The sequence below is a fragment of the Pseudomonas sp. fls2-241-R2A-110 genome (assembly GCF_030209165.1).
In the GTDB taxonomy this organism is placed as follows: Bacteria; Pseudomonadota; Gammaproteobacteria; order Pseudomonadales; family Pseudomonadaceae; genus Aquipseudomonas.
In genome coordinates this window covers 173015-222681 of the sequence record NZ_JARVSN010000011.1, presented here as the reverse complement: position 1 = coordinate 222681, position 49667 = coordinate 173015, and the positions used below count along the sequence as shown (strand labels likewise).

Sequence of the window (49667 nt, the reverse complement as noted above, 5' to 3'; positions counted from 1 at the left end):
CCGGAAGTGGGGCGAATTATAGACTTCCAGAATCTGCCGTCAACACCTATTTTCATAATTCTGTCATATCGGTGCAAACAGCCCCAGAAACGCAAAGGCCGGCCCCTGGGGCCGGCCTTTTTCCCTTTCTACTTACAAGCTAGGGAATGCGAATTGCGATGCTTCATGGCTCGCCCGCTGCGGCCAGCGCTGGGTAATAGCCTTGCGACGGGTATAGAAACGCACGCCATCGGGACCGTACGCATGCAGATCGCCGAACAGCGAACGCTTCCAGCCACCAAAGCTGTGATAAGCCACCGGCACCGGCAATGGCACGTTGACGCCAACCATACCGACTTCGATCTCGTCACAGAACAACCGCGCCGCTTCACCGTCACGGGTGAAGATGCAGGTGCCGTTGCCATACTCGTGATCGTTGATCAGTTGCATGGCCTCTTCCAGGCTATTGACCCGAACGACACACAGCACGGGTCCGAAGATCTCTTCTTTATAGATACGCATCTCTGGCGTGACGTTATCGAACAGGCAGCCGCCCAGGAAGAAACCATCTTCATGGCCGGTTACGCTCAAGCCACGGCCATCGACCACCAACGAAGCTCCGGCCGAGACGCCGTCTTCTATATAGCCACTCACTTTGTCACGAGCCTGAGCGGAAACCAGCGGGCCCATGTCCAGACCACAGGAGGTACCGGCACCGATCTTCAGCGCCTTGATCTGCGGCGTCAGTTTGGCCACCAATGCATCTGCCACTTGGTCGCCAACACACACGGCCACCGAGATCGCCATGCAACGCTCGCCGCAGGAACCATACGCAGCGCCCATCAGAGCACTGACGGCATTATCCAGATCCGCATCCGGCATCAGCACCGCATGGTTCTTCGCGCCGCCCAGTGCCTGGACGCGTTTGCCGCGCTTGGTGCCTTCGGCATAGATGTACTCGGCAATCGGCGTCGAACCCACGAAGCTCAGCGCTTTGACTTCCGGCGCTTCGATCAGCGCGTCAACCGCAGCCTTATCGCCGTGCACCACACTCAGCACACCTTTAGGCAGACCGGCTTCCAGCAACAATTGAGCGATCAGCAATGTCGAGCTTGGATCACGCTCGGACGGTTTGAGGATGAAGCAGTTACCGCAGACGATCGCCAGCGGATACATCCACAGTGGCACCATCGCCGGGAAGTTGAACGGAGTGATACCGGCAACCACACCCAGTGGCTGGAAATCCGACCAGGCATCAATGTTCGGCCCGACGTTGCGGCTGTACTCACCCTTGAGGATTTCCGGCGCTGCGCAAGCGAACTCGACGTTCTCGATACCGCGTTTCAGTTCACCGGCAGCGTCTTCCAGAGTCTTGCCGTGCTCTTCGCTGATCAATTGGGCGATACGTGCTTCGTTCTGCTCCAGCAATTGCTTGAAGCGGAACATTACCTGCGCACGCTTGGCCGGTGGCGTATTGCGCCACGCCGGGAACGCAGCTTTGGCCGAGTCGATGGCTTTCTGAATGGTTTCACGGCTAGCCAACGGCAGCTTGTGGATGGCCTGGCCAGTAGACGGGTTGAACACGTCGGCCGTGCGACCGTCTTCGGTTACCAGTTCGCCATTGATCAAATGCGGGATAAGGCTCATGCAGGGCTCCTGAAAAGTTGTCCACAGACGCCCGTCGAGGGCGTCTGCTGTTTTGTACTTATATAGAGGGGAAAATCAGTCGATCTTGTTCAGCACTTCGCCGACCGCGTCGAACAGACGATCCAGGTCTTGCGGCTTGCTGTTGAAGGTTGGGCCGAACTGCAGGGTGTCGCCGCCGAAGCGCACGTAGAACCCGGCTTTCCAAAGCGCCATGCCGGCTTCGAACGGACGCACGATGGCATCGCCATCACGCGGTGCGATCTGGATCGCGCCGGCCAGGCCGTAGTTACGAATGTCGATGATGTTCTTCGAGCCCTTGAGACCGTGCAGCGCATTTTCGAAATGCGGTGCGACTTCGGCCACGCTCTGCACCAGGTTTTCCTTTTGCAGCAGATCGAGGGCTGCCAGGCCAGCGGCGCAAGCCACCGGGTGTGCGGAATAGGTGTAGCCGTGCGGGAATTCGACTGCGTACTCAGGCGTCGCCTGATTCATGAAGGTCTGGTAGATCTCGGAGCTGGCAATCACCGCGCCCATCGGGATCGCGCCGTTGGTGACTTGTTTGGCGATGCACATCAGGTCCGGCGTCACGCCGAAGCTGTCTGCGCCGAACATCGAACCGGTACGGCCGAAACCGGTGATCACTTCGTCGAACACCAGCAGGATGTTGTGCTGATCGCAGATCTCGCGCAGACGCTTGAGGTAACCCTGTGGCGGAACCAGCACGCCAGCGGACCCGGCCATTGGCTCGACGAATACAGCAGCGATGTTCGAAGCGTCGTGCAGTTCGATCAGCTTGAGCAGTTCATCCGCCAGGGCGATGCCGCCCTCTGTCGGCATGCCACGGGAGTAGGCATTACTCGCCAGCAAGGTGTGCGGCAGGTGATCGACGTCCATCATCGCCTGGCCAAACATTTTGCGGTTGCCGTTGACGCCGCCGAGGCTGGTGCCGGCGATGTTCACGCCGTGGTAACCACGGGCACGGCCGATCATTTTGGTCTTGGTCGCTTGGCCTTTCAGACGCCAGTAGGCGCGGACCATCTTCACCGCAGTGTCGGCGCACTCGGAACCCGAGTCGGTGAAGAACACGTGGTTGAGATTGCCCGGCGTCAGGTCTGTGATTTTTTCAGCCAGCTGGAACGACAGCGGGTGACCGTACTGGAAGCCCGGCGAGTAATCGAGGGTGCCCAGTTGCTTGGCGACCGCTTCCTGAATTTCCTTGCGGGTGTGCCCGGCGCCGCAGGTCCACAGACCGGACAGCGAATCGTAGACTTTGCGGCCTTTGTCGTCCGTCAGCCAGCTGCCTTCAGCCGCCACGATCAGTCGCGGATCACGCTGGAAATTGCGGTTGGCGGTGTAGGGCATCCAGTGAGCATCGAGCTTGAGCTGGCTGGCCAGGGAAGTCGGGGCATTTTCAGGCAAGTTCATGGGCAAAACCTCGCAGGGCGATAAGCGGCGTGGAGATGAAAAGCGTTCTTGCAGCTAAATTGCCACGGAGATAAAGTCTGTGAAATCCAACTCTTCTAACGTTCAGTCTGGTCGCTACTAAACTTTGAGTCATTAACGCATGAGCACTCGCCGTCCCGATCCACTGGCCCAAGTCAGCGACTTTGATATCCGACTGCTGCGCATCTTCCGCAGCGTGGTGGAATGCGGTGGCTTTTCAGCGGCGGAATCGGTGCTGGGCATTGGCCGCTCAGCCATCAGCCAGCAAATGAGCGATCTGGAACAACGCCTCGGCCTGCGCCTGTGTCAACGCGGGCGCGCCGGGTTTTCCCTGACCGAAGAAGGTCGCGAGGTGTACCAATCGGCGTTGCAGCTATTAAGTGCGCTGGAAAGTTTCCGCACCGAGGTCAACGGCCTGCACCAGCATCTGCGCGGCGAGTTGACCATTGGCCTGACCGATAACCTGGTCACCCTCCCCCACATGCGGATCACCCACGCGCTGGCGCAATTGAAGGAACGCGGGCCGGACGTGCAGATTCAGATCCGCATGATCGCGCCCAACGAAGTCGAACAAGGCGTGCTCGACGGCCGCTTGCATGTCGGTGTCGTGCCGCAGGCCAGCGCGCTGTCGGGCCTGGAATATCAGCCGCTCTACAGCGAACGCTCGCTGCTGTATTGCGCGGTCGGGCACCCATTGTTTTACGTTGATGACAAACAACTGGACGACGAGCGCCTCAACAGCCAGGACGCCATCGCCCCGACGTTCCGCTTGCCGGCCGAGATTCAGGCGCATTACCAGGCACTCAATTGCACCGCCAGTGCCTCGGACCGCGAAGGCATGGCCTTCCTGATTCTGACCGGACGCTACATCGGTTACCTGCCGGATCATTACGCGAGCCTTTGGGTGCAACAAGGTCGATTGCGTGCCCTTAAACCCAAGGCACGCTTTTATGACTTGAGCCTCGCATCGGTCACTCGCAAGGGCCGGCGCCCCCATCTGGTGCTGGAAAGCTTTTTGGAGAGTCTGGCGGCAACACGCTAGGGCTTTTATTGCCTCGGGACTTGTCTGGAGCCTGTGGGTGCGCTATCAACGCACTGGTTGCACCCACTCAACAGTCTGGAAGTGCCTATGACCTTTGAAGTCCCCGCTCACGGCGGCAAACCTGCCAGCCGCATTCGTCAGAAGAACGAAGAGACCATCATCAAAGCCGCCGAAGACGAGTTCGCCCGTCACGGGTTCAAAGGCACCAGCATGAACACCATCGCCTTGAATGCCGGGTTGCCCAAGGCAAACCTGCATTACTACTTCACCAACAAGCTTGGTTTGTACGTCGCGGTGTTGAGCAACATTCTTCAGTTGTGGGACAGCACCTTCAACACCCTCACCGCCCAGGACGATCCAGCGCAAGCGCTGACTCGTTACATCCGCGCCAAAATGGAATTCTCGCGCCGCCAGCCACAAGCCTCGCGCATTTTTGCGATGGAAGTAATCAGCGGTGGCGAGTGCCTGACCGAGTATTTCAACCAGGATTATCGCGACTGGTTCCAGGGCCGGGCCGCGGTGTTCCAGGCGTGGATCGACGCAGGAAAGATGGACCCGGTCGATCCGGTCAACCTGATCTTCCTGTTGTGGGGCAGCACCCAGCATTACGCAGACTTCGCCACCCAGATCTGCCGTGTCAGCGGCCGTACCAAGCTGACCAAGCAAGACATGGAAGACGCCGGCAACAACCTGATCCGCATCGTCCTCAAGGGCTGCGGCCTGACGCCAACCATTTAAGACACTTATGCCTTCTACCCTCAGCGGCTTTTGCGAGTTTCGCGAAGAGATTCGCAAAAGCCGCTTCATCACCTTCGCCGCGCCGATCTCCAGCCCCGCTGAGGCTCAGGCGTTCATCGAGCAGCACAGCGATCTGAATGCCTCGCACAATTGCTGGGCCTGGAAACTGGGCGACCAATATCGCAGCAACGACGATGGCGAACCCGGTGGCACCGCCGGCCGGCCGATTCTGGCGGCGATCGAGGCGCAGGATTGCGATCAGGTCGCGGTGCTGGTGATCCGCTGGTACGGCGGCATTCAACTGGGCACCGGCGGCCTCGCCCGGGCGTACGGCGGTGGCGCGAACAAGTGCCTGCAAGCTGCGGCGAAGGTTGAGTTGATCAGTCGAGTGCCCGTCAGCTGTGCCTGCGCCTTTGGCGAGTTGGCCCTGGTGAAACTGCGGGTCGCAGAATCGGGCGGTCTGGTGGTGGAAGAAACGTTCACCGCCAACGGCGTGGAACTGCAACTGGCAATCGGTAGGGAACGCATCGACCTCTTGCAAACCCAACTCGCGGATTTGAGTCGCGGACGCATTCTGTTGCAGCACTGATCGCACCAACTCCGTTCACCATCCTTTCATCGAGTCGATGTATTTGCCCACATCTGCTGTGCACCCGGCTGTGGATAACCTGAGCACATTCTGCTGTAACCCTTCTGTCATGCGGCTTTGCGGTGTTTGCTCACTTTTCGTCCAATTTGCCACCAACAAGACAAATTTAACGAAAAAACAAATAGTTAGAGTGGTTTATCACCTTTAGAGATAGCCGCGCAGTGCTTATGCCCGTGCTTTCGGCTTGCGCACAAATACTGTGGAGCAACCTGTGGATAACCCGTTCATGGCTGGCGCAGCCCCCTATCTGGCATAGCTTACGGCGTGTTGCTCGTTTTTTGATCAAAGTGCCTGGGCAAAATCAGAGCCTGATCAAACACTTTGCCCTCAAGTGGTGCCGAGCCGGGATCGAAATATGGCGAGGCCCCGCCGGCAAAGCCGTTACCGACGTGGATTTTCAGTTTTCCTGACTCAATGGCCAGGAAATTGCTTTATCCACAGGTATAACGCCCATCGAACCGAGCCCGTCATGCCCAACCCCGTGCCGCCCCCTGATCAAATCCCCCGTCTGCAATTGTGCAAAATCAGCAAACGTTACCCCGGATGCCTGGCCAACGACGCCATCGACCTGAGCATCGCCCCCGGTGAAATCCATGCACTGCTGGGCGAAAACGGCGCGGGGAAAAGCACATTGATGAAGATCATCTACGGCGTCACCCATGCCGATTCCGGGGAGATGATCTGGCAAGGTCAGCGTGTGAACATGCGCAATCCGGCACAGGCTCGCGGGCTGGGGATCGGCATGGTGTTCCAGCATTTTTCATTGTTCGAAACCCTCAGTGTGGCGCAGAACATTGCCTTGGCGATGGGCGCGGCGGCCGGCACGCCGAAACAGCTGGAGCCAAGAATTCGTGAGGTTTCCCGGCGCTACGGCATGGCGCTGGAGCCGGAGCGACTTGTCCACAGCCTGTCGATCGGCGAACGGCAGCGAGTCGAAATCGTCCGTTGCCTGATGCAGGACATCCGCCTGTTGATTTTCGATGAGCCAACCTCGGTGCTGACACCACAAGAGGCCGATGAACTGTTCATTACCCTGCGCCGACTGGCGGCCGAGGGCTGCAGCATTCTGTTTATCAGCCACAAGCTCGGCGAAGTTCGTGCCTTGTGTCACAGCGCCACGGTGCTGCGCGGCGGACGGGTGGCCGGCCATTGCGTGCCTTCGCAGTGCTCGGATCAGCAACTGGCGAAACTGATGGTCGGCGAGGCTGCCGCGCTGATCACCGAGTATCCGAAGGTGACGGGCGGCGAGGCATTTTTGAACGTGAACGGATTGTCCTGGCACAACCCGGACCCGTTTGGCTGCTCCCTGAAAGGCATTGACCTGCAAGTGCGCAGCGGTGAAATCGTCGGCATCGCCGGTGTGGCAGGCAATGGTCAGGATGAATTGCTGGCCTTGCTCAGCGGTGAAGAACGGCTGACCCGCAATGACCACGCGACGATCCGTTTCGACGGACAACCGGTTGCCGATTTGCGGCCCGATGCGCGGCGTCGGCTCGGTCTGGCATTCGTGCCTGCCGAGCGTCTGGGCCACGGTGCGGTGCCCGATTTGAGCCTGGCCGACAACGCCCTGCTGAGCGCATTTGGGCAAGGGCTGGTCAGCCACGGGTTGATCCAGCGCAGCAAGGTCGAAGCTCTGGCGCGAGAGATCATCCGGCGTTTCGCGGTGAAAGCACCCGATAGCCAGACACCCGCGCGCAGCCTGTCTGGCGGCAATTTGCAGAAGTTCATCCTTGGCCGGGAAATCCTCCAGCAACCCAAATTGCTGGTGGCCGCGCACCCGACCTGGGGCGTGGACGTCGGCGCCGCCGCCACCATTCACCGAGCCTTGATTGCCTTGCGCGATGCTGGCGCGGCGATTCTGGTGATCTCCGAAGACCTCGACGAACTGTTCCAGATCAGCGACCGCCTCGGCGCCCTGTGCAGCGGACATCTGTCGCCACTCAGAGCCACGCTCGACACACGCCTGATCGATGTCGGCGGCTGGATGGCCGGCCAGTTCGACGCCCCTCAATCCCTCGCACCCGCTGCGGTTTAACGGAGTTTTACATGCTGCTTTCTCTCGAACCCCGTGGCCAGCAATCGCGCCTGATGCTGTGGTGCTCGCCGTTGCTGGCGGCAGTCCTGACCTTGGGCTGCGGCTCGCTGCTGTTTATTGCGCTGGGACACGATCCATTGTTGACGCTGCACACCCTGCTGATTGCGCCGATCAGCGACCTGTATGGCGTCTCTGAGTTGCTCGTCAAAGCGTTGCCGATTCTGCTCTGCGCCCTGGGCCTGGCGGTGGCGTATCAAGCACGGATCTGGAACATCGGCGCCGAAGGCCAACTGCTGCTGGGAGCGCTAGCTGGCAGTGCGTTGGCGGTGAACATTATCGACATGCAAAGTCGCTGGGCGCTGGTGCTGATCCTGTTCGTTGGCACCCTGGCCGGCGCGGCGTGGGCCGGTCTGACGGCGTGGTTGCGCACGCGATTCAATGCCAATGAAATCCTCACCAGCATCATGCTCAATTACATCGCCTTGAACCTTTTGCTGTTCTGCGTGCATGGGCCGCTGAAAGATCCTGCCGGCTTCAACTTTCCAGAGTCGGCGATGTTTGGCGATGCCAGTCGTCTGCCGCTGTTGATCGAGGACGGCCGGGTTCACGCCGGGGTGTATTTCGCGCTCCTTGCATTGGTGGCGGTGTGGGTGTTGCTGCAGAAGAGCTTTGTCGGGTTCCAGATCAAAGTGCTAGGGCTGGACAAGCGTGCGGCAGGTTTCGTCGGCTTTCGCGAGAAGCGCCTGATCTGGTTGGCACTGCTGATCAGTGGCGGGTTGGCGGGGTTGGCCGGGGTGTGCGAAGTCACCGGCCCCATCGGTCAACTGGTGCCGCAAGTCTCGCCCGGTTACGGCTATGCGGCGATCACTGTGGCGTTTCTCGGACGGCTCAATCCCATCGGCATTGTTTTTTCCAGCCTGTTGATGGCGCTGCTGTACATCGGCGGCGAGAGCGCGCAGATGAGCATGAACCTGCCACAAGCGATCACGCAGTTGTTCCAGGGGATGATGCTGTTTTTCCTGCTTGCCAGTGACGTGCTGATTCTCTACCGACCCCGTTTGAACCTGCGCTGGTCCCGCCGTGCGCACACCAATGCCGTGCAGGCAGGAGCGCTGTGATGGATATCGATCTGCTGAGCAATATTTTCTACGCCATGGTTCGTTGTGGTACGCCGTTGCTGTTGGTGGCCCTTGGAGAGTTGATCTGCGAGAAGAGCGGCGTCCTCAACCTCGGCCAGGAAGGCATGATGCTGTTTGGCGCAGTGATCGGTTTTATCGTCGCGCTGAACAGCGGCAACCTGTGGCTCGGTGTATTGCTGGCCATGCTCGCGGGGATGCTGTTGTCGTCGCTGTTTGCGCTGGTGGCGCTGGTGTTCAACGCCAACCAAGTGGCCACCGGGTTGGCGTTGACGATCTTCGGCGTCGGTCTGTCGACCTTTGTCGGCGCGGCGTGGGTCGGTAAACCGCTGGCCGGTTTTGAGCCGGTGGCGATTCCTTATTTGAGTGACATTCCGCTGATCGGACGAATGCTGTTTGCCCAGGATCTGCTGGTGTACCTGTCGTTCGCGCTGTTTGCTCTGGTGGCCTGGGTGATTGTGAAAAGCCGCGTCGGATTGATCATTCAAGCTGTCGGGGAAAACCCGGATGCGGCCAGCGCGATGGGCTTGCCGGTGTTGGGTGTGCGCACGCTGGCGGTGCTGTTCGGCGGCGCGATGGCCGGTTTGGCCGGGGCGTATTTGTCCCTGGCGTATACGCCGATGTGGGCGGAGAACATGAGTGCCGGTCGCGGCTGGATTGCCCTGGCCCTGGTGGTATTTGCCAGTTGGCGGGTGTGGCGGTTGCTGCTGGGGGCGTATCTGTTCGGACTCGCCAGCATCCTGCATTTGGTGGCGCAGGGATTGGGGCTGGCGATTCCGTCGAGCCTGCTGGCGATGCTGCCTTATGTCGCGACCATTGTGGTGTTGGTGCTGCTGTCGCGGGATGCGCTGCGTACGCGGTTGTATGCGCCGGTGTCGTTGGGGCAGCCGTGGCAGGCCGGGCATTAGCGGCTGCCTGCACTGGCCCCATCGCGAGCAGGCTCACTCCCACATTAGAACGCATTCCCCTGTGGGAGCGAGCTTGCTCGCGATGACGCCCGCACTGGCAACACTTGAGCTAAGCCCCACGCCAATTCCAAGACCAGGAAAATCACCAGCAAATAACTGGCGCCGTGAACCAAGGCATAGAGCATCCAAGCCGCAAACAGGAACCGCCCCACCGCGTCGTACCGACCAAAAATCTGCTGCGGATCGCGGATGCGCAGCACCGCCCAGATACACACAATCGAGCCAAACAGATTGGCCATCAGCATGTGCATCGGCTCGAACGCCGGCAATTCACCGGGCAGGTTGATAGCCTGACTCAAACTCGACAACACTCCATGCAATGCGGTGAAGCTCCACGGCGTGGCAAACGCCGCCGTCACGATCAAGTCATACCAGGCGCTACCCCGCACCAACCGGCGATATTGCGTTGAAGTCCACATCCTTCTTGCTCCATAAAATCAGGGAGCAAAAAGGCTAAAGCCTGGAGTATGCTCCAAGGTCAACCCCCTCTCGAGACGTCATGATGCGCATCGGTGAATTAGCCCAGGCCTGCGCCGTCAGTCGCGACACGCTGCGCTTTTACGAGCAACGCGGGTTGATCGCGGCACAACGCACGGCCAACGGATATCGCGACTACCCGGCGGACATGGTGCAACTGGTGCTGTATATCAAGACGGCTCAACGGCTGGGGTTTACCCTCGGCGAGATCGCTAACAGTGTCGCCGCGTTGTGGCAGTCGCCCAACCCGGACAGTGCCGTCACGCAATTGCTGCAAGACAAACTCAAACTGATTGAAACCCGAATGGACGAACTGGGCGCGCTGCGCAGTGAGTTGCAGCAACGGCTCGGTCAGCGTTGTCCATTAAATCCGTGACCCTCATTGATCAAGGAAGCCCCTCATGTCTACGGCAAAAACCGCACTCATCATTGGCGCCTCCCGTGGCCTTGGCCTCGGTCTGGTGAAAACCCTGCTGGCCGACGGCTGGCAAGTCACCGCCACCGTGCGCAATCCGCAGAATGCCGAAGCACTGCAAGCGCTGGGCAAGGTGCGGATCGAGAAACTCGATATGGATGACCAGCAGGCGGTCATCGCGCTGAGCCAACGGCTCAAGGGCGAAGTGTTTGATTTGCTGTTCGTGAATGCCGGAGTCAAAGGCCCGGACGTGCAAACACCGGGCGGTGCGACCTTGGCCGAGGTCGGCCAATTGTTCTTCACCAACGCCGTGGCACCGATCAATCTGGCACAGCGTTTTGTCGGGCAGATTCGCCCGGATACCGGCGTACTGGCCTTCATGAGTTCGGTGCTGGGCAGCGTGACCATGCCGGACGCGCCGGAGCTGGCGTTGTATAAGGCCAGCAAGGCGGCGTTGAACTCGATGACCAACAGTTTCGTGACCCAATTGGGCGAGCAGAAACTCACCGTGTTGTCGTTGCATCCGGGCTGGGTGAAGACGGATATGGGCGGTGAAGGCGCCGACATCGATGTGGAAACCAGCACCCGTGGTCTCATTGATCAGGTGAACGCATACACCGGCAAGGGCGGGCATCACTTCGTGAATTACCGGGGTGAAACCATTCCCTGGTAAACACCGCCGCCCCCTGTGGGAGCGAGCTTGCTCGCGATAGCGGTCGCACATTCAACATCGATGTCGACCATTAGTCCGCTATCGCGAGCAAGCTCGCTCCCACACTGGATCTGCGGCGCTCAATCTGAGTAAACTTCGCTCCTCGTCCCCGCGGCGACCCTGGATCAGCAGACAGGGTAATCACTGAGCTGGCTAACCTGAACCCCACTTTCAGAGGAGCCGGCCACCATGCCTGCGACCCGTACCTGGTTAAAAAATCCCCTCGCAATCTTCACTGCCAATGGCCTCGATGCCCGTGGCGGACTGGTGCTGCAAGACGGTTTGATCGTCGAAGTGCTCGCTGCCGGCCAGCAACCTAGCGCGCCTTGTGGACAGGTTTTCGATGCTCGCGAGCATGTGATCCTGCCGGGGCTGATCAACACCCATCACCACTTCTATCAAACCCTGACCCGCGCCTGGGCGCCGGTGGTCAATCAGCCATTGTTCCCGTGGCTGAAAACCCTGTACCCGGTCTGGGCGCGTCTGACCCCTGAAAAACTCGCCCTTGCCAGCAAAGTCGCGCTGGCCGAATTGCTGCTGTCTGGCTGCACCACCGCCGCCGACCACCACTACCTGTTTCCGCAAGGCCTGGAAAATGCCATCGACGTGCAAGTCGAGAGCGTCCGCGAGCTGGGCATGCGCGCCATGCTGACGCGCGGCTCCATGAGCCTGGGCGAAAAGGACGGCGGCCTGCCACCGCAGCAAACCGTGCAGGAAGGCGAAGTGATTCTCGCCGACAGTCAGCGCCTGATCGCCGAATACCACGAGCGTGGCGATGGCGCGCAAATCCAGATCGCTCTGGCGCCGTGCTCGCCGTTTTCGGTGACCCCGGAAATCATGTCCGCCAGCGCCGAGCTGGCCAATAAACTCGACGTTCGCCTGCACACTCACCTGGCCGAAACCCTCGACGAAGAAGACTTTTGCCTGCAACGCTTCGGCCTGCGCACCGTGGATTACCTGGACAGCGTCGGCTGGCTCGGCCCGCGCACCTGGCTGGCTCATGGTATCCACTTCAACCCGGACGAAATCGCCCGCCTCGGCGCGGCCGGCACTGGCATCTGCCATTGCCCGAGCTCGAACATGCGCCTGGCCTCTGGCATTTGCCCAACACTGGACCTGACCGCTGCTGGCGCGTTGCTGGGTCTTGGGGTGGACGGCTCGGCGTCCAACGATGCCTCGAACATGATGCTCGAAACCCGTCAGGCGCTTTATATTCAGCGGCTGCGTTACGGCGCGGAAAAGATCACTCCGGAACGGGTTCTGGGCTGGGCGACCAAGGGCTCGGCGAGTTTGCTCGGGCGCACGGATATCGGCGAACTGGCGGTGGGCAAGCAGGCGGATCTGGCGTTGTTCAAGCTTGACGAGCTGCGCTTCTCCGGCAGTCATGATCCGGTGTCGGCGTTGCTGCTGTGCGGTGCGGATCGCGCGGATCGGGTGATGGTGGGTGGCAAGTGGCGGGTGATTGACGGGCAGGTTGAGGGGCTGGATCTTAAAGGTCTGATCGCCGATCACAGCCAGGCTGCCCGGCAGCTGATCGCCGGCACCTGACACAACATCCATCAAAAACTGTGGGAGCGAGCCTGCTCGCGATAGCGGTGTGCCAGACACTATCAAGGTCGGCTGACACTCCGTCATCGCGAGCAGGCTCGCTCCCACAGGGATTTGTGGTGATTTCAGAGGCCCAACAGCGACAACATGATGAATGTTGCAAACAGCACAAAGTGAGTCATCCCTTCGATGGCATTGGTTTCGCCATCGTTGAGGTTGATCGCGCTGACGATCAAGGTGAGGAAGATCATCACCGTCTGCACCGGGGTCATTGCCATCTGGAACGGCTGACCGGTGTAGAGCGCCATGGCTTCCATCACCGGCACCGTCAGGATCACCGTCGACAGCGACGCCCCCATGGCAATGTTGACCACCGACTGCATGCGGTTGGCCAATGCCGCTCGCAACGCGGTGAGGATTTCCGGGGCTGCCGATATCGCCGCCACCAGAATCGCCGTGATCACCGGCGGAGCGCCTGTTCCTTCCAGGCCCAGGTCGAGGGTCTTGGACATCACCTCGGCCAACGCGCCGATGACCACCACGCCGAACACCAAGGTGGCGATACTCAGCGTCAGATTGACCGGTTCAGGTGCTTCTTCCGGGAGTTTCTTGCGACGTTTTTCCGGGTAGCTGTAGCTGAAGAAATAACTGTGTGGCCCCACCTGCATGCGCAGGAACAGGGCATAGAGCACGATCATTGCACCGATGGTGAACGCCGAATACACCTTCCAGTTGGCTTCGGGAATGAACTCCGGCACCACCATCGAGACGCCCATGGCGGTGAGGATCATCACGCTGTAACTGCGGGCCGAATCGTCGTTGTAAGACTGCTCGCCGTGCTTGATCCCGCCCATCAACGCGGCAAGGCCGAGGATGCCGTTGATGTCGAGCATGACCGCCGAATAAATCGTGTCACGCACCAGGGTCGATGAGGCTTCGTTGCTCATCATGATCGCCAGGATCACCACCTCTACCAGCACCGCAGCCAGTGTCAGGATCATCGTGCCGTAGGGGTCACCGACTTTCTCGGCAAGCAGTTCGGCGTGATGGGCCACGCGCATGGAGGCGGCGACGATGAAACCGATCAGGACCAGGCCGGCAGCGAGTGCAACCGGCTGGCCACTGTGCAACATCCAGTGTTCCAGTGGATAAGCAGCGACGGCAGCGAGCAGCGCCAGCAGGAGAAACTTTTCTTGCTTGAAGAGTGTGAGCATTGCGGGCCTTTTTGCCGATGCAGCGAAAGCAGAGTGATGAGCTACTGACTGCGGTGGAGCGCTAACGTTTCGTTACACCTTAGCGCACCAGTGGATGGCAGCCGTTTCAGGCGATGCACTTTTATTGTCCGCACCGGCCACATCGCGAGCAGGCTCGCTCCCACAGGAATCTCGCCGCTTCCTGTGGGAGTGAGCCTGCTCGCGATAGCCGTTACGCGGTCGCAAGCCATTTTGTTGTCCTGTTGGTCAGCAACTTGCATTGCCCCCGCCAACCTCACAACAACATGGAGTTCCATTCATGCACAAACGTCCGTTGAAGAAGCTGCTTGGCGCCGTTGTCGCGGCCATCGGTCTGAGCGCCAGCCTGACCGCCAGTGCCGCCGACCCGCTGAAAGTCGGCTTCGTCTACATCGGCCCGATCGGTGACCACGGCTGGACGTATCAGCATGAACAGGGACGCAAGTTGCTGGCCGAAAAGTTCGGCAATCAGATCACCACCAACTACGTCGAGAACGTCGCCGAGGGTGCGGACGCCGAGCGGGTGATCCGCAACATGGCCAAGGACAACTACGACCTGATCTTCACCACCTCTTTCGGCTACATGAACCCGACCCTGAAAGTGGCGAAGCAATTTCCCAAGGTGACCTTCGAACACGCCACCGGCTACAAGCAGGACAAGAACCTAGGCACCTATCTGGCTCGCACGTACGAAGGTCGCTACGTCAGCGGTTTCCTCGCGGCAAAAATGACCAGGACCAAGAAGATCGGCTACGTCGCCTCGTTCCCGATCCCTGAAGTCATCCGTGACATCAACGCCATTCAACTGGCTTTGAACAAATACAACCCGGGCACCGAGATCAAAGTGGTGTGGGTCAACTCATGGTTCGACCCCGGCAAGGAAGCCGACGCCGCCAACGCGCTGATCGACCAAGGCGTGGACGTGGTGTTCCAGCACACTGACAGCCCGGCACCGATCCAGGCCGCTGAACGTCGCGGCGTGTATGCCGTTGGCTATGCTTCGGACATGGCGCACTTCGGACCCAAAGCGGTGCTGACCTCGATCGTCAACGACTGGGGGCCGCATTACATTCAGGCGACCCAAAGCGTGCTCGACCACATGTGGAAGTCGCAGGATTACTGGGGCGGGTTGCAGGAAGGCACGGTTGAACTGCCGATCAGCGACCTGGTGCCGGCACCGGTGAAAGCCGAGGCAGAACAGCTCATCGCCGACATCAAGAGCGGTGCGCTGCGTCCGTTCACGGGACCGATCAAGGATCAGGCCGGCGCTGTGAAGATCGCGGCGGGTGCGACGGCCAGCAATGCGGAACTGGCGTCGATGAACTACTACGTTGAAGGCATGAAGGCGGACATTCCCAAGTAATCCACTCCAGCCACAACACTGTACCTGTGGGAGCGAGCTTGCTCGCGATGGGGCCGTCACATTCAATATCCAAGTTGACTGAAAGTCCGCTATCGCGAGCAAGCTCGCTCCCACAGGGGTACTGCGGTGTTTTTCAGACTGCGTATTCCTCAGGACAATTGCATGAATCGTCTTCCCATCATCGACATCGCCCCGCTCTACAGCGATGACCAAACCGCCTGGCAAGCCATCGCGACTCAAATCGACCACGCCTGTCGAGAATGGGGCTTCTTCTACATCAAGGGCCACCCGATCAGCCCGTCGCGCATCGACGCGGTACTCGACCACGCCCAACGCTTCTTCGCCCTGCCCACCGACGAAAAGCTCAAGATCGACATCACCCAGACCCGTCACCATCGCGGCTATGGCGCCATCGCCACCGAACAGCTGGACCCGAGCAAGCCCAGCGACCTGAAAGAAACCTTCGACATGGGCCTGCACCTTGCGGCGGATCATCCGGATGTCCTCGCCGAAAAACCCTTGCGCGGTCCCAACCGTCATCCGTCGTTGCCGGGTTGGGCAGCTTTGATGGAGCGACATTACGTCGACATGCAGGCGCTTGCCCAAACCCTGTTGCGGGCGATGACGATGGCGCTGAACATCGAGCGCGACTTTTTCGACACGCGCTTCAAAGAACCCGTCAGCGTGCTGCGGATGATTCATTACCCGCCGCGCCACACCGCCAGTTGCGAAGAACAACAAGGTGCAGGTGCCCATACCGATTACGGTTGCATCACCCTGCTTTACCAGGACGCCGCCGGTGGACTGCAGGTGCGCAACGTCAAAGGCGAATGGATCGACGCACCACCCATCGAGGGCACGTTCGTGGTCAATCTCGGCGACATGATGGCGCGCTGGAGCAACGACCGTTACCTGTCGACGCCGCACCGGGTGATCAGCCCGTTGGGTGTCGATCGATACTCGATGCCGTTCTTCGCCGAGCCTCACCCCGATACGCCGATTGAATGCCTGCCCGGTTGTCAGGATGAAGGGCAGCCGGCGAAGTACCCGGCCACCACCTGCGCCGAATTCCTGCTCTCGCGTTTTGCCGACACCTACGCTTATCGACGGGAACAGGACGCGGTGTGAACCGCCTGGTCAGGTTTTGCTAATTGTTTCCACGAGCATCTGTAGAATGCTCGTCATCTGCACCTGATGAGAAAAGACTATGTACGACTGGCTGAACGCCCTGCCCAAGGCAGAACTGCACTTGCACCTGGAGGGTTCGCTGGAGCCCGAGTTGCTGTTCGCCCTGGCCGAACGCAACAAGATCGCCCTGCCGTGGAGCGATGTCGACACCCTGCGCAAGGCGTACGCCTTCAACAACCTGCAAGAGTTTCTCGACCTGTATTACCAGGGCGCCGATGTCTTGCGCACGTCGCAGGATTTCTACGACCTGACCTGGGCGTACCTGTTGCGCTGCAAGGCGCAGAACGTGATTCACACCGAACCGTTCTTCGACCCACAGACCCACACCGACCGTGGCGTGCCCTTCGAAGTGGTGCTCAACGGCATCGCTGCCGCACTCAAGGATGGCGAGCAGCAACTGGGCATCACCAGCGGTTTGATCCTGAGCTTCCTGCGTCACTTGAGCGAAGACGAAGCACAGAAAACCCTCGACCAGGCGCTGCCGTTCCGCGATACATTTGTGGCCGTTGGTCTGGACAGTTCGGAAATGGGTCACCCGCCGAGCAAGTTTCAGCGCGTGTTCGATCGTGCCCGCCACGAAGGTTTCCTGACCGTCGCCCACGCCGGTGAAGAAGGCCCGCCGGAGTACATCTGGGAAGCGCTCGACCTGCTGAAAATCCAGCGCATCGATCATGGCGTGCGCGCCATCGAAGATGAGCGTCTGATGCAACGGATCATCGACGAGCAGATCCCGCTGACCGTGTGCCCGTTGTCGAACACCAAGCTCCGCGTGTTCGATCACATGTCCCAGCACAACATTCTGGACATGCTTGAGCGTGGCGTGAAAGTCACGGTGAACTCCGATGACCCTGCGTACTTCGGCGGGTACGTGACCGAGAACTTCCATGCGCTCTACACCGATTTGGGCATGACCCAGGATCAGGCCAAGCGATTGGCGCAAAACAGCCTGGATGCACGGTTGGTAAAACCATAAACCACACCGCATAACCCATGTGGGAGCGAGCCTGCTCGCGATGACAGTGTGTCAGTCAACCTCTACATCAACTGACAGACCGCCATCGCGAGCAGGCTCGCTCCCACAGTTAGATAGGCGTTGCTTCGGTCAGTTCTTCAAGCGTCTTGCCCCGCGTCTCCATCCCGAACACCCAAACCACCCCCGCCGCAATCGCAAAGCACATCGCCCCCAACGCGAACACGCCGCCCTGCCCGGTGATCGGAAACACCAGCCCGGTCACCAGCGGCCCAAGTAACGAACCCACGCGACCAATCGCCGACGCAAATCCCGATCCCGTCGCCCTGGCCGACGTCGGGTACAACTCAGGCGTGTAGGTGTAGAGCACCGCCCACATGCCGAACAGAAAGAACTGCATCAACAGGCCCGAGGTAATCAACAAGCCGACATTGCCGCCAAAAACTGCGCTCTGACCGTAAAGAAACGCCATCACCCCGCCGCCAAGGAGGGTCACCACGCACACCGGTTTACGCCCCCAACGTTCCACCAGCCACGCTGCCATCAGAAAGCCTGGAATCCCGCCCAGGGAAATCAACACCGTGTAATACACCGATTGCGTCACGGCAAAACCCGACTGCTGCAGCAATGCGCTGAGCCAGGACGTCAGGCCATAAAACCCCAGCAAGGCAAAGAACCACACGCTCCAGATCATCATCGTGCGCTGGCGATACAGCGGCGACCAGATCTGGCGCAAGGCGGAAAAGAAGTTGCCCGGCGTACTGGCCACGCGTGGCAGGCGAATCGGCTCCGGTAAGTCCGAACGCCCCAGCGATGCCCGGACTCGCTGCTCAATTCCCAGCAACACTTTATCGGCCGCCTCATGCCGCCCGGCCTGTTCCAGCCAGCGCGGTGACTCGGGGATAAAAAAGCGGATCGCCAGAACGAACACTGCCGGCACCGCTAAAACGAGAAAGATGTCCCGCCAGCCAACCACCGGCAACAGGAAATACGACAACACCCCGGCCGCGACGAACCCCAGCGGCCAGAACCCGTCCATCAACGCAATGTAACGCCCACGCCCCTTGGCCGGAATCAACTCCGAGAGCATCGACTGCGCGATGGGAAACTCCATGCCCATGCCAATCCCCAACAGGATACGGAACAAGGTCAGCGTTTCGATGTTCTGCGCCGTCGAGCACAAGTAACTGGCGATACCCCACAACACGATGCTCCACTGGAACACCGGTTTTCGGCCAAAGCGGTCGGCCAGCATGCCGGACAGCGAGGCGCCGAGCACCATACCGAAGAAGCTCGAACTGGCCAGTAACCCGGCTTGCGCCGAGCTCAAGCCGAACTCGGTTTTAATCGAGCCAAGCAGGAAGGTCATCATCGCCAGGTCCATGGAGTCGAAGAAAAACGCCAACGCGATGATGATGAAAATGATGCGGTGGTAACCGCTGATGGGCAGCCGTTCCAGTCGTTCTGCCGCGCTGAAGCCTCGTGAGTCCATGCCACATTCCCCCAATCCGAAAATCCCCGAATTCGAGTGTGCGCGATAGACCCTTGGGGTGATGGCTGAATGCGACCTGTCCACAACTGCTAACGACGCCCGAGCTCATTGGCACCAGACGTCGGGCATAAAAGGCTCTAAAGCGCAGCTTCCAGCTCGGTCTGCTTGGCGAAACGATGGATTTCGCGCTGCCCCGTGGCGGTGATCTGCAATGCCCGCGAATCGCCGGGCAGACTCAACCAGCCCGATTGCATGAACAGCTGCAACAGCGCCGCGCCGAGCGCACCGCCCATGTGCGGGCGTCTTTCGCTCCAGTCGGGACACGCGCAGGCGACTCGGCTGTTGCGATGGGCCAGCGCCTGGATAAACACACCGCGTGCGGCCAGTTGCGTGGACCCCTTGTGCGTGATCATGACGCGCTGTTCGAACTGCTCGATCCAGCCAGCATCGAGCAGGCGTTGATAAAGATCGGCGGCCAGCGTGCCGCCCAGATGGTCGTCGCACAATCTGGCGCGCAATAGTGATGACGGGGCAGCCTGAGATTTGGCGACGGGGTTGGCGCGCTTGAAAACGTCCGGCACCTCCCGTGGCGTACTGGCCAGCGTTGCGCTGGCCAAGGCCTCGATGGCCGCGCCCACTTCAGGTGCGGCCAGGCGGAAAAAGCGTTTGCGCCCACGGACTTCGACTTTCAACAGACCTCCGGCGGACAAACGCCCAAGGTGTGCACTGGCCGAAGACGGTGACAGGCCGGCCAGCAAAGCCAGCTCTTCGGATTGGCGCGCCGTGCCGTCCATCAAAGCCCACATCATTGCGCTGCGCTTTGGGTCAGCCAGCAACGTGGCAATCTGGCTGATGCAAGGTGCATGTTCCATGTATTCACTCCCTGTTGAATCGTTTCGTCTGCTGCTCAGAGACATCTTGACCAGTAATGTGTCGTCGGCCAAGACGCAAAAAATCGCCGTCAGCCGGACAAAGCTCCACTCACCCATGCCACGGCTTTGCAGGCTGGGCGAAGGTCGATGATTGAGCGTGAGGCTGTCGCCATCGCGAGATCGACCGTGCGTACACGAGGCGGGCGCTAGTATAAGCGGGTTATCCGACGGTTCCTGCCTTCGGGAAAGCGCGGGTGGTGATAGTTCCTGACAGAAATTTCGCTATTTGCCTGCGACTAATGATCGATGCTCGGAATACCCGGAAATTGACTGCCCAGATGAGCGCATCGGCTGGCAAGCATTTCGCGCAAAAGGTTCACAGGCTTACTCAATTGTGCGCGATGGGCGCACAGCAGATTCAGCGGTGCGCGTTCGCAGAGGAGCTCCGGCATCAGCACTTTCAAGCGACCGGCGAGCACATCGGCGGCGACATCGAGCCAGGACTTGTAGGCGATGCCTGCGCCTGCAATTGCCCACAGCCGAACGACATCAGCATCGTCGCTGAAGCGATCACCGCTGACCGTCAGGCCGACCTCGCGTTTGCCGTCGTGGAAACTCCAGTGGTCATGGACCCGGCTGCCGAGCATGAACAACAAACAATTATGCTGGGCCAATTGCTCCAGGTGTCGCGGTTCGCCATGCCTGGCCAGATAACCCGGAGCGGCACACAGCACTCGGCGGTTTTGCGCTGCGATGGGCAATGCCACCAGACTTGAGTCTTCCGGCTCGCCGTAGCGCAGGGCGATATCGACCGGTTGGCGGAACAAGTCGGCGATGCGATCACCCAACAACAGGCGCACGGTCAACCTGGGATGCTCGCGCTGGAACTCGTCGAGCCACGGCAGCAACAAGTTGCGGCCAAAATCCGATGGTGCCGACAACTGCAAAACCCCGCTGACCTGGTCCTGACCGCTGGCTAGCAAGCGTCGCCCTTCATCCAGATTGCTCAGGGCCGCACGGGCGTACTCCAGAAAACCCTCGCCTTCGGCGGTCAACCGCAAGCTGCGCGTTGAGCGGGCAAGCAAGCGTGCGCCCAATTGTTGTTCGATACGCTTCAACGCCGCGCTGGCCACCGCCGCGGACATGTCCATCACCCGCGCCGCCGCCGACAGACTGCCCAGGTCAGCGGCACGCACGAACAACTGCAAATCATCGAAACGCAGCATTTTCAGCCTTGATTATCAAAAAAAAATTGAAAGAGACTGCTCTTTTAGCGGGTTTTATCTTGCAGAGAAATAGCCAATCATCTGTCCCATCGAAATCATCCCGCTCCCGGAGCCCGACCATGTCCCAGCCTTTTACCGCCATTGCCACCCTCATTGCCAAAGCCGGCCAGCAGGACGCCCTTGAACAGCACCTGCGTGCACTGCTGGAACCGACCCGCGCCGAGGCCGGTTGTGGCCAATACGATCTGCATCAGGACCTGGCCAATCCCCTGGCCTTCTACATGATTGAACACTGGAGCAGCGACGAAGCCCTGCAAGCCCACGACGACAGCGCACACATCCAGAACTTCCGCGCCAAGGCCGGCGAGTTTCTTGAGCACTTCGAACTCAAGCGCCTGCGCACCGTGGCTTGATCCCCTCTTTTATTACTGTTCAGGAGCCCTGCATGAAAGCCATCGCCTATTACGCCTCGTTGCCGATCAGCGACACGAACGCCCTGCAAGACATCGAGCTTGCAGCACCGGTTGCCGGACCACGTGATCTGCTGGTCGAAGTCAAAGCCATCTCGGTCAACCCGGTCGACACCAAGGTCCGTCAGAACGTCCAGCCTGAAGACGGCGCCGCGAAAGTGCTGGGCTGGGACGTGGCCGGCGTGGTCAAGGCCGTCGGCAGCGATGTCACGCTGTTCAAGGCTGGCGACAACGTGTTTTACGCCGGTTCCATCGCCCGCGCCGGCGGCAACAGCGAACTGCACGTGGTGGACGAGCGAATCGTCGGCCATATGCCCAAGTCCCTCGGTTTCGCCGAAGCCGCCGCGCTGCCGCTGACCGCCATCACCGCGTGGGAATTGCTCTTCGAACGCCTGCAAGTGCGCGAAGGTAAAACCGATGAAGGCCAGAGCCTGCTGATCGTCGGTGCGGCGGGCGGTGTCGGGTCGATCCTGACGCAACTGGCCAGCCAGCTCACCGGGCTGAAAGTCATCGGCACCGCTTCCCGTGCGCAAACCCAGAGCTGGGTGCGCGAGCTGGGTGCCGATCTGGTGATCGATCACAGCAAGCCGCTGAGCGAAGAATTGAAACGCGCTGGCGTGGACCAAGTGACCCATGTCGCCAGCCTGACCCAGACCGATCAGCATCTGGATCAATTGGTCGAGACACTGGCGCCTCAGGGCAAACTGGCGCTGATCGATGATCCGAAGGCGCTGGACGTGACCAAACTCAAGCGCAAGAGCCTGTCGTTGCATTGGGAGTTCATGTACACCCGCTCTCTGTTCGAAACCGCCGACATGATCGAGCAACACAAACTGCTCAACCGGGTGGCCGAGCTGATCGACGCCGGAACACTGAAGACCACGGTCGGCGAGCATTTCGGCACGATCAACGCCGCCAACCTGCGTCGCGCCCATGAGCTGCTGGAGAGCGGCAAAGCCAAGGGCAAGATTGTGCTCGAAGGGTTCTGAAACACACTGACACAAGTGTCGTCCTGAAAAGACGACACCGTCAGTCCGAGAGTTGACCTCCGTCATAATAGTGATCGTATTCAGGTCTACAATCGTCTCCTCTGTGGTGCAATTTTTACGCAACATCTTTTACGAGAGGAGAGATCAGCAATGAAGATCCTGATAAAAGAAGTGGCAAAATCCCAGTGGCAGGTCCGTCTGGACCAACACGCCGTGACCTTTCGCAGCGAAGCCGAAGCACTCGCCTTCACCCGCACCCTCGAAGCGCGCCTGCTCGCGCCTCATCAGATTCCCGACCGCCAGCAACGCGCCGTTGGCTGAGGCCTCCCTCAGACCTGGGCTTGCGCCAGTGCCCGGGCATTTTGCAAGCGCCGGGTGAGCATCGCCGCGCTCACCACCAGAATTCCGCACAGGCTGATGACCATCGCCATCGGCACGGCGCTGCCATCGTGCAAGACACCGACCAACGCTGCCGCACCGGCGGCGACGCTGAATTGCAGGCAACCGAGCATCGCCGATGCACTGCCGGCACGGGCGCCCTGGCCGCTCATGGCGCAGGCCGAGGCGTTCGGGAGGATGCAACCGAGGCTGGCGATACAGATAAACAATGGGATCAGCAACGGCCATAACTGCTCGGTGTGCAGTGCACTGACGGCGAGCAATGTCAGGCCCGCGCCCAGGTAGATCCATACCGTCCGCGCCAACAGGAAGGCAGGACCACGTTTGGCCAGCAGCCGTGCATTGACCTGCGCGACCAGGATGAAACCCGCCGCGTTGGTGCCGAACAGCCAGCCGAAATGTTCGGCCGGTACGCCATAGAGCTTGATGAAGACGAACGGTGAACCGGCGATGTAGGCAAACATCCCGGCGATGGCGATACCGCCGGTCAGGGCGTGGCCCAGGTACACCGGATCCGACAATAGCCGACCGTACTGACGCAGCGCCCCCGACAACGGTTGGCGCGGGACATGGGCCGGCAGACTTTCCGGCAAACCGATTGCCACGGCCAAGCCTGCCAGGGCGCTGAAACCGGTCAGCACCAGGAAGATAGACTGCCAGCCGGTAGTATTGACCAACAGCCCGCCCAGCATCGGCGCGAGAATTGGCGCCAGCCCCATCACCAGCATCAGTTGAGAGAAGACCTTCGCCGAACCCACCGCATCGCATTTGTCGCTGACCACTGCGCGGGAGATCACCATCCCCGCACAACCGCCGAGGGCCTGTATGAACCGCGCACCGATCAGCCATTCCAGATTCGGCGCGAAGGCACAGGCCAGGGAAGCGGCGGTGAACAAGCCGACGCCTGTCAGCAGAGGAAGGCGTCGTCCGAAGCGATCCGCGACCGGGCCGTAGGCCAGTTGCCCGATGGACAAACCAAGGAAATAGGCGGCCAACGTCAGCTGGACATGTTTCTCATCGGTGCCAAACGCCAGCGCCATCGCCGGGAACGCCGGCAGGTAGAAATCGATCGCCAGCGGACCGAAAGCGCTCAGGGCGCCAAGAATCAAAATGGTACGGAAGTTCATCAGGCATCCAGTTGGGGTCGGCAGCCCGACAGTCTAGCCGCGCGTGGACGCCTTGAACATTCCGTTAGGTCGCTAACAATTAAAAAACCACTGGAGGGGCACAAAACCTGTGTGGGAGCGAGCCTGCTCGCTCCCACAGGGATTTGTTCTGGTCTCAGGCGAGTTTTGCCTCATAGCCTTCTTCAGTGATCGCCGCGATCACTTCTTCGGCGGTCAGGGTGCTCTCGACGCCGACTTCTTTTGCCGCCAGTTCGACCCGCACATTCGCCGTTGGATCCTTGGCTTGCAGCGCCGCAGTGATGGCTTTGACGCAGTGGCCGCAGGACATGCCTTGAACATTGAACAGTTGCATGGGATGACTCCTTGAGTGAGGTTGCGAGCAGTCTCGAGCTTGCCACCATGGCAAGGTCAAGTTCTGTAAAACGCTGCCGGGCTGGCAATCGGCGTCGCGCTCGGCCAAGCTGCGTGCATCAATGCACTCGACCTCAGGAGATTCAGCCATGCGCTGGTCAGCTCTCAGCCTGTTTGGCTTCCTCAGCCTATTTGCCGCGACGCCTTCGGTTCAAGCCTCCGGGGAGGACTACGGGGTTCTGATCATTTCCCGCGAGCGCCTGGAAGTCGCAACCGCCTGCGAGATCGGCGTGTACATTCAGGATCAACTGTCGGCGCGGCTGTTCCAGGAACAAAGTACCTCGTTCAACCTGCCGCCGGGCAATGTGTCCCTGCGCCTCAAACTGTTGCCGGGCCAGGCTCCAGGCTGCAACCCAGGAATGCTCGCACCGGGCTCGCAGAACATCACGCTCAAGGCCGGTGATGTGTTGAAGTTCCGGATCGCGATGACGCAGGAAGGGATGTACCTCAAACCCGCCGCCCTCGAATATTAATCACCACACCGTTCGTCACTGATCGTTCCCACGTCGAGGCGTCGAACCGTCCGCGTGGGAATGCCTCAACGGACGCTCTGCGTTCGGCTTTTAAATGGGACGCGGAGCGTCCCGGGCTGCATTCCCACGCAGAGCGTGGGAACGATCAATCATCTTTTGATCTGAGACATGGCGCTTGACCTTGCCAGCATGGCAAGGTTGATCCTGTAGACATCTTCTACAGGGAGCGCGACCGATGTCCGAATCCACTACGTTCGATCTGCCGATTGCCGGCATGACCTGTGCCAGCTGCGCCGGGCGTGTCGAGCGTGCCTTGAGCAAAGTCGTCGGCGCCTCCGCCGTCAGCGTCAACCTCGCCACCGAGCAGGCTCGTGTTCAAGCGCCCAGCGACAGCCTGCCGGCATTGATGGATGCGGTGCAGCGGGCTGGTTACAGCGTGCCGCAGCAGACGCTGGAATTGAGCATCGACGGCATGACCTGTGCGTCGTGCGTCGGTCGTGTCGAGCGGGCGCTGGCCAAGGTGCTGGGGGTGAAAAGCGTCAGCGTCAACCTCGCCAACGAGCGCGCCCACCTCGAACTGCTCGGACACGTCGATCCACAGACGTTGATCGGTGCCGTGACCAAGGCAGGCTATAGCGCCAGCGTCTGGGAAGTCGAACACCCGCAGACCGACAACCAGCAACAGCGCCTGCACCGCGAGCGTTGGGCATTGATCATGGCCATCGCCCTGGCCTTGCCGCTGGTGATGCCGATGCTGCTGCAACCGTTTGGCGTGCACTGGATGCTGCCGGCCTGGGTGCAATTTGCGCTGGCCACTCCGGTGCAGTTCATTTTTGGCGCGCGTTTTTATATCGCCGCCTGGAAAGCCGTGCGTGCCGGTGCCGGCAATATGGATTTGCTGGTCGCCCTCGGCACCAGCGCCGGTTATGGCTTGAGTCTTTATGAATGGGCCACCGCGGCCGGGCGCATGCCGCACCTGTATTTCGAAGCGTCGGCGGTGGTGATCGCGCTGGTGCTGCTGGGCAAATACCTGGAAAGCCGCGCCAAACGCCAGACCGCCAGCGCCATCCGCGCCCTCGAAGCGTTGCGCCCGGAGCGAGCGATTCAAGTCATCGATGGCCGCGAGCAGGATGTCGCCATCAGTGCTTTGCGCATCAATGACCTGGTGCTGGTCAAACCCGGCGAACGCTTCCCGGTGGACGGTGAAGTGGTCGAAGGCCAGAGCCACGCCGACGAAGCGCTGATCAGCGGCGAAAGCCTGCCGGTGCCCAAGCAACCCGGCGACAAGGTCACGGGGGGCGCGATCAATGGTGAAGGTCGGTTGTTGGTTCGCACCCAGGCCTTGGGCGCGGAAACCGTGCTGGCGCGGATCATCCGCCTGGTCGAGGACGCCCAGGCGGCCAAGGCGCCGATTCAAAAACTGGTGGATAAAGTCAGTCAGGTGTTTGTGCCGACGGTGTTGCTGATCGCATTGGCGACAGTGATCGGCTGGTGGTTGTACGGTGCGCCGATGGAAACCGCGCTGATCAACGCCGTCGCGGTGCTGGTCATCGCTTGCCCTTGCGCATTGGGCCTGGCCACGCCGACCGCAATCATGGCCGGTACAGGTGTGGCGGCCCGCTACGGCATTCTGATCAAGGACGCCGAAGCCCTCGAACGCGCCCATGAAGTCAGCGCCGTGGTATTCGACAAGACCGGCACGCTGACCTCTGGCACCCCTCGCATCGCTCACCTAAGCGCTATCGAAGATGACGAAGCCGCCCTGCTGCAAATGGCCGGCGCCCTGCAACGTGGCAGTGAACATCCATTGGCGAAGGCAGTTCTGGACGCCTGCGCCGAACGCGACTTGAGCGTGGCCGATGTCAGTGACAGCCAATCGCTGACCGGACGCGGCATCGCCGGCACGCTCGACGGTCGTCGCCTGGCGCTGGGCAATCGCCGGATGCTGGAAGAAAGCGGTTTGAATGCCGGCCCGTTGGCTGATTCGGCAACGGCCTGGGAAACCGAAGGCCGGACACTGTCCTGGCTGATTGAACAAAGCCCCAAACCTCGAGTGCTCGGCCTGTTCGCGTTCGGCGATACCCTCAAGCCCGGCGCCCTGCAAGCGGTGCAACAACTCAGCGCACGCCACATCAGCAGCCACTTGCTGACCGGCGATAATCGCGGCAGTGCCAAAGTGGTCGCCGAAGCCTTGGGCATCACCGATGTGCACGCCGAAGTGCTGCCGGCCGACAAAGCCGCCACGGTGGCCACACTGAAAAAAACCGGTGTGGTGGCGATGGTCGGTGACGGCATCAACGATGCGCCGGCACTGGCTGCGGCCGATATCGGCATCGCCATGGGCGGTGGCACCGACGTGGCCATGCACGCGGCCGGTATTACCTTGATGCGCGGCGATCCACGACTGGTGCCCGCGGCACTGGAAATCAGCCGCAAGACCTACGCGAAGATTCGGCAGAACCTGTTCTGGGCCTTCGTCTATAACCTGATCGGCATCCCGCTGGCCGCGTTCGGCTTCCTCAATCCGGTACTGGCCGGCGCGGCGATGGCCCTGTCGAGCGTCAGCGTGGTGAGCAATGCGTTACTGTTGAAAACCTGGAAACCCAAGGACCTGGAGGACAAGCGATGAACATCGGCCAAGCAGCCCGCCACAGTGGCCTGAGCGCAAAGATGATTCGTTATTACGAGTCCATCGGCTTGCTCAAGGCCGCCCATCGCACCGACAGCGGCTACCGTGTTTACGGCGATGAGGACCTGCACACGCTGGCGTTCATCAAGCGCTCCCGGGACCTGGGGTTTTCACTCGAGGAGGTCGGCAAACTGCTGACCCTCTGGCAGGACCGCCAACGCGCCAGTGCCGACGTGAAAGCCCTGGCCCGTCAGCACATCGACGAACTGAACCAGAAGATCCGCGAACTCGGACAGTTGCGCGACACCTTGCAGGACCTGGTCGAGCACTGTCAGGGCGACCATCGCCCCGACTGCCCGATCCTCAAGGAGCTGGCGTCGGGCTGTTGCGCCGAACCTGCCCGCGCCTGAGCGCCAGTCCCTTCACCACCAACACGGTGGTGATTGGAATGCCGTGAAACAGCAGCACCACGGCCCCCGGCGCCCACCACGCATAGAACGGCGCGGCGATCAGCATGCCGACGCCGAACCCGGTCATTTGCAAAAGCGTCAACACGCTGAAGATCGGCAGGCGCAGGTTGTCCGGCTCGCGTTGCAGACGCGACATCAAGCCAACCTCCGAAAACCCGTCCCCCAACCCCGCCGGCAACGAGAACAACAGCAAACCGTAGAGCGTCTGCTGCTGAAACATCAGGATGAAACCGCAGGACATCAGCAACACGCCGAAGAAAAATCGTCGCTCCAGATGTGCGTTGTCCGAGCCTTGCAGATGACTGGCGATTCGCGCGCCGATCAGTTTGCCGCTGGCCCAGACCGCCAGCATCAAACCCAGGGTGGTACTGGCGGATTCGGGGGTGAGCAGTTTCGAAATGATCGGAAAACCGACATTGTGCGCGGCGCTGCCCAGGGTGTCGGCCATGGTGACAGCCAGCATCGCGGCGACTACGGGTGTGCTGCGCAAACCTTGGCGCAGGGCCGACCATTCGCCGTGCTCGTCGGCGGGTTTGTGAGAAGGTCTGGAAAAGCGCAGCGGCACGATGAACATCGCGGCCAGCAAATAAGTGACCACGTTCAACGCAAACACTGTTTCAAAGCCAAACGCGGCCACCAACAACCCCGCCACCAGACTTCCGCCGACCATGGCTGCCGACGACGCCGAGGTGATCCAGGCGTTGGTCTTGAGCAGGTGCTCGCCTTCGATCAAGTGCGGCAATTGGCTGTTGAGGCCGATCGCAAACATGGAATTGCCGAAACCCAGGCCGAAAGCGATAAACGGTAATAACAAAGCCTGCTGGGTGACGGGCAGCACCAGCAGCAAACCCAGAAGTGCGGCACGCAGCAGGTCGAACGCAATCAGCGGCCAGCGCCCGGCCCAGCGGCGGTAGAACGTCGTGCCGATGAGGCTGGCGAAAATCCCTCCGCCCACGCGGCTGGCGAGAAAAATTCCCACGCTCATGGCGCTGTTGCTGAGCAGGTAGACGTAAGTGGCCAGGGCGACCATGTTGAGGAAGGCGCCGAAGTCCGAGACCAGACGGGCGCTGACGATCAGTCGGGCATTGCGGGTGGAGGTGTTCACATTCAATCCTTGAGTGTGGGAAGTGCGGAAAACTCAATACACAGCTACACCGCAAATTCAGTGTAGGAGTGAGCCTGCTCGCGATGGGGCCGTCATATTCAACATCATTGTCGCCGGACTGTCCGCTATCGCGAGCAGGCTCGCTCCCACATTAATTTTCAGTGTTTGGAGGATTCGGGGCAGGCATCTACAAAAAACCCGGCCGAAGCCGGGTTTTTCGTTAACCGATCACTGCATCCACGGCGGAGACGGTTCTTCGGCTTTGCTCGGTGGCGCGTCGTCAGCAGCGCGGATCGCTTGCTTACGCTCTTCATCCAGGCGTGCCGCCTCGATCTCGCGCATGATCCCGCCCACGTCAGCCAGCTCTTCCGGTTCGTCGAACTCGCCGGTCAACACGCTGGCCGGGTGCAAGGTGCCGGCTTCGAACAACGCCCACATTTCCTTGGCGTACTTGGTCTTTTTCAACTCCGGCGCAAACCGGCCGAAGTAGGACGCCATGTTGCCAACGTCCCGCTCCAGCATGCTGAACGCGTGGTTATTGCCCGCCGCGTCGACCGCTTGCGGCAAGTCGATGATCACGGGGCCAGTCGGGGTCAACAGCACGTTGAACTCGGACAAGTCACCGTGCACCAGACCGGTACACAGCATCAGCACGATCTGCGAGATCAGGAACGCGTGATATTCGCGCGCCTGATCCGGCTCCAACACCACGTCGTTCAGACGCGGCGCCGCATCGCCGTACTCGTCGGCCACCAGCTCCATCAGCAACACGCCTTCAAGGAAGTCGTACGGCTGAGGCACCCGGACACCCGCACCGGCCAGACGGAACAATGCCGCCACTTCGGCGTTCTGCCAGGCGTCTTCGGTTTCTTTCTTGCCGAACTTGGAGCCCTTGGCCATCGCCCGAGCCTGCCGGCTGTTGCGTACCTTGCGGCCTTCCTGATACTCGGCCGCCTGGCGGAAACTGCGTTTATTCGCCTCCTTGTAGACCTTCGCGCAACGTAGCTCGTTACCGCAGCGCACCACATAAACAGCTGCTTCTTTACCACTCATGAGTGGGCGCAGCACCTCGTCGACCAGACCGTCCTCGATCAGGGGTTCAATGCGTTTTGGAGTCTTCATCAGCTTTTATTGTGGGTCCTTTATTACCAAACACGCGAAAGTCATTCGTTATACGGCAATCCACTCGTTCGGGGGAGGGGTTGCCGACCTATGAACGTTGAGATGCACACAATGTGCCGGATTAATCGCGCCCTCCCCTTCAGTCATCATCGGCCGCAAAAGATCATAGCTGAGCTGACAATACTTGTTGGCAAAGGCTTGTGAGGGCATTTTCGACAGAAGCTGACACCTTAATTCATACCCTTCGTAGGATTTTTCTTTTTAAGCCTCAATTTCCCCCGCAATCAGCCGAAGTCCTCAGAGACAAAGTGATTTGTCCGACAATCGTGCCGACAACAAAAACGATGGCGCGCTCCAGGATCGGGGACCAAAAACGTTTACGGCTGCCAAAAATCCGCGAGTCTTCTGCACTGCGTGGGCCTACAAGAAAAATCTGGAGCGCGGATGAACATCAAACAGAAGTTGACCTGGGCGTTTGCAATCATCGCCTGCTTGCCGGTGGTGCTGGTCGCCACCCTCGTCGTGCTGAACTTGCGCAGTGAGGCCAAGGAGAATTTCGTCGACGGCAGCGGTCGTGAAATTCGTCAGGTCAGCAACGCCATGCAACTGTTCTTCGACGGCATCAGCCAGAACGTCGACTACCTGGCCAAGCAACCTCTGATCAAAAACTCCGACGACAGCCTCAAAACCTACATGGGCGCCAATGCCGAGAGCATTCCCCAGGGCGAGATGGACAAAAAAGTCTTCGGCCTCCTGCAGGACCTGGGCAACAGCCATCCATCCTATGCCTACGCCATCCTCGGCACGGCGGCGGGCGGTTATGTGTCCTGGCCGGACGATGCCAAGCTGAGCAATTACGATCCGCGCCAACGCCCCTGGTACAAGGCCGCCCAAGCCAAGCCGGGCAAACCGTTTCGCACCGAGGCCTATTATTGGGCCCAGGACGACGCAACCTACGTCAGCACCGTGCGCACCATCGACAACAAATTGGGCACCAACGGCGGTGTAGTCAGTATCGACGTGACGCTCAAGCAGCTCACCGAAATCGTCAAACAGATCAAACTCGGTGAAACCGGCTATCTGATGCTGCTGGAAAACACCGGCACCGTGCTGGTCGATCCAAAACAGCCGGAGCACAACTTCAAAGCCCTCAGCAGCCTCGGCGAAGGCTATGCGCAACTGGCCAAAGCCGGTAAAGGCCTGGTGGAAGTCGAGCTGAACGGCGAACGCTACATGGCCAACGTCTGGCCGTCGGAGCAACTGGGCTGGACCTTTATCGGCCTGATCAAACAGAACGACGTGATGAGCTCGGCCACGCAACTGACCTGGCTGATCGCAATCATTGCTGCCGTGCTGGCGGTGTTCTTCGCCATCGTCGGCGCCAGTTTCGCCAGCCTCATCGTGCGGCCGATCCGCAGCGTGGCCAGCGGCCTGGAAGGCATCGCCCAAGGTGAAGGCGACCTGACCAAGAACCTGGAAATCCGTGGCAGCGACGAAACCGCGCAACTGGCCAACTGGTTCAACCAGTTCCTGACCGCGATCCGCAACCTGATCCAGAGCATCGGTGGCGCGGCGAACAAGATTCTCGCCACTTCGAAAAGCTCGACCCAGGTCTCCAGTGACATGGCCGAAGCGGCCGGGCGCCAGCGTGAAGCGGTGGACATGGTGTCCACGGCGTTCCACGAAATGGTCGCCACGGCCAACGAAGTCGCGCGCTCTTGCAGCCAGGCAGCCGAGTCGGCAGACAGCGGCCAGCGTCAGGCTCGTGAAGGTCAGCAGCAGATCGATGCAGCCGTGACCAGCGTTGATCGCTTGAGCCAGGAAATCGAACAGTCGGCGCAGTCGATGCAGCAGTTGGAACGCGACAGCAACGACATTCAGTCGATCCTGGGGACCATTCGCTCGATTGCCGAACAGACCAACCTGCTGGCCCTGAACGCGGCCATCGAAGCGGCGCGGGCCGGTGAACAAGGTCGCGGCTTTGCGGTGGTGGCGGATGAAGTTCGCGCCCTGGCCAAGCGCACAGCCGATTCCACAGCGGAAATCGATGGGCTGCTGGGCAACCTGGCCAAACGCACCAGCCAGGTGACTCAGCAAATGCATGCGAGCCTGGAAGTGTCGCAGCAGTCGGTGAGCCGCATCGGCGAAGCCCGCAGCAGTTTCGGGCTGATTCGTGAGTCGGTGGATGTGATTCGCGACATGAACACCCAGATCGCCACGGCGGCAGAGGAACAGCATCAGGTGGCGGAAGACATCAACCGGCACATCAGCCAGATTCATGGCGATGCACAGTTGGTGGCTGAACTGGCCAACTCGGCGCGTCTGGATTCCCAGAGCCTGGCCGGCTTGTCGAATGAACTGGATGTCTTGGTTCGCCGCTTCCGGACCTGATTCCCGAGCACACTGACAGCCCCATGTGGGAGCGAGCTTGCTCGCGATGGCGGTGGCATATCCAACATCAATGTGGAATGTCACGCCCTCATCGCGAGCAAGCTCGCTCCCACAGTGGTCAGGTGGTGTTACTGTCTGAAGAGCTCCCCAGGAGTAAACCCGAACAGACTCTTGAACGCCGCAATAAACGCTGACGTCGAGTCGTACCCGCAAGACAGCGCCGCATTCGTCACGCTGTCACCCTCCTCCAGCAAACTCAATGACGACAGCAGCCGCATCCGCTGGCGCCACCCGCGAAAACTCAACCCGGTCTCGCGCTGGAACAAGCGCATCAGCGTCTTTTCCGAAGTGCCGAGGCGTTCCGCCCATTCCTGCAACGTCACGTTGCGCTCCGGGCTTTCGATCAGTTCGTTGCACAAGCCCAGCAGTCGCGGGTGCCGAGGCAACGGCAGAGAAAAACCCACTTCCGGCAAACTCGCCAACTGATCCAGCAGCACATTCACCAGCCGCGCTTCTTGGCTATCGCCTTGGGGATATTCCACTGGCAGCGCACAAAAGCTCTTGATCAACTCTCGCGCCAGCGGCGTGACTTCCAGCACCCGGCAACGCCCGTCCGCCCACTCACAATCTTCGCGGCGCACGTAGAGGCTGCGCATCTCGGCACGCATCGAAGTCACCACCTGGTGTTCCAGGTCCGCCGGAATCCAGATGCCCCACTGCGGCGGCGCAAAGAAACTGCCCTCGGCAGTGTGCACGCCAAGAACGCCACTGATGGCGTAGGAAAACTGCACCCAGTCATGGCGATGAGGCGGTGTCCAGGAACCGGCGTTCAGGCTTTCCGCCCGCGCGAACAGCGGACGCGGCAGCGCGGTGAGCGTCGGAATGGTCCGTTCGAGGGAAAGTTGTCCGTTAGTCGGCATTGATTGGCCTTATGTCGCAAGACGGCAGTCAGGGCCAACGTTAGGCTAAGTCACCATTTCTTACAAATGTATTCGGTGACTGCTATGCATGCCTTCAAACACCTCAAACGCGTGGTCACCGACTGGTTCTTGTGCGGCATGCTGATCGCCACGCTGCTGGCGTATTTCTTCCCGACCTTTGGCGCCACGGGCGGCGGCATGCACGCCGAATACGTGATCAACATCGGTGTGTTCCTGGTGTTCTTCCTTCACGGCGTCAACCTGTCCAGCGAGCAGATCCGTCACGGCCTGAAGAACTGGAAGCTGCATGTGATGGTGCAATGTTTCACCTTTGCGGTGTTTCCACTGATCTGGCTGCTGAGCGACACACTGCTGGGCTCGCACCTTCCATCACTGCTGATGCTGGGCTTCCTCTACCTCTGCGCCCTGCCCTCGACCATTTCCTCGTCCGTGGCCCTGACTGGCAGCGCAGGCGGCAACGTGCCGGCGGCGATTCTCAACGCCAGCCTGTCCAGTGTGCTGGGGATTTTCCTGACGCCGTTGCTGGTGAGCTTCGTGGTCGGCAGTGGTGCCGGCGGCATCGATTTGGGCTCGACCCTGCTCGATCTCTGCGCCATGTTGCTGTTGCCGCTGGTACTCGGCCAATTGGTGCGGCCACTGTTCGCCAAGTTTTTCGCGCGACACAAACGCTACACCAACGTCGCCGACAAACTGGTGATCCTGCTGCTGGTGTATGCGGCGTTCTGCAACTCGATGGTTTCGGGGATGTGGCAAAAGCAAGGCAACACAGTGATTCTGACGGCGCTGATCGGCAGTGCGATCCTGCTGGCGATCATCCTGTGGATGACCACCCGCACCGCCCGTGCGCTGAAATTCAGCCCGGCAGATGAGATCGCGGCGGTGTTCTGCGCCAGCAAGAAATCCCTGGCTGCCGGTGCACCGATGGCAGCGCTGATCTTCGGTGCCAACCCGGGCCTTGGCTTGATTCTGCTGCCGATCATGATCTATCACCCGTTGCAGTTGATCGTCTGCTCAGTGATGGCCGAGCGTTACGCCAACCTCAACCGTGAACGCATCGCGCAGCAAAACGCGCAACTGGTCAGCGCTCGATAATCGCCGTCACACCTTGACCACCGGCGGCGCAGATCGAGATCAAGCCTCGGCCCTTACCCGCCGCATCCAGCAGCTTCGCCAGGTTGGCAACAATGCGCCCGCCAGTCGCGGCAAACGGATGCCCCGCCGCCAGCGAACTGCCTTTGACGTTGAGTCGGCTGCGGTCGATGGAGCCCAGCGGCGCATCGAGGCCGAGGCGTGTTTTGCAAAACGCTGGATCTTCCCAGGCCTTCAACGTGCAGAGCACCTGCGCGGCGAAGGCTTCGTGGATTTCGTAATAATCGAAGTCCTGCAACGTCAGGCCATTGCGCGCCAACAAACGCGGCACTGCGTACACCGGCGCCATCAACAGCCCTTCGGCGCCATTGACGAAATCCACCGCCGCCGTCTCGCCATCGCGCAAGTAAGCGAGGATCGGCAAGCCACGTTCCTTCGCCCATTCCTCGCTGCCCAGCAGCACCAGCGATGCACCGTCGGTGAGTGGCGTGGAGTTGCCCGCCGTCAGCGTGCCCTTGGCGCTTTTCTCGAAGGCCGGTTTCAGCGCGGCGAGTTTTTCCAGGGTCAGGTCCGGGCGCAGATTGTTGTCGCGGGTCAGGCCGAGGAACGGCGTCATCAGATCGTTATGCCAGCCTTCGGTGTAGGACGCGGCCAGATTGCGATGGCTTTCCAGCGCCAGTTGATCCTGTTCTTCGCGTGGGATGTTCCAGGTCTGCGCCATCAATTCGCAGTGCTGGCCCATGGACAAACCAGTGCGCGGTTCTCCGTTGCGCGGGAACTCAGGGATCAAATCCCGGGGACGCAGTTGCAGAAAGGTTTTCAGTTTGTCGCCCGTGGTTTTGGCCCGGTTGGCTTCAAGCAACACCCGGCGCAAACCTTCACTGACGCTGATCGGCGCATCCGAAGTGGTGTCGACACCACCGGCAATCCCGCAATCGATCTGGCCCAGGGCAATCTTGTTCGCCACCAGCAACGCCGCTTCAAGCCCTGTGCCGCACGCCTGTTGGATGTCATAGGCCGGCGTGCTGGGGGACAACCGTGAGCCGAGCACGCACTCGCGCGTCAGGTTCATGTCTCGCGACAGTTTGAGCACGGCACCTGCCACCACTTCGCCGATGCGCAGGCCATGCAGGTTGTAGCGTTCGATCAGGCCTTCGAGCGCGGCGGTGAGCATCGCCTGATTGCTGGCGGTGGCGTACGGCCCGTTGGAGCGGGCGAAGGGGATACGGTTACCGCCGATAATCGCGACGCGGCGCAGCTGAGTCATGAAAAGCTCCTTGAAAAATTCTTATGTAAACACCGAACCTGTGGGAGCGGGCTTGCCCGCGATAGCGGTGTGTCAGCCGACTTAGATGCTGGATGTGTTGGCCTCTTCGCGGGCAAGCCCGCTCCCACAGTGATCTCATTTCCCACAAATCCGGTGTTCCAACTAATCTGCTGAGTTCAAGCGTAGGCCTAATCTCGTGGATCGAACGACTGATTGCCATTCGTGGTCCACACTTTGAACCCCAGCTGCCGGAGTGCGTTCCATGTCTGACCGTTATATCGACTTCGCCAATTCGTCCATCGGCCATCGTCTGGTCGGGGCCTTGGGGCTGCCGTCTCCGGTACGCCTGGAACGCTGGCAAGCAGGCCGGCTGCGGCCTGTCGAAGGAGCGCTGTTGATCGGCGGCGGCCCGTTGGCGGACAACGTCAGCGCCTTCGCCAATCGCCTGACCGATGCGATCTATGCCTACGGTGCCGAGCCGTCCCTGGCGACCGCGTGGATTCCCGGCCACGGTCCGAAAATCAAGGCAGTGGTGTTCGATGCCAGTGATGTGCTGCACACCGATCAGCTGAAACGGCTGCGCGAGTTCTTTCAACCGCTGATGAAAAACCTCGATAACAGTGCGCATCTGGTGATTCTGGGGCGTGCGCCAGAGACCTTGAGCGACCCGTTCGCCGCCAGCGCACAGCGCGCCCTGGAAGGTTTCAGCCGTTCGCTGGCCAAGGAGTTGCGCAGTGGCGGCACCTTGCAGCTGATCTATGTCGGCGAAGGGGCCGAGGATCAACTGGAAGGGCCGCTGCGGTTTTTCCTCTCGCCCAAAAGCGCGTTCGTCTCCGGCCAGGTCATCCGGTTGAAGGCCTGCGATACACAGGTGACGGACTGGACTCGCCCACTGGCCGGGCGCAAGGCGCTGATCACCGGTGCCGCGCGAGGCATTGGCGCCTCCATCGCCGAGACCCTGGCCCGTGACGGTGCCGAAGTGATCCTGCTCGACGTGCCACCGGCCAAAGCCGATCTGGATGCGCTCGCCGCACGCCTTGGCGGGCGCAGCATCACCCTAGACATTTGCGCCGAAGACGCCGCCGCGCAATTGATCGAACAACTGCCCGACGGTATCGACGTGGTGGTCCACAACGCAGGCATCACCCGCGATAAAACCCTGGCCAACATGACCCCGGAATTCTGGGATGCAGTGCTCGCGGTCAACCTCAACGCACCGCAAGTGCTGACCAAGGCGTTGCTCGACAGCGGCGCCTTGCATGACAACGGTCGGGTGATTTTGCTGGCCTCGATCAGCGGCATCGCCGGCAATCGCGGGCAAACCAATTACGCGGCAAGCAAGGCTGGCCTGATCGGGCTGGCTCAAGCCTGGGCACCGTTGATGAGCGAACGCGGCATCAGCATCAACGCCGTTGCGCCCGGCTTCATTGAAACGCAAATGACCGCACACCTGCCATTCGGCATCCGCGAGGCCGGGCGACGCATGAGTTCGCTTGGTCAGGGCGGCCTGCCACAGGACGTTGCCGAAGCAGTGGCCTGGCTCGCGCAACCGGGCACCGGCGCTTTCACCGGGCAAGCGTTGCGAGTCTGTGGACAAAGTGTTCTGGGGGCGTAGACATGATCATTGATTGGCACACGCTCAATCGCGAACCGAGCCTGCCTGCGCTGTATGTGCGGGCGGCGATACGGCGAAAAATCACCGGCACGACGTTGCCCGACACCGGTTTGCGCTGCTGGGTCGAGGTCGATCCCAACCGCCTGGCGGCGTATCGCAAGGTTTGCGGGTTTGCCGACAACGGTTTGCTGCCGCCGACCTACCCGCACATCCTGGCGTTTGCACTGCAGATGCAATTGCTCACGGCCAAGGAGTTTCCATTCCCGTTGCTGGGGCTGATTCACCTGAGCAACCGCATCCGGGTTTTACGGCCAATGGGTGGCGTGCATCGTGTTCGAGCCAGTGTTCAGGTGCAGAACCTGCAACCGCACGCGAAGGGCGCCACGTTCGACCTGGTGACCTCGCTCGAAGATCAGTTGGGGACCCTTTGGGAGGCTGAAAGCCGAATGTTGTGCAGGGGCGTGAAACTCGAGGGCGAACCCGTCGAGGACGTTCTGGCCCCGACCCTGGAAATGATGGAAGTGACGCGCTGGAAAGCCCCGGCAGACATCGGTCGGCAGTACGCAAAAGTGTCCGGGGACTACAACCCGATTCACCTGAGTGCCGCCAGCGCCAAACTGTTCGGCTTCCCGACTGCCATCGCCCATGGGCTGTGGAACAAGGCGCGCACATTGGCCGCGTTGAGTGAGCATCTGCCCACCGCCAATGTCGAGATCGAGGTGCAGTTCAAGAAACCGGTGCGGCTGCCCAGCGAAGTGACATTGCTGTCCAGCGCGGCAGGCTCCAGTGGCGATTTTCAGCTGGTGGGTGCGGGGGATCTTGAACACATGACGGGGCATTGGCGGCCCATCGCTTGAGTCGACCGTTCCCACGCTCGCGAGGGAACGGTTTTTCAGCCCTCATGCCATGGTCAATTGTGTCTATACACCTTTGGGTTTTCAGCGCCTTCTCAAGGAACGAGGCGTCGCATCTCAGGCTGCGGAAAAAGGTTATTCAGCGTTTCCAGCAACCGCACGTGGTAAATCGGCTTGCGAAACAGGTCAAGCACCTGCAGGCGCAACATATCGCTGACATCCTCCATGTCCGCATGCCCGGACGTGACGATCACCGGCAAATGTTGCCGTGAGGTGTGTTCGCGCAAGCGCCTGATCAGCGACATGCCGCTTTCCTCCGGCATGCGCAGATCAGTGATCACCAAGGCAATATCAGGATGGCGGGTCAAATGCTGCAGGGCGATCTTGACCGACGTTGCGGTGAAACAATTGAAGCCCTCCCCCTCCAGCAATTCCGCCAATTCCAGCAATGCGTCCTCTTCATCATCGACCAGAAGCAGCTGTTGACGTGGCAGCGCGTGCGCGTTCATGGGTAACTCCTGTAATGGACCAAGCGCTGACGTCAGTACCACTCAGGCACGCTGGCAAGCTGTAACGTTCATGGCGTCGCCGGCACCAACACATTTTTGATACCGGTGAAAATCAGCGTAATCGCACCCGAAATCGGTGTCATGAAAGCCGCCAGGGCCACGGCGGCCATGCCCGCGATAATGGCGTATTCGATACCCGAAGCCCCTTCGGTGTCTTTCGCCAGGTTGAAGTAGAAGGCAGCTTCGGACTTGATCTTCTGAACAATGTTCGTGAAGGACATAACGATTTCTCCTTGAGAGCAGCGGGTGTTGCACCGTCGCAACATGATTCCCCTGTGCCAGCATCAGCATTGTCGCCATTGTTCGTACCAACAACTGTAAGAACGCATTAACACTTTAGTAGTAAGCGCAGGCCGTGGACGTCGGAAAACAGCACCGGGCGCGTCAACCCTTTCCTTTTGTTAGATATTTTTTGGGCGCTAATGGCGTTTTGCTCTACCTGCGCTACCGTCCAATAGCGAAATAGTTCAATTTTTTTAGAGCCTGAATGCAAAAAATTTCTCGTCGAACGGCACGGGTCATCAAGCACCAGGGAAGGGGAAGCCGTCATGAACAGCCGAATCACCATGGGCCTGGCCGGATTGTTTCTGGTGGGCGCGCTGATTGCCGGTTACTGGGGACTCACGCTGAGCCGACAACCCTCTCCCGATCCCGTCGTGCAACCTGGCGTTGTCACTGCCACGCCAACCGCGCCCGCACCGGAGCCCGCAGACGATCCCACCCGCCAACCGGTTGTGGTCTTGCTGCACGATGTGGCGCCGTTCGTTCAGATCACGGCCGCCGATGTGACCCTGGAAAAACTGCGCACGGCCCCGGTCGGCAGTTTGACTCGACTGGATCAAGCGATTGGCCGCACGCCGTGGCGCGCACTGGCGGCAGGCACTTGGCTCAACGCTGAAAGCTTCGAAGCCGGCAGCGCACTGGCGCGAATGATTCGCCCCGATGAGCGCGCCCTTGCCGTCGCGGTAGATGAAGTGATCAATGCCGGTGGTCAACTCAGCCCGGGCGACTACGTCGACGTCCTGCTGTTTTTGCGCGCAGACGCCAACAACCCCCAGCAGTCGGCTCAAGTCGTGGTCCCGGCCTTGCGCGTCCTCGGAGTCGGCGAACAACTGGGACTGACCAACGATGGTCGACCTGCCAACCCGCCGCGCAGCACCGAAGAGCAACTCAAGCAAGACCAGCTGCGTGCCAGCGCCCGCTCGGTGTTGCTCGCCGTCCCCGAACCGCTGCTCAGTCGCCTGATGCTCGCGGCCCAGGCCGGCGTGTTGCGCCTCGCCGTGCGCAGCGCCGAAGAGAAACGCCTGGCGCAGTATTGGGCGGGCGCAAACAGTTCACCGGCCAACCTCGCCAATGCCAATCGAGACCTCGTGCAATTCAATCAGCTGGCCCTCGTCAGCCCTCCCAAACCACTCACCTTCGGTGGCGGCGCCGCACCTCGCCAAGCGCGGGTGGAAGTCATACGCGGTAATGAAGTGACCCAACAAACCCCCTGAGTCGAGCAAGGATGCATCTCAATGCACAGTCGTTCCATGCCCATGTCCGTGTTCCAAGGCCTGCTTTGGGTCTCCTTGATAAGCGGACTGCCGTTGAGCATGACCTTCGCCGCCACCGGCAATTGCGCCGCGCTGGGCTCGTTGCCTGCGACGCTGGAAGTCGGTGAAGGGCTGCAACAGGAGCTGCAATCGCCCGTAGCGATCACACGCCTGGCGGTCGGTGATCCGAAAATCGCCGACGTGCGAGTCAACGGCAACCAGGCCTTCCTGGTCACCGGCATGGCGCCCGGCGCCACCAGCCTGATGGTCTGGACGGCCTGCGCCAGCGCTCCGCGCCAAAGCATGGTGTTTGTCCAGGGACGGGCCACGGCGGCGATGACCCGCACGTCGTCCATGCCCTCGGAAGATCCCTTGCTGCCCTCGCAAGTACAAACCGACATCCGATTCGTGGAGGTCAGCCGGACCAAACTCAAAGAAGCCAGCACGTCGATCTTCGGTAAAAGTTCGAACTTCCTGTTTGGCTCCCCCGGCACCGTGCCCAACACCGCCGTGACCCCGCGCGTATTGCCATTGCGCAACATCGACCCGCGCATTGCCGTGCCCAGCATCCCGCTGGCCAATGACATGTTCAACATCGTCGCCGGGGGCGGCAATTTCCTCGCGATCATCAACGCCATGGAAGGCAGCGGCTTCGCCTACACACTGGCACGGCCGAGCCTGGTGGCGATCAGCGGGCAGAGTGCGAGCTTCCTGGCCGGTGGCGAAATTCCGATTCCGGTCCCCAGCGCCAACAGCAACAGCTACTCCATTGAGTACAAGGAATTCGGGATCCGGCTGACACTCACCCCGACCGTCGTCAGCACCGACCGCATCGCCTTGAAAGTGGCGCCGGAAGTCAGCGAACTCGACTACAACAACGGCGTGACGATCGGTGGCACTACCGTCCCGGCATTCACCATTCGCCGCACCGACACCAGCATCTCTCTGGCCGATGGCGAGAGCTTCGTCATCAGCGGGCTGATCAGTACGCAAAACGCCTCGCAGGTCGACAAGTTTCCGGGGCTGGGCGACATCCCGGTGATTGGCGCGTTTTTTCGCAGCTCCTCGATCAAGCGTGAAGAGCGCGAGCTGCTGATGATCGTCACCCCCCACCTGGTTCAACCGCTGGCCGCCAACGCGCAATTGCCGTCGCTGCCCGGTGAACAACTGCGCAACTACGACCCCGGGTTTTACCGCATGTACTTCCTGGAAAACGGCAACTTCGATAAACGCAGCGGGTTATCGCAATGAGCCAGAACCTGAGTCAAACCTTCCTCGCGATCACGCGTAACAGCACCGACCTTGAATGGCTGCAAGGCGCCCTCGCGCCCTTGGGTCAGGTCGTCAGCGCCGGCGGTGGCAGCCTCGACGAGTTGCTGGCGCTGGTCGATGTGACGTTCGCCAGCCTGGTGTTCGTCGGCCTGGATCGCGAGCACGTGGTGGCGCAGAGCACCTTGATCGAAGGCGCGCTGGAAGCCAAGCCGATGCTGGCCATCGTTGCGCTGGGCGACGGCATGGACAACCAGCTCGTGCTCAACGCCATGCGCGCCGGGGCCCGGGACTTCGTCGCCTATGGCTCACGCTCCAGTGAAGTCGCCGGGTTGGTGCGACGCCTCGGCAAACGCCTGCCGCCGGTGGCGCCGAGTAATCATCTGGGTGGACTGACCGTGCTGTATGGCGTGCAAAGCAATGCCGACGGTGCGCTGCTCGCCAACCACATGGCGCACGTGGTGCAAAAGAGTGGCCAGCAAACCTTGCTGCTGGACTTAGGCTTGCCCCGGGGCGACAGCCTGGCGCTGCTCGGGCTGGAGAGTTCGTATCATTTCGGCGATGCGCTGCGGCACGTACGACGCCTGGACTCGACCCTGATCGACAGTGCCTTCACCAGCGACGGCGACGGCCTGCGCATCCTTGCCTACGCCGGTCACGATGAACCGCTGGAGCTTACCAGTGCCGCCGAGCTGTACATGCTGCTGAGCGCCTTGCGCCAACACTTCCAGCACATCGTGGTCAACCTCACCGGGCAACCCGACTGCGAAGCGCTGCGCACCTTTGTCAGCCATTGCGACAAGCTGCTCTGGTACACCGATCAGAACGTCCTCGACTGTCGCCGCAATCTTGCGATGCTCAACCTGTGGCGCGAAAAAGGCATGAAGCTGGACCACGCCCGGCTGCTGATCGACCGCTATTTGCGCAACGTCGCACCGGACGCCGACACCCTCGGCAAAAGCTTCGGCATGGAGGTCATCGCCATCCTCGCCTGTAGCCCGGAAGTGCGGCTCAACGCAAAAAACCAGGGCGTGAGCCTGTTCGAACTGGCCCCGCGCGAAGCCTTGACCCAAAGCCTGCGTGCCCTCGGCGAACGCTTGGCCAAACGCTCCGAAAGCCTGTCCAAACCCAAGACCGGCTGGTTCAACCGCCTAAGGGGCGCGCAATGAACGGTGAAAAATTGTTCGGCGCCACTCAGCGCACGCCGACCGGCAACACCGACCACGAAGGCCTCAAACAGGTCCTGCACCGCTACATCATCGACGCCATTGAAGAGTCCGGAAAAAACCTGCTGGAGGGTTCGCGGCAGGTACTGTCGCAGTTCGTCATCGACAAAGTGGCCGAGTACATTGCGCGCCTGCACCTGGCGATTACCCGCTATGAAATGGAGCGACTGGCCGAAGAACTGGTCGATGAACTCACCGGTTTCGGCCCGCTGGAAGTGCTGCTGCGCGACCCGTCAGTGACCGAGATTCTGGTCAACGGCCCGCACCGGGTGTTCCTCGAACGCGAGGGCGTGTTGTATCAGAGCGACTTGCGTTTCATCGACGCACACCACGTCGAACGGGTCATGCAACGAATCCTCGCGCCGTTGGGCCGGCGGCTTGATGAGTCGTCGCCGATGGTCGATGCACGCCTGCCCGATGGCAGCCGGGTCAATGCAATCATTCCGCCCATCGCCCTCGACGGCCCCTGTTTGTCGATCCGGAAATTTCGCAAGGACATGCTTAAAAGCACCGACTTGATGGCGATGCAAACCATCGATCAGGCGATCTTCGATTTCATCCAGGAAGCCGTGGGCAAGCGCTGCAACATCCTGATCAGTGGCGGCACCGGCACCGGCAAAACCACGTTGTTGAATATTCTCAGCCAGTTGATCAACCCGCACGAACGACTGGTCACCATCGAGGACGTCGCCGAATTGCAGCTGGGCCACCCGCATGTCGTGCGCCTTGAAACTCGCCCGCCGAATGCCGAAGGCCACGGCGAAGTGAAGTCCAGCGACTTGATCCGAAACGCCCTGCGGATGCGCCCGGACCGGATCATCCTGGGTGAAATCCGCGGTGTCGAAGTGGTCGACGTGCTCACGGCGATGAACACCGGTCACGACGGTTCGATGAGCACCGTACACGCCAACAATGCCCAGGATGCACTGCTGAGGCTGGAAACCCTGGTCGGCCTGACCGGTCGCACGATTGCCGAAAAAACCCTGCGGCAAATGATCTGCGCGGCGCTGGACGTGGTGATCCAGTTGACGCGCATGCCTGATGGCCGGCGTTGCGTCAGCGAAGTGGTTGAAGTGGTAGGCGTGCGCGATGACGTCTATGTGACCAACACGTTGTTCAGGCTGGACCGGCGCACCGGCTACGGTTTTCTGCGTGAGGCAGTCAACCCTGCCGGAGACAAACTGCGTCGCGAGTCGGCGCTCCCCCTCTCACCCTATTAAGGGCCACGGCATGCTCAAACCGGTGCTGCTTATCCTCGTTTGCCTGGTGATGTTCGGCCTGTCGATCCGTTTGCTGCTCAGCGGACTACGCCAGACCGGGACCGAACGCGTTCTGCAACGCCTGACTCAGGGGCAGCCGGAACTGGCCGTCGAAAAATCGTCCTGGGCCGGCCTGGAAAGGGCTTTTCTGCGCGCCGGTCTCGGACGCCCGACCGAACGCCTGGGGACTTGGCTGCTGCTCTGGGCCTTGGTCATTCTGATCGGTTTCGCCAGCGCCGGCTGGATCGGTGCCGGGGTGTCACTGCTGGTGCCGCCTCTGGTCCTGCGGCTGTACATCAGCTGGCGCTATCAACGACGCCTCAAGCGCATGATCGAGCAACTGCCACCAATGCTCGATCACACCGTGCGCAGCCTGAAGTCCGGACGCACCCTCGCCGATGCCGTGCTGGGCGCCATCGATGCCGCCCAGGACCCGTTGAAAAATGCCATGGGCCGCGTGCAGCGCAACGTGCAGTTGGGCGTCAGCCTGCCGGACGCGGCCACCGACTTTGCAGAGCTGTATGAGAAAGACGAACTGCGCCTGTTTGCCTTGGGGCTGAAGGTCAATCACCGCTACGGCGGCAGCGCCAGCGAACTGCTGGAGAACCTGATCAAAATGATCCGCGAGCGCGAGCAGATCGCGCGACAACTGAGCGCCATGACCGGAGAAACCCGGGTGACCGCCTGGGTGTTGGGTAGCTTGCCAGTGGGCCTGGCCGGCTATTTTCTGGCCGCCAACCCCGCCTACTTGCTCGCCATGTGGCACGACAGCTCGGGACAAATCATGCTCGCCACCGCGTTCGGCTTGCAGGCCGTGGGCAGCCTGGCGCTCTGGCGTATGTTGCGCAGCGTATGAAAATCGCCCTGCTGATCAGTGCGCTGCTGTTTCTGGGAGCCACTCTTTTGCTGCTCAGCGCCCTGCTGCAACAACGCCGGCGCACGCGCCAGGTGGCCCAGCGACTGGACGGCAAGCGAGCCGAAAAACACCGCGTGGGTCTCTGGCTGCAGGCGCTTGGCAACAGCCCTATCGGTCAGCGCGCGGTCAATCTGGACAACGAGACCCAGACCCTGCTCAACCGTCTGGGCTGGCGCAGCGCCCGACGGCGCTCGCTGTTTGCCGCGTGCCAGGTCGGCGTCCCGGTGCTGGCGCTGTCCGTCAGCTTGCTGATCCAGAGTGTTTTCTACCCCAACGTGGAGAACCACTGGATCGCCCCGCTGTTTGCCACCGCCATCGGCTACTTGATGCCCAAACGCTTGCTCGTCGCAGCGGCACAACGTCGACAAAGACAACTGGCCACCGAGATCTCCACCTTCATTCCACTGCTGCGCATCCTGTTCGAGTCGGGCATGGCGGTGGAGCAGTCACTGCGCGTCATGAGCCTTGAAGGCAAAAACCTTCTGCCCACACTGACCCAGGAACTGCGCTTGGTGCTGGCCCGTGTCGACTCCGGCCTGGAGCTGGGCGAAGCGCTGAACAGGGCCAGTCACCTGCTGGCGGTCGATGAATTCACCGACACCTGCGTGATCCTGCAGCAGTTGATTCATCAGGGAGGCGGGGCGATGAAATCCCTGCTGGCGCTCAAGCAATTGTTCGATGACCGGCGCCTTACGCGCTTGCAGGAATACATCTCCAAGATGTCCGCCAAAATGTCCGTCGTGATGATGCTGTTTCTCTTCCCGGCGTTGTTGATCGTGCTGGCCGGCCCCGGGTTCACCGCCCTGGCGCGGGCCATTGGTTCATAGAGGGATGATGATGAAAGCAATGATTGCCGGTTTGAGCCTGCTGTTACTGGGCGGTTGCGCAACGAATAGTCAGGCACCCTGGAGCGCACTGACCCACACCGCCAGTTGCGGAAAATTGGGCGCTGATGAACAACTGTCGATGAACCTCGCCGACGACATGGCCAAGGACGGAAAACTGCACGCCAGCCTGGCCAATCTGCAACGTCTGCCCGACAACCTGGCCGACGTGCGCCTGCGCAAGGCCAAGGTTTACCGCCTGCTGGGCCGCAGTGAAGCCGAGCCGTTGTACCGCAGCCTGGTCGGCACCTGCCTGGCCGCCGAAGCCGAACAAGGTCTGGGCCAACTCGCCGCCGCCAAGGGCGATAACGCTCAGGCCCAAACCCACTTGCAACGCGCCGCCCAGTTGGCGCCCACCGATGAAAAAATCCGCAACGACCTCGGCGTGGTCTACCTCAATCAACGGCGCATCGAAGATGCACGCTTCGAGTTCCTGACGGCCATGGAACTCAAACAGAGCGATCAACTGGCGGCGTTGAATCTGGTGACGCTGTTGATCTACCAGGACGACTGGAGCCGCGCCGCCGAACTGGTCAGTCGCCTCGGCCTGAGCCCCGCCCAAGTCACCGAAGCCCAAGAGCGCGCGCAAAAACTCAAGGCCCCGGACAAGACAGGCCCGATCGCCACGAACCAAGTCGCCGCCGTGACGGTTGCGCCCCTTCAATAGAGAGAACATTGCGATGAAACCGATCTTCGTTTACCTCGCCCTGTTGACCTTGCCCCTCACCACCCACGCCCTCGACGGCCCCTCCTCGGCGCAACAACAGGAAACCGAAGGCTGGCTGCAACTGCAAAGCAGCAACAAGGCCGCCTCGCAGAAACCACAAACCTCAACCGCGACCGAACGCGAGCTGAGCATGCAGCGGTGGCTGAAAAGCTATGAGCATGAGATCCCGAAATTTTTTGACCAGAATGAAGGAGGTACGGTGTCCAGCGGGTCTGGGGGATAACCTTCGGAGGTGATTCGCCTGATCCATCGCCTTCGCGGGCAAGGCCGCTCCCACAGGTATTGCGCGGCCCTGCTCGCGAAGAACGAAAACGTCGCCTGACAGTTACACCGTGGCTAGCGGGACATCCACATTATCCAGCGCGCGATTCACCGCCAACTCGGCCAGCATGATGATCTGCTGGATCGCCAGCGCCGTATGCCGCTGCGGCCCCTCCAGATTCGTCGCAAAATCACTCGCCAGAACACTCGCCGACGCCAGGGATTCGCAAGCGTGAGCCAATAGGCTTTCGTTATCGATATCGGCGGCGACAACGAACATCGTGCTGGGCTTACGGATGACAGGCGCTTTCAGCACAGACGGATTGAGGTAGTGATCGAGCGCGCGGTCGGCGGCTTCGTTGAGTTTTTTCGGATCGAGGGGATCGTAGGGGGAAACGTCGTCGGCTTGCGGGGGATTGGGGGTTGCTTTGAACATGGTGACACCTCAGAAGTTAACTGGAGCCACGTCCAAATTGCCGCGATGCAAAATGGGGTGGCGACTGTACGCGGGTTCGCGGACCGATTCTGAGGCAACTCGGCATACCCGAAGGTATCCCGCGCACAGACGCCATGACACGAAATGACAGACACCGGAAAGTGCTGTAAATCGGGCGAGTGATTATGCCTCAGTTGAATGGACCGCGAAGTCCGACCGCTGATTAGCAGCGATGCGGAAACGATAGAGACCAGGGTCAAAGCACACAAGCCGGCGGATTCTGGCGCAGCCGTAGGCAACGGCGCAAGAATCTGTAGGTCTCAGGAAGGAATGCTAAACACCATTAAACAACGCCATCGAATCAGCACACAGTCGCTATGGGGGCGAGCCTGCTCTGGACGGCGTTCCGTCGATGGAGGTCTGTCATCCAACGTTGATGGTGAATGACAGACCGCCATCGCTGGCAGGCCAGCTCCCACAGTTGAATTGTGTACATCTGCATGAGATTGGTTGGCCGGCAGGTCGCCATCGTCGGAACGCCGCCCGGAGCAAGCCCACTCCTACACGGTATGAGTGTACAACTTGAAGAAAATGGTCGGCTGTCTCCACTTGCCGCTTCTCGCACGGCGAAGAGGTGGCAGCTATGTGCGAGGTGAGAAGACCGGTATGGACACCCGGCAGGACCGAAGTCCGCCCGCACACAGCCGCCATAATGCATTGACCGGCAGCGATTATGCGTGAACAGACAATGGCGACAGCGAGAGGTTAGATACACGGCTTCCTACCCGGCAACCTTAAAAATGCGTGGGAAAGGGCTGTGTTTCTTACACATCGCTCAGCACAAAAATGGAACGCGGAGCGTCCCTGGCTGCATTCCCACGCGGAGCGTAGGGAACGATCATGGGGTAGCAGGAAGAGATTGGTCGGCTGGCAGGCCGCCATCGCTGCGATGCGGCGACCCGACAGGCCAGCTCCCACAATGGACCGATGTCTACCGCCCGCTCTTCACCACTCAACAGGCCGAGCGGTAGCTCGCCTGCAGCTCTTGATCTTGATCTGGCTTTTGATCTGCCCGCCCCTTCGGCAGGCTTCGCTCCGGCATTCATCTGGGGGGCAGGCGCGTAGCGCCGTTCGACGAAGTCGAACACATCGAGAGGAGGTCGTCGCGAAGCAGACCGGAGGCGATGCCCCCAGATGAATGCCGGAGCGAAGGAACACCGAGCCTAAGCGAGGGGCCGAACGCCGGGGCAAGCCTTTTTGGGTACTTTTTTGGCGTTTGAAAAAAGTGCCTCGCCGTAAGGGCGAAACCGCCAGCCGCCATTACCGCAGCAACGGATATACCCCCCATCAAAAACCAGCAAAAACCTCAGTAAGCAGTAACCCGCCGAAGCCCCCCAGCCCCACCAGGCGAAAGCGCCAAAGCCAACTGCGTCCGATTATGCATATGCGTCAACCGCAAAACCTGCGACACATACAACTTCACCGTGTTCTCCGTAATCCCCAACTCACAAGCAATCTGATAATTGGTCTGCCCCTTACCCACCAACTGCGCCACCTCCAACTGCCGTGGCGACAACTGATGGAAAGCCGCCGGAAGCCGCACCCGATCCCCGACATCGCCATCAGAAAAATCCGACGGCTGCGGACCCCGGCGAACCCTATCCAGATCCTGATACAGATCATCGATAGACTCCGACAGATACTGCAGCTTCTGATTCAAATGCCCCAGCTGCACACTCTTCTGCCGCTCCTGCAACGCCACCTCCTGACGCTGAACACCTTCGAGCAACTCATCCAGATCAATCGGCTTCTGATAATAATCAGACACGCCAGCGCGCAACGCCTTGATCACATCCTGCTTGTCCGCACGCCCCGTGAGCATGATCGCTTCGAACGCACGATGCTTACCCGCCAACACCTGCAACGCCTGAACCAACTCAAGCCCGTTCTTGTCAGGCATATGCAAATCAAAGAGCACCAGACCAATCTCCAGATCATCCTGAAACTGCTCGATGGCTTGCCTGCCGGACTCGCAAGGAACACAACGATAGCCATTCTCTTGAAGAAACTCACAGAGCTCTTCGACAATCAGCGGTTGATC

47 protein-coding genes and 1 pseudogene (1 of these 48 cut by a window edge) are annotated in these 49667 nt (G+C 60.5%); 31 read left to right on the top strand and 17 right to left on the bottom strand.

Going from position 1 to position 49667, the window contains the following annotated elements; genetic code table 11:
- Nucleotides 1-132: 132 nt before the first annotated feature.
- Nucleotides 133-1626 (bottom strand): CoA-acylating methylmalonate-semialdehyde dehydrogenase, encoded by a 1494-nt coding sequence (locus tag QRN31_RS10945; RefSeq protein ID WP_222589655.1) that lies wholly within the window; start codon nt 1624-1626, stop codon nt 133-135.
- Between the two features lie 75 nt (nt 1627-1701).
- On the bottom strand, nt 1702-3051 hold the full coding sequence (gene aptA, locus QRN31_RS10940; protein ID WP_208670133.1) for an omega-aminotransferase AptA: 1350 nt from the start codon (nt 3049-3051) through the stop codon (nt 1702-1704).
- Between the two features lie 139 nt (nt 3052-3190).
- Here aptA and QRN31_RS10935 point away from each other — a divergent pair, with 139 nt between their 5' ends.
- From QRN31_RS10935 to QRN31_RS10910, 6 genes are all read left to right on the top strand, one after another.
- Complete coding sequence (locus tag QRN31_RS10935) at nt 3191-4111, top strand: LysR family transcriptional regulator (RefSeq protein WP_007940170.1); 921 nt, start codon at nt 3191-3193, stop codon at nt 4109-4111.
- Nucleotides 4112-4198: 87 nt separating this feature from the next.
- Nucleotides 4199-4849, top strand: a complete 651-nt coding sequence (locus tag QRN31_RS10930; RefSeq protein ID WP_285431970.1) for a TetR/AcrR family transcriptional regulator — start codon at nt 4199-4201, stop codon at nt 4847-4849.
- Nucleotides 4850-4856: 7 nt separating this feature from the next.
- Entirely contained in the window at nt 4857-5438 is a 582-nt protein-coding gene (locus tag QRN31_RS10925) for an IMPACT family protein (protein ID WP_285431968.1), read from the top strand.
- A gap of 529 nt (nt 5439-5967) precedes the next feature.
- Nucleotides 5968-7533: an ABC transporter ATP-binding protein gene (locus QRN31_RS10920; RefSeq protein ID WP_285431966.1), complete on the top strand. Its 1566-nt coding sequence runs from the start codon at nt 5968-5970 to the stop codon at nt 7531-7533.
- Nucleotides 7534-7544: 11 nt separating this feature from the next.
- Complete coding sequence (locus tag QRN31_RS10915; protein WP_285431964.1) at nt 7545-8651, top strand: ABC transporter permease; 1107 nt, start codon at nt 7545-7547, stop codon at nt 8649-8651.
- The gene (locus QRN31_RS10910) at nt 8651-9577 is read left to right on the top strand and encodes an ABC transporter permease (RefSeq protein ID WP_285431963.1); all 927 of its coding nucleotides are present in this window, start codon (nt 8651-8653) and stop codon (nt 9575-9577) included. The genes QRN31_RS10915 and QRN31_RS10910 overlap by 1 nt, the downstream gene beginning before the upstream one ends.
- A gap of 44 nt (nt 9578-9621) precedes the next feature.
- On the opposite strand, the gene QRN31_RS10905 is transcribed toward QRN31_RS10910, so the two are convergent.
- The gene (locus QRN31_RS10905; protein WP_285431962.1) at nt 9622-10056 is read right to left on the bottom strand and encodes a hypothetical protein; all 435 of its coding nucleotides are present in this window, start codon (nt 10054-10056) and stop codon (nt 9622-9624) included.
- Nucleotides 10057-10139: 83 nt separating this feature from the next.
- On the opposite strand from QRN31_RS10905, the gene QRN31_RS10900 reads away from it, so the two are divergent.
- The 3 genes from QRN31_RS10900 to QRN31_RS10890 all read left to right on the top strand — a co-directional run bounded on the left by QRN31_RS10900 (nt 10140) and on the right by QRN31_RS10890 (nt 12789).
- On the top strand, nt 10140-10490 hold the full coding sequence (locus tag QRN31_RS10900; protein ID WP_208672199.1) for a MerR family transcriptional regulator: 351 nt from the start codon (nt 10140-10142) through the stop codon (nt 10488-10490).
- 25 nt (nt 10491-10515) lie between these two features.
- Nucleotides 10516-11202: an SDR family oxidoreductase gene (locus QRN31_RS10895; protein ID WP_285431960.1), complete on the top strand. Its 687-nt coding sequence runs from the start codon at nt 10516-10518 to the stop codon at nt 11200-11202.
- A 228-nt stretch (nt 11203-11430) separates the two neighbouring features.
- On the top strand, nt 11431-12789 hold the full coding sequence (locus tag QRN31_RS10890) for an 8-oxoguanine deaminase (protein WP_285431959.1): 1359 nt from the start codon (nt 11431-11433) through the stop codon (nt 12787-12789).
- A 125-nt stretch (nt 12790-12914) separates the two neighbouring features.
- Here QRN31_RS10890 and QRN31_RS10885 read toward each other — a convergent pair whose 3' ends face one another.
- Nucleotides 12915-14003, bottom strand: coding sequence for a calcium:cation antiporter (locus QRN31_RS10885; RefSeq protein WP_285431958.1), 1089 nt, complete (start codon nt 14001-14003; stop codon nt 12915-12917).
- A gap of 298 nt (nt 14004-14301) precedes the next feature.
- Here QRN31_RS10885 and QRN31_RS10880 point away from each other — a divergent pair, with 298 nt between their 5' ends.
- From QRN31_RS10880 to QRN31_RS10870, 3 genes are all read left to right on the top strand, one after another.
- On the top strand, nt 14302-15384 hold the full coding sequence (locus tag QRN31_RS10880; protein WP_285431956.1) for a BMP family ABC transporter substrate-binding protein: 1083 nt from the start codon (nt 14302-14304) through the stop codon (nt 15382-15384).
- 162 nt (nt 15385-15546) lie between these two features.
- Nucleotides 15547-16512 carry a 2-oxoglutarate and iron-dependent oxygenase domain-containing protein gene (locus QRN31_RS10875; protein ID WP_285431955.1) on the top strand — a complete coding sequence of 322 codons (966 nt, stop codon included), beginning with the start codon at nt 15547-15549 and terminating at the stop codon, nt 16510-16512.
- A 79-nt stretch (nt 16513-16591) separates the two neighbouring features.
- Nucleotides 16592-17545, top strand: coding sequence for an adenosine deaminase (locus QRN31_RS10870; protein WP_222589644.1), 954 nt, complete (start codon nt 16592-16594; stop codon nt 17543-17545).
- Nucleotides 17546-17654: 109 nt separating this feature from the next.
- Here the strand turns inward: QRN31_RS10870 and QRN31_RS10865 are convergent, their stop codons facing one another.
- The 3 genes from QRN31_RS10865 to vimR form a co-directional block, all read right to left on the bottom strand.
- On the bottom strand, nt 17655-19034 hold the full coding sequence (locus tag QRN31_RS10865; RefSeq protein WP_285431954.1) for an MFS transporter: 1380 nt from the start codon (nt 19032-19034) through the stop codon (nt 17655-17657).
- A gap of 137 nt (nt 19035-19171) precedes the next feature.
- Nucleotides 19172-19906, bottom strand: a complete 735-nt coding sequence (locus QRN31_RS10860; RefSeq protein WP_285431952.1) for an ArsR/SmtB family transcription factor — start codon at nt 19904-19906, stop codon at nt 19172-19174.
- Nucleotides 19907-20202: 296 nt separating this feature from the next.
- Entirely contained in the window at nt 20203-21132 is a 930-nt protein-coding gene (gene vimR, locus QRN31_RS10855) for a transcription regulator VimR (protein ID WP_285431950.1), read from the bottom strand.
- Between the two features lie 119 nt (nt 21133-21251).
- Here vimR and QRN31_RS10850 point away from each other — a divergent pair, with 119 nt between their 5' ends.
- The 3 genes from QRN31_RS10850 (at nt 21252) to QRN31_RS10840 (ending at nt 22912) form a co-directional block, all read left to right on the top strand.
- Nucleotides 21252-21545: a putative quinol monooxygenase gene (locus tag QRN31_RS10850; RefSeq protein ID WP_222589640.1), complete on the top strand. Its 294-nt coding sequence runs from the start codon at nt 21252-21254 to the stop codon at nt 21543-21545.
- Between the two features lie 32 nt (nt 21546-21577).
- Nucleotides 21578-22591 carry a zinc-binding alcohol dehydrogenase family protein gene (locus QRN31_RS10845; RefSeq protein ID WP_285431948.1) on the top strand — a complete coding sequence of 338 codons (1014 nt, stop codon included), beginning with the start codon at nt 21578-21580 and terminating at the stop codon, nt 22589-22591.
- Between the two features lie 150 nt (nt 22592-22741).
- Nucleotides 22742-22912 (top strand): hypothetical protein, encoded by a 171-nt coding sequence (locus QRN31_RS10840; protein ID WP_285431947.1) that lies wholly within the window; start codon nt 22742-22744, stop codon nt 22910-22912.
- 8 nt (nt 22913-22920) lie between these two features.
- Here the strand turns inward: QRN31_RS10840 and QRN31_RS10835 are convergent, their stop codons facing one another.
- Together QRN31_RS10835 and QRN31_RS10830 are read right to left on the bottom strand one after the other, a co-directional pair.
- Nucleotides 22921-24117 carry a multidrug effflux MFS transporter gene (locus QRN31_RS10835; protein ID WP_285431945.1) on the bottom strand — a complete coding sequence of 399 codons (1197 nt, stop codon included), beginning with the start codon at nt 24115-24117 and terminating at the stop codon, nt 22921-22923.
- A 154-nt stretch (nt 24118-24271) separates the two neighbouring features.
- Nucleotides 24272-24469 (bottom strand): heavy-metal-associated domain-containing protein, encoded by a 198-nt coding sequence (locus tag QRN31_RS10830; RefSeq protein WP_285431944.1) that lies wholly within the window; start codon nt 24467-24469, stop codon nt 24272-24274.
- A gap of 148 nt (nt 24470-24617) precedes the next feature.
- Here QRN31_RS10830 and QRN31_RS10825 point away from each other — a divergent pair, with 148 nt between their 5' ends.
- The 3 genes from QRN31_RS10825 (at nt 24618) to cueR (ending at nt 28040) form a co-directional block, all read left to right on the top strand.
- Complete coding sequence (locus QRN31_RS10825) at nt 24618-25001, top strand: hypothetical protein (protein ID WP_285431942.1); 384 nt, start codon at nt 24618-24620, stop codon at nt 24999-25001.
- A gap of 235 nt (nt 25002-25236) precedes the next feature.
- Nucleotides 25237-27630, top strand: coding sequence for a heavy metal translocating P-type ATPase (locus tag QRN31_RS10820; RefSeq protein ID WP_285431941.1), 2394 nt, complete (start codon nt 25237-25239; stop codon nt 27628-27630).
- Entirely contained in the window at nt 27627-28040 is a 414-nt protein-coding gene (gene cueR, locus QRN31_RS10815; protein WP_285431939.1) for a Cu(I)-responsive transcriptional regulator, read from the top strand. Before QRN31_RS10820 ends, cueR begins: the two co-directional genes overlap by 4 nt.
- On the opposite strand, the gene QRN31_RS10810 is transcribed toward cueR, so the two are convergent.
- Both QRN31_RS10810 and QRN31_RS10805 read right to left on the bottom strand, forming a co-directional pair.
- A complete protein-coding gene (locus QRN31_RS10810; RefSeq protein ID WP_285431938.1) occupies nt 27994-29205 on the bottom strand; it encodes an MFS transporter in 1212 nt (403 codons plus the stop codon). The genes cueR and QRN31_RS10810 overlap by 47 nt on opposite strands.
- Nucleotides 29206-29433: 228 nt before the next feature.
- Entirely contained in the window at nt 29434-30327 is an 894-nt protein-coding gene (locus QRN31_RS10805) for a PA4780 family RIO1-like protein kinase (protein ID WP_285431937.1), read from the bottom strand.
- Between the two features lie 444 nt (nt 30328-30771).
- Here QRN31_RS10805 and QRN31_RS31560 point away from each other — a divergent pair.
- Together QRN31_RS31560 and QRN31_RS31555 are read left to right on the top strand one after the other, a co-directional pair.
- Nucleotides 30772-31860, top strand: a pseudogene (locus QRN31_RS31560) (cache domain-containing protein); the annotation flags it as partial.
- 90 nt (nt 31861-31950) lie between these two features.
- Entirely contained in the window at nt 31951-32718 is a 768-nt protein-coding gene (locus QRN31_RS31555; RefSeq protein WP_371927106.1) for a methyl-accepting chemotaxis protein, read from the top strand.
- A 128-nt stretch (nt 32719-32846) separates the two neighbouring features.
- On the opposite strand, the gene QRN31_RS10795 is transcribed toward QRN31_RS31555, so the two are convergent.
- Nucleotides 32847-33638, bottom strand: a complete 792-nt coding sequence (locus tag QRN31_RS10795) for an AraC family transcriptional regulator (protein ID WP_285431935.1) — start codon at nt 33636-33638, stop codon at nt 32847-32849.
- Nucleotides 33639-33722: 84 nt separating this feature from the next.
- Here QRN31_RS10795 and QRN31_RS10790 point away from each other — a divergent pair, with 84 nt between their 5' ends.
- Nucleotides 33723-34751 (top strand): bile acid:sodium symporter family protein, encoded by a 1029-nt coding sequence (locus QRN31_RS10790; protein ID WP_285431934.1) that lies wholly within the window; start codon nt 33723-33725, stop codon nt 34749-34751.
- Here the strand turns inward: QRN31_RS10790 and QRN31_RS10785 are convergent.
- Nucleotides 34738-36015, bottom strand: a complete 1278-nt coding sequence (locus QRN31_RS10785; protein WP_285431933.1) for an acetyl-CoA C-acetyltransferase — start codon at nt 36013-36015, stop codon at nt 34738-34740. The genes QRN31_RS10790 and QRN31_RS10785 overlap by 14 nt on opposite strands.
- Nucleotides 36016-36277: 262 nt before the next feature.
- Here QRN31_RS10785 and QRN31_RS10780 point away from each other — a divergent pair, with 262 nt between their 5' ends.
- Both QRN31_RS10780 and QRN31_RS10775 read left to right on the top strand, forming a co-directional pair.
- Nucleotides 36278-37630, top strand: a complete 1353-nt coding sequence (locus QRN31_RS10780) for a 3-oxoacyl-ACP reductase (RefSeq protein ID WP_285431932.1) — start codon at nt 36278-36280, stop codon at nt 37628-37630.
- Nucleotides 37631-37632: 2 nt separating this feature from the next.
- On the top strand, nt 37633-38487 hold the full coding sequence (locus QRN31_RS10775) for a MaoC family dehydratase (RefSeq protein WP_285431931.1): 855 nt from the start codon (nt 37633-37635) through the stop codon (nt 38485-38487).
- A 92-nt stretch (nt 38488-38579) separates the two neighbouring features.
- Here QRN31_RS10775 and QRN31_RS10770 read toward each other — a convergent pair whose 3' ends face one another.
- Both QRN31_RS10770 and QRN31_RS10765 read right to left on the bottom strand, forming a co-directional pair.
- Nucleotides 38580-38993: a response regulator gene (locus QRN31_RS10770; RefSeq protein WP_285431930.1), complete on the bottom strand. Its 414-nt coding sequence runs from the start codon at nt 38991-38993 to the stop codon at nt 38580-38582.
- A gap of 68 nt (nt 38994-39061) precedes the next feature.
- Nucleotides 39062-39274, bottom strand: coding sequence for a Flp family type IVb pilin (locus tag QRN31_RS10765; protein WP_090175965.1), 213 nt, complete (start codon nt 39272-39274; stop codon nt 39062-39064).
- Between the two features lie 327 nt (nt 39275-39601).
- Here QRN31_RS10765 and cpaB point away from each other — a divergent pair, with 327 nt between their 5' ends.
- Genes cpaB through QRN31_RS10725 form a run of 8 tightly spaced genes read left to right on the top strand, consistent with a single transcriptional unit; the run spans nt 39602 to nt 47092 of the window.
- On the top strand, nt 39602-40549 hold the full coding sequence (gene cpaB, locus QRN31_RS10760; protein ID WP_285431929.1) for a Flp pilus assembly protein CpaB: 948 nt from the start codon (nt 39602-39604) through the stop codon (nt 40547-40549).
- Between the two features lie 21 nt (nt 40550-40570).
- Nucleotides 40571-41839: a type II and III secretion system protein family protein gene (locus tag QRN31_RS10755; protein ID WP_285431927.1), complete on the top strand. Its 1269-nt coding sequence runs from the start codon at nt 40571-40573 to the stop codon at nt 41837-41839.
- On the top strand, nt 41836-43026 hold the full coding sequence (locus QRN31_RS10750) for a CpaE/TadZ family protein (protein ID WP_285431926.1): 1191 nt from the start codon (nt 41836-41838) through the stop codon (nt 43024-43026). Before QRN31_RS10755 ends, QRN31_RS10750 begins: the two co-directional genes overlap by 4 nt.
- Nucleotides 43023-44303 carry a TadA family conjugal transfer-associated ATPase gene (locus tag QRN31_RS10745; RefSeq protein WP_285431924.1) on the top strand — a complete coding sequence of 427 codons (1281 nt, stop codon included), beginning with the start codon at nt 43023-43025 and terminating at the stop codon, nt 44301-44303. Before QRN31_RS10750 ends, QRN31_RS10745 begins: the two co-directional genes overlap by 4 nt.
- A gap of 10 nt (nt 44304-44313) precedes the next feature.
- Entirely contained in the window at nt 44314-45198 is an 885-nt protein-coding gene (locus QRN31_RS10740) for a type II secretion system F family protein (protein WP_285431922.1), read from the top strand.
- Nucleotides 45195-46085 carry a type II secretion system F family protein gene (locus tag QRN31_RS10735; RefSeq protein ID WP_285431920.1) on the top strand — a complete coding sequence of 297 codons (891 nt, stop codon included), beginning with the start codon at nt 45195-45197 and terminating at the stop codon, nt 46083-46085. Before QRN31_RS10740 ends, QRN31_RS10735 begins: the two co-directional genes overlap by 4 nt.
- Nucleotides 46086-46095: 10 nt before the next feature.
- Nucleotides 46096-46809 carry a tetratricopeptide repeat protein gene (locus QRN31_RS10730; RefSeq protein WP_285431919.1) on the top strand — a complete coding sequence of 238 codons (714 nt, stop codon included), beginning with the start codon at nt 46096-46098 and terminating at the stop codon, nt 46807-46809.
- A gap of 13 nt (nt 46810-46822) precedes the next feature.
- The gene (locus tag QRN31_RS10725; RefSeq protein WP_285431917.1) at nt 46823-47092 is read left to right on the top strand and encodes a DUF3613 domain-containing protein; all 270 of its coding nucleotides are present in this window, start codon (nt 46823-46825) and stop codon (nt 47090-47092) included.
- A gap of 102 nt (nt 47093-47194) precedes the next feature.
- Here QRN31_RS10725 and QRN31_RS10720 read toward each other — a convergent pair whose 3' ends face one another.
- Together QRN31_RS10720 and QRN31_RS10715 are read right to left on the bottom strand one after the other, a co-directional pair.
- Complete coding sequence (locus tag QRN31_RS10720) at nt 47195-47566, bottom strand: DUF6124 family protein (protein ID WP_285431916.1); 372 nt, start codon at nt 47564-47566, stop codon at nt 47195-47197.
- Nucleotides 47567-48932: 1366 nt separating this feature from the next.
- On the bottom strand, nt 48933-49667 hold the 3' portion of the coding sequence (locus QRN31_RS10715) for a response regulator transcription factor (RefSeq protein ID WP_285431914.1). It continues 42 nt past the right edge of the window; the window shows 735 of its 777 coding nt (coding positions 43-777); its start codon lies off the right edge, out of view — the gene reads right to left on this strand; the stop codon is at nt 48933-48935.

What these genes read in the sequence shown, in the direction of transcription:
- QRN31_RS10725 (WP_285431917.1), top strand. Translation starts at nt 46,823, where the DNA reads ATGAAACCGATCTTCGTTTACCTCGCCCTGTTGACCTTGCCCCTCACC.
- QRN31_RS10730 (WP_285431919.1), top strand. Translation starts at nt 46,096, where the DNA reads ATGAAAGCAATGATTGCCGGTTTGAGCCTGCTGTTACTGGGCGGTTGC.
- QRN31_RS10735 (WP_285431920.1), top strand. Translation starts at nt 45,195, where the DNA reads ATGAAAATCGCCCTGCTGATCAGTGCGCTGCTGTTTCTGGGAGCCACT.
- QRN31_RS10920 (WP_285431966.1), top strand. Translation starts at nt 5,968, where the DNA reads ATGCCCAACCCCGTGCCGCCCCCTGATCAAATCCCCCGTCTGCAATTG.
- QRN31_RS10805 (WP_285431937.1), bottom strand. Translation starts at nt 30,327, where the DNA reads ATGAAGACTCCAAAACGCATTGAACCCCTGATCGAGGACGGTCTGGTC.
- QRN31_RS10750 (WP_285431926.1), top strand. Translation starts at nt 41,836, where the DNA reads ATGAGCCAGAACCTGAGTCAAACCTTCCTCGCGATCACGCGTAACAGC.
- QRN31_RS10890 (WP_285431959.1), top strand. Translation starts at nt 11,431, where the DNA reads ATGCCTGCGACCCGTACCTGGTTAAAAAATCCCCTCGCAATCTTCACT.
- QRN31_RS10775 (WP_285431931.1), top strand. Translation starts at nt 37,633, where the DNA reads ATGATCATTGATTGGCACACGCTCAATCGCGAACCGAGCCTGCCTGCG.
- QRN31_RS10770 (WP_285431930.1), bottom strand. Translation starts at nt 38,993, where the DNA reads ATGAACGCGCACGCGCTGCCACGTCAACAGCTGCTTCTGGTCGATGAT.
- QRN31_RS10745 (WP_285431924.1), top strand. Translation starts at nt 43,023, where the DNA reads ATGAACGGTGAAAAATTGTTCGGCGCCACTCAGCGCACGCCGACCGGC.
- QRN31_RS10720 (WP_285431916.1), bottom strand. Translation starts at nt 47,566, where the DNA reads ATGTTCAAAGCAACCCCCAATCCCCCGCAAGCCGACGACGTTTCCCCC.
- QRN31_RS10755 (WP_285431927.1), top strand. Translation starts at nt 40,571, where the DNA reads ATGCACAGTCGTTCCATGCCCATGTCCGTGTTCCAAGGCCTGCTTTGG.
- QRN31_RS10880 (WP_285431956.1), top strand. Translation starts at nt 14,302, where the DNA reads ATGCACAAACGTCCGTTGAAGAAGCTGCTTGGCGCCGTTGTCGCGGCC.
- QRN31_RS10875 (WP_285431955.1), top strand. Translation starts at nt 15,547, where the DNA reads ATGAATCGTCTTCCCATCATCGACATCGCCCCGCTCTACAGCGATGAC.
- cueR (WP_285431939.1), top strand. Translation starts at nt 27,627, where the DNA reads ATGAACATCGGCCAAGCAGCCCGCCACAGTGGCCTGAGCGCAAAGATG.
- QRN31_RS10780 (WP_285431932.1), top strand. Translation starts at nt 36,278, where the DNA reads ATGTCTGACCGTTATATCGACTTCGCCAATTCGTCCATCGGCCATCGT.
- QRN31_RS10870 (WP_222589644.1), top strand. Translation starts at nt 16,592, where the DNA reads ATGTACGACTGGCTGAACGCCCTGCCCAAGGCAGAACTGCACTTGCAC.
- QRN31_RS10820 (WP_285431941.1), top strand. Translation starts at nt 25,237, where the DNA reads ATGTCCGAATCCACTACGTTCGATCTGCCGATTGCCGGCATGACCTGT.
- QRN31_RS10785 (WP_285431933.1), bottom strand. Translation starts at nt 36,015, where the DNA reads ATGACTCAGCTGCGCCGCGTCGCGATTATCGGCGGTAACCGTATCCCC.
- QRN31_RS10840 (WP_285431947.1), top strand. Translation starts at nt 22,742, where the DNA reads ATGAAGATCCTGATAAAAGAAGTGGCAAAATCCCAGTGGCAGGTCCGT.
- QRN31_RS10845 (WP_285431948.1), top strand. Translation starts at nt 21,578, where the DNA reads ATGAAAGCCATCGCCTATTACGCCTCGTTGCCGATCAGCGACACGAAC.
- QRN31_RS10795 (WP_285431935.1), bottom strand. Translation starts at nt 33,638, where the DNA reads ATGCCGACTAACGGACAACTTTCCCTCGAACGGACCATTCCGACGCTC.
- QRN31_RS10935 (WP_007940170.1), top strand. Translation starts at nt 3,191, where the DNA reads ATGAGCACTCGCCGTCCCGATCCACTGGCCCAAGTCAGCGACTTTGAT.
- QRN31_RS10895 (WP_285431960.1), top strand. Translation starts at nt 10,516, where the DNA reads ATGTCTACGGCAAAAACCGCACTCATCATTGGCGCCTCCCGTGGCCTT.
- QRN31_RS10900 (WP_208672199.1), top strand. Translation starts at nt 10,140, where the DNA reads ATGCGCATCGGTGAATTAGCCCAGGCCTGCGCCGTCAGTCGCGACACG.
- cpaB (WP_285431929.1), top strand. Translation starts at nt 39,602, where the DNA reads ATGAACAGCCGAATCACCATGGGCCTGGCCGGATTGTTTCTGGTGGGC.
- QRN31_RS10740 (WP_285431922.1), top strand. Translation starts at nt 44,314, where the DNA reads ATGCTCAAACCGGTGCTGCTTATCCTCGTTTGCCTGGTGATGTTCGGC.
- QRN31_RS10865 (WP_285431954.1), bottom strand. Translation starts at nt 19,034, where the DNA reads ATGGACTCACGAGGCTTCAGCGCGGCAGAACGACTGGAACGGCTGCCC.
- QRN31_RS10885 (WP_285431958.1), bottom strand. Translation starts at nt 14,003, where the DNA reads ATGCTCACACTCTTCAAGCAAGAAAAGTTTCTCCTGCTGGCGCTGCTC.
- QRN31_RS10945 (WP_222589655.1), bottom strand. Translation starts at nt 1,626, where the DNA reads ATGAGCCTTATCCCGCATTTGATCAATGGCGAACTGGTAACCGAAGAC.
- QRN31_RS10930 (WP_285431970.1), top strand. Translation starts at nt 4,199, where the DNA reads ATGACCTTTGAAGTCCCCGCTCACGGCGGCAAACCTGCCAGCCGCATT.
- QRN31_RS10860 (WP_285431952.1), bottom strand. Translation starts at nt 19,906, where the DNA reads ATGGAACATGCACCTTGCATCAGCCAGATTGCCACGTTGCTGGCTGAC.
- QRN31_RS31555 (WP_371927106.1), top strand. Translation starts at nt 31,951, where the DNA reads ATGGCCGAAGCGGCCGGGCGCCAGCGTGAAGCGGTGGACATGGTGTCC.
- QRN31_RS10925 (WP_285431968.1), top strand. Translation starts at nt 4,857, where the DNA reads ATGCCTTCTACCCTCAGCGGCTTTTGCGAGTTTCGCGAAGAGATTCGC.
- QRN31_RS10905 (WP_285431962.1), bottom strand. Translation starts at nt 10,056, where the DNA reads ATGTGGACTTCAACGCAATATCGCCGGTTGGTGCGGGGTAGCGCCTGG.
- QRN31_RS10825 (WP_285431942.1), top strand. Translation starts at nt 24,618, where the DNA reads ATGCGCTGGTCAGCTCTCAGCCTGTTTGGCTTCCTCAGCCTATTTGCC.
- QRN31_RS10910 (WP_285431963.1), top strand. Translation starts at nt 8,651, where the DNA reads ATGGATATCGATCTGCTGAGCAATATTTTCTACGCCATGGTTCGTTGT.
- QRN31_RS10790 (WP_285431934.1), top strand. Translation starts at nt 33,723, where the DNA reads ATGCATGCCTTCAAACACCTCAAACGCGTGGTCACCGACTGGTTCTTG.
- vimR (WP_285431950.1), bottom strand. Translation starts at nt 21,132, where the DNA reads ATGCTGCGTTTCGATGATTTGCAGTTGTTCGTGCGTGCCGCTGACCTG.
- QRN31_RS10830 (WP_285431944.1), bottom strand. Translation starts at nt 24,469, where the DNA reads ATGCAACTGTTCAATGTTCAAGGCATGTCCTGCGGCCACTGCGTCAAA.
- aptA (WP_208670133.1), bottom strand. Translation starts at nt 3,051, where the DNA reads ATGAACTTGCCTGAAAATGCCCCGACTTCCCTGGCCAGCCAGCTCAAG.
- QRN31_RS10835 (WP_285431945.1), bottom strand. Translation starts at nt 24,117, where the DNA reads ATGAACTTCCGTACCATTTTGATTCTTGGCGCCCTGAGCGCTTTCGGT.
- QRN31_RS10915 (WP_285431964.1), top strand. Translation starts at nt 7,545, where the DNA reads ATGCTGCTTTCTCTCGAACCCCGTGGCCAGCAATCGCGCCTGATGCTG.
- QRN31_RS10850 (WP_222589640.1), top strand. Translation starts at nt 21,252, where the DNA reads ATGTCCCAGCCTTTTACCGCCATTGCCACCCTCATTGCCAAAGCCGGC.
- QRN31_RS10765 (WP_090175965.1), bottom strand. Translation starts at nt 39,274, where the DNA reads ATGTCCTTCACGAACATTGTTCAGAAGATCAAGTCCGAAGCTGCCTTC.